This window comes from Streptomyces sp. NPDC091376 (genome assembly GCF_044757085.1).
GTDB lineage: Bacteria > Actinomycetota > Actinomycetes > Streptomycetales > Streptomycetaceae > Streptomyces > Streptomyces pratisoli.
Map to the genome: position 1 here is coordinate 401,193 of NZ_JBIVUF010000005.1, position 57,671 is coordinate 458,863.

A 57,671-nucleotide genomic window follows, 5' to 3' on the forward strand; every position below is an offset into this window, starting at 1 on the left:
CCCAGACCGTGTCGTCGACGAACACGGACGATTCGGGGGCGGCGCCCGCGAGTTCCAGATCCTGCCTGACGGGTTCCGGCGCGGGTTCCCCGAGGAGGCGTCGTCCGCGCTAGTTGTAGTGCTCGTCAGGATGGCGTCGTCGGCGTCGATGGCCCGGCGCGGGGCCTTCCGTTCGTTTCCGCTCGCGGACGTGACGAGGACGACGTGCCGGTCCCGCGGTGCACCCCGGTTCAGGTCTTTCCCGTTGTTCCCGTGTCGGCTGTCGTGGCGTCGGCCGTTTCCGTCTCGTCGTCGAGGTCGACTCGGTACGGCCGCGGCTGGACATCCGTCGCGACGGTCGCTGCCGGTTCATGTGGGTGCGGGCTTCAGGGTCTCACCGTCGCCGTTCACCAGGCACTGTCACGTTCCAGAACGTGACACGCCGACCGCCCTGAAGGTTGACTTGGGGCATGGACGCACCCTTGATCGGCCGCGAGTTCGACCTGAGGACGCTCGCCGACTTCGTGACCGACATTCCCCGCGTCGGCGGGGCCGTCATGATGGTGGGGGATCCAGGCATCGGCAAGACCGCGTTGCTCAACGCCATTGCCCGTCAAGCCGAAACCGCGCAGACGTACGTGCTGCGAACGGCCGGAGTCGAGTACCGGGCCGAGGCCGGCTACGGTGCGCTGCGGCAGCTGCTGACGTCGACGCCGGCGATGCGCACGGCCGCGATGCGAAGCCCCGTCCTCGCCGCGGCGCTCGGCTTCGAGCGCGGCACCCTGGACAGCGGGGCCGGGCACGAAGCGGTCGCCGACGCCGTGGTGTCCTTGCTCGCGGACCGGGCCCGCGACCGATCCATGCTCCTCGTCCTCGACGACGCACAATGGCTGGACCGGGCCAGTGCGGACATCCTGGCCCGGGTCGCCCGCCTGCTGGGCGCCGGCACCGGGATGCTGGCCGCGGCCCGCGCCGGGCAGGAGAGCTTCGTCGACCACACCGGCCTTCCGCTCCACGAGGTCGGTCCGCTCGACGAGGCCGCCGCCCAGGCGTTGCTGGCCCGCCGCTTCCCGGCGCTGGCGCCGCGGGTCCGCAGACGCCTGATGGCCGATGCCGAAGGCAACCCATTGGCGTTGCTGGAGCTCCCCACGACGCTCACCGGTATCCAGCTTGCGGCATCGCACGCCCTTCCCTCGCGCCTGCCGCTCACCGAGCGCCTGCAGTCCGCGTTCGCCTCCCGGATCACGGGCCTGCCCGCCGCCACCCGGCACCTGCTGCTCGTCGCGGCGCTGGAAGGCAGCGGCAACACACACATCGTCCGCCGGGCGGTAGCGGGCCGCTGCAGCATGAAGTACTGGGCCGCCGCCGAACGCGTCCAGCTCGTCCACACCGACGAAACCACCGGGCGTCTGGAGTTCCGGCACCCGCTGATCCGCTCCGCCGTCGTGGAACTGTCCACCGGCGAACAGCGCCGCAGCGTGCACCGTGCGCTCGCTCAGGCGTGGATCGGTGTCCCCGAACAGCGTGCCTGGCATCTCGGCCGTGCCGCGGTCGAACCCGACGAGCAGATCGCCGCTCTCCTCGAAGAGGTCGCAGAGCTGAGCGCCGGACGAGGCGACGGGCCGAGCGCGGTGGCGGCACTGGCGCGCGCGGCGGACCTCAGTCCGGACGGGTCTGCCCAGGCCCGCCGCCTGGCGAAGGCCGCGTACGTCGGCGCCACGCTCACCGGGAACCTGCGCGACGTCCCGCGGCTGCTCGGCGACGCCCGCCAGGCGGCTCCCGGCCCGGACTCCCTGCACGCCGCCGTCGCCACGGCGATCCACCTGCTGAACAGCTATGGGGACATCGACACCGCGCACCGGGTGCTCAGCGGCGCGGTAGCCCTGCACGCCACGCCGTACGACCCGACGGACGCCACGCTGCTGGACGCCGTGTTCACCCTGCTGATGGTGTGCTTCTACGGCGGCCGGGCCGAACTCTGGTCGGCCTTCGACGAAGCACTGGCGAAGTTCACGTCGCCACCGGCTCTGCTGGAAGTGACCCGAGCCACCTTCGGCGACCCCGCACACGCCGGCCCCACCGCGCTCGCCCGTCTGGACGCCGAGGTCGGCTCGGCGCTCACCGCGTCCGACGCCGTGCAGGTCGTGCGCGTCGGTATCGCCGCATCGTGCGTCGACCGCCTTGGTCCGCTGGAAGCACCCCTGCGGCGCATCGGCTACGGCGAACGGGCGGCCGACAATGTCTTCCCCGCCATCCAGGCCCTGGTCCTCTTCTGCCACCATGCCTGGTTCGCGGGACGGTGGGACGAACTGCGCAGCGCCGCCCGCGACGCACTGGACCTCAGCGAGGAGTACCAGTACACGTTGCGATCCTGGCCCGCGAAGTACCTTCTGGCCAACGTGATCGCGGCCGCAGGCGACTTCGAGGCCGCGCGCCGTCTGGCCGACCAGATGGACCAGTGGGCCGGGTCCCGCCGCGCACACACCGTCCGCTGCTACGCCGCCCACGTCCGCACGCTGACGGCCCTGGGCCAGGGAGACTTCGAGGCGGCGTACCGGCACGTGACCACCATCGCCCCCGCCGGATCGTTCCCGCCCTTCAACCGGATGGCGCTGTGGGTCCTCCTGGACACCGTGGAAGCAGCCGTGCGCTCCGGGCGACACGACCTGGCGGTACGACACATCCACGTCGCCCGTGAAGCGGGACTCCACAGAACGTCGGCTCGGCTGAACTTCGTCCTCCTCGGTGCCGACGCCCTGGTCGCGGGCAGCGACGAGGAAGCCCGGCTCCGCTTCGACACCGCCCTGTCGGTGGAGAGCCGCGATCGGTGGCCGTTCGAGCTCGCCCGCATCCACCTCTACTACGGCGAGCGGCTGCGGCGCGGCCGCTCCCCGGGGCAGGCACGCGGGCATCTGGACACCGCCGCCGAGACGTTCGCCCGACTCGGTGCGGCGCCCTGGGCCGAACGTGCCGGCAAGGAACTTCGCGCATGCGGCAACGCGGTACGTGAGGTGACCGCCGGGACTGAGGGCATTGCCCTGACCCCCCAGCAGCGGGAGATCGCGAACCTCGCGGCGGCAGGACTGACCAACAAGCAGATCGGGGAAAGGCTCTTCCTTTCCCCACGGACCGTGTCGACGCACCTCTACGCGCTGTTTCCCAAGCTCGGCATCAGCTCACGTGCCGCCCTGCGCGACGCGCTGGAGTCGCTCAACCGCCCCTGACCGCCAAGGCGGTGACCGCGTGCACCGCCGCCTGTAGCTGTTACGCCGATTCCGGCTTGGGGTTCCAGATGCCGTCGAGGGGGACTCCGGCGGCCGCGGCGATCCGGTCGCGGGAAGCGAGCAGGCGGTTCTTCAGCGGGGCGAGGTCGACGTCCACCAGCGCGCCGTCGCGCTTGACGATCCGGCCGGCGACGAGGACGGTGTCGACGATGCCGGGGTGGCCGGCGGTGACGATGGTGCCGACGGGATCGGTGACGGGGAAGACGGTCAGGTCGTCGGTGCGCAGGAGAACGATGTCGGCGTCCTTGCCGGGGGTGATGCTGCCGGTGCGATTGTCGAGGCCGCAGGAGCGCGCGGCGTCGATGGTGGCGAAGTGCAGCAGGTCGCGGGCGCGCAGGCCACCGTCGAGGCCGCGTTGGGCGGAGAAGGCGGTGCGCATGGTGGAGAACATGTCGCCGCCGACGGAGGGGACGACGTCGATGGACAGGGTGGGGCGCAGGCCGGCGGCCAGGGCGCGGCCGGTGAGAGGTGCGCCGAAGCCCATCTTCAGTTCGACGTCAGGGCTGACGGAGAGGTGGCTGCCTGCGTCGGCGAGCATGCGCAGTTCGTCGTCGCCGATGCCGTTGCCGTGGACGAAGGTGGTGGTGTCGCGCAGGAGGCCGTGCTGCTGCATGTCTGCGATGGGGCGGCGGGTGCCGCCGGTGTGCAGGCTGGTGCGGAGGCCGAGTTCGTCGGCCAGCCTCAACTCGCGGGCGAGGGTGTCCATGCCGGTTTCGTCGGCGCCGCGCAGGCCCCAGGCCATGGTGACCAGGCCGTCGCCGATCAGCAGCGAGTGGACGCGGCGGATGTCGGCTTCGACGGAGTCGGGGGTGGCCCAGCCCGCGCCCAAGCAGAAGACCGATCGTCCAGGCGCCTCCCGGAGGGCGGTGATGGCGGCGTCTTCGTGGTCGGGGCCTTGGGCCACGTGGTACCAGTCGAGCATGGTGGTGATGCCGGAGTGCAGGGCTTCGAGGCGGCCCAGGAGGGTGGCCGCGTAGACGTCCTCGGGTGTGTAGTGGGGCTTGACGGTGTCGTGCATGGCGTTGGCCCACTGGGCGAAGGTCCAGTCGGCGCCCATGCCGCGGAACGCGGTCTGCCAGGTGTGGTGGTGGTTGTCGACGAAGCCGGGCATGACGATCCGGTCGTTCGCGTCGATCACTTCGGCGTCCGGCGCGTCGATGCGTGCGGCCACCTCGATGATCTTGCCGTCCTCGATGAGTACGTCGCCCCGGGTGAGGTCGCCCACGGCCGGGTCCATGCTGACCACGGTGCCGCCGGACAGCAGAATCTTCATGAGTGGGGCTCCTTCTTCGGATGGTTCGGAGTCACGCCGCTGTGACAGCGAGGGAGCGTGCGTGTGATGGCGTTGCCGTTCCGCGGTCTGCCATTCAGGCGATGGCGGCTTCGGTGAGTACGGTGTCGGCGGCGGCGAGGGCGTCGGCGACCAGGTCGGCGGTGTCCTCGATGCCCGCGGCCAGCCGGACCAGGCCCGGCGGGACGGCGTCGGTGAGCTGTTCGTCGCTGAGCATTCCGCGCCACATGGACGCGGGGTGGACGGCGAGGGATTCCACGCCGCCGAGGCTGGCCGAGCGGCGGGGGTGGTTCAGGTGACCGAGGAAGGCGTCGGCCATGTCGAAGCCGCCGGTGAATTCGATGCTCAGCACGCCGCCGAAGCCGCTCATCTGGTCGGCGGCGAGCTTGTGCTGCGGGTGGCTGTCCAGGCCGGGGTAGTGCACCTGGCTGACGGCCGGGTGGTTCTGCAGTGCTTCGGCGAGGGCCTGGCCGTTGTCGTTGTGCCGGGGCACGCGCAGCGGCAGGGTGCGCATGCCGCGCAGCAGCAGCCAGGCGTCGATCGGGCCGAGGGTGGCGCCCGTGAGCAGGCCGGTGTCCCAGACACGGTCCAGGATGTCGGTGGGGCCGGCCAGGACTCCGGCGGAGACGTCGGTGTGGCCGTTGAGGTACTTCGTCGCGCTGTGCCAGGCCACGTCGATGCCGAACTCTGCCGGGCGCTGGTTGAGCGGGGTGGCGAAGGTGTTGTCCGCCATGGTGATCACGTTGTGGGAGCGGGCCAGGTCCGCGACGGCGCGCAGGTCGGTGATGTGCAGGAGCGGATTGCTCGGGCTCTCCACCAGGATCAGGCGGGTCTTCGGCGTGAGGGCCTCGGCGAATGCGTCGGGGTCCCTCTGGTCGACCAGGGTGGTGGTCACGCCGAGGCGCGGCAGCAGGTTGAGCAGGACCGAAGCGGTGCCGCCGTAGGTGGACTTCTGCCCGATGACGTGGTCGCCGGCCGAGACCAGGGCGAGGACGGCGGTGGTGAGCGCGGCCATGCCGGACGCGGTGACCATGGCGGCTTCGGTGCCCTCGAGTTCGGCGACGACCGCGGCGACCTGCGCGTGGTTGGGGTTGCCGAAGCGGGTGTAGAAGTCCTTGCCCCGCGCCTCGACCGCGCCCTGAGCGAACGATTCGGCATCCTCGGCCGAGAACGTCGCCGTCTGGTAGATCGGCGGCGCCACCGCACGATCGGGATGGACTTCGCGATCGGCGTGCACGGCGACGGTGCTCCTGCCCGGCATGGCTGCCCCTTCCGGAATGCGACGGTGTACGGCCTCCACTTTGATCGTCCGGAGAAAGCTCAGGGCCGTCCGCGCGCAACTTTGGCAATAGATTGCGCGCCGATTCGGCTCTCGTTTGTGCGCTGGGTGGTGCTTCAGCAATATTCTGCTGATCATGGATGATGTGGACCGGTCGATTCTGGCCGTGCTCGAACGCCACGGGCGCATCAGCAACAACGAGCTCGCCGCACAGGTCGGACTGTCGCCCTCGCCGTGTCTGCGGCGGGTGCGGAACCTGGAGGAGTCCGGGGTCATCCGCGGCTACCGGGCGCTGATCGACCCGGCCGCGGTCGGCCGCGGTCTGCGGGTGTTCGCCGGCGTCCGGCTGCTGCGCCACACCCGTGCGGACGTGGTCGCCTTCGAGGACGGGGTCATGGCGCTGTCCGGGGTGGTCGCCTGTCACCACATCACCGGGAGCTTTGACTACCTGCTGCAGGTCGAGGTGGCCGACCTGCCCGCCTACGAGGAGTTCCACGCCAATCAGCTGGCCGCCCTGCCCGGCGTCGCCACCGTCAACAGTTTCGTCATCATGAAGACGCTGGATCCCGCCTGACGACACTGGATCCCGTTTGACGTGCCCCACCTCTCCGTCGGCCGGACGCAGGAGGGGACCTGCGCTCTGTCCGCTCACCGCGCCGTGGCCTCGACGCCGACGGGCCCGCCGAGCCTCGTGCCCAGGGGCGCCGCCGTTGCGTTCGGCGTGTCCGGGTGGCGCCCGTGCTCTCGGCACGTGGGCGGTCACGAGCGCCGCGCGAGGATCACTGTGAGACCGAACTCGAAGCCCTTGGGCCCGCCCTACCCCGAAGTCGCCAGTTGTGGAACCGAGTTGCGGCTGCCGTCAGCAGTGCCGACGAGGGCTGCGGGGGAGGCGCCATGGCCGGACGTACGGAAAGGGCAGACGGGCACGGTATGTCGACCCGGCGAGGGCCGCGCAGGCCGGGTACGCGACTGCCCTGGGGCTGCTGCTGTAGGAAGACGGGGCGGCGTGCATGCCGTGGACGTGACCATGAGCGTGGTCGGCCCCCGCCCTGACGTGGACGACGTGGTGCAGACCCGGCCGCGGTCGCCCTCGTGCGCACCCCGGAACGACGGGATCCGTGGCCGTCGAGCCCCGGCCGCGGATGACTCGACCGGAAGTGAGCTGCTTCCTCGCGCCCTGATGGCCCGCGGGACTACGTCGGATGACGGAAGCGGATGAATCCGACCCCTCCCTAGGGTTTCGATCACGACCGGGCCGCTCGGCCCGAAGAGCGCTGGAGGACAGAATGACCGACGACGCACCGCGCGGGAGTGTCGTGCTCGTCCACGGAGGATTCGTGGACGGCTCCGGCTGGCGGGGCGTGTACGACGCCCTCAAGGCCGACGGCCACACCGTGGCCATCGTGCAGAACCCCACCCTCTCGCTGGACGGCGACGTGGCCGCCACCCGGCAGGTCATCGATCGGGTGCCGGGACCGGTGACGCTGGTCGGCCACTCCTACGGCGGAGTCGTGATCACCGAGGCCGGCAACCACGAGAAGGTGAACGCCCTCGTCTACATCGCCGCCTTCGCCCCCGACAAAGGCGAGTCCGTGAGCACCCTCATCGCCGACCCGCCGCCGGGAGCCCCGGTCCCGCCCATCCTCCCGCCCGACCAGGGGTTCCTCTTCCTGGACCGCGACAAGTTCGCCGACTCCTTCGCCGCCGACCTGCCCCGCGCCCAGGCCGAGTTCATGGCCGACTCCCAGGTCCCGTGGGGCGTGGACGCCCTCGGCGGTGCGGTGGCGCAGCCGGCCTGGCGGACCAAGCGGTCCTGGTACCTGATCGCCACGGACGACCGCATGATCCCGCCGCCGGCCCAGCACGCGATGTCCGAGCGGATCGGAGCACAGACCGTCGAAGTGGCCGGCAGCCACTCCGTCTACGTCTCCCAGCCGGCCGCCGTCGCCGACCTGATCAAGCAGGCGGCCGGCAGCTGAACACCGCACCCCGGGCTGACGGAACCCGCCGAACCTGTCGACGCCGCTCGGCGCCCGCCGAGCGGCGTCGTCACGCCCTGCCCGACCCTGGCGGACTGTCGTTCGGAGAGTTGCCGGCCCGGTCGACCCGGAGGAAGGAGAAGGGCACGCCTCGGCTTCCGGTGCGTTGGAGGGTGCTGAAGCGGTGGCAGACCGTTTCGAAGCCGACCCCGAAGCGGCACGGGACACGTGCTCCGTTCTCCGGCCGCGCCACGCAGGCGCACGTCGAACGATCCGCCGACGACGTCGGCTCACCGGCCCAGGAGCCCGGAGGAGTCCGCCGTGGCCCGACCTGCGCAGCCGCTGTCACAAGAAGCGTGACACCCGCGCCGCCCGGGAGACCGAGCGCTGGTTCCCGCTCCGTGGCGGGCGGGCGTCGGACGAGCGTCAGACGATGTCGAGCACATCACGCACCGGACGGCGCGGGGTCGCGGGCCCCGTGGGGCCGTAACCGAGACGGATCACCATCTGGACGTGGCCCATCGTCGAGCGCGGATCACGGACGGCCCACCGCAGTTCGGGCCATTCGAGCGCCTGGGACGTCAGGGATGCCACCAGCCCGTCGAGCGTGGCCTGGAGCAGTACCCTCTCCATCGCCTGGCCGGCCCGCAGCCAGTCCTCCGGCCGGTCGTCGGTCGTTCCCAGCAGGACGAGCCGGGGCCATCTCTCGAACGTGGCGGAGGCACGGCCCGGGAGGTTCTGCCGGCCCGCGAAGTCGCGTACGGGCGCGGTGACGTCCAGCTGCCGCGGGCCGTACGCGTACGTGGGGATCCCCTCCGGCCGCGACGCACCGCCGGCTCCCGTCTCCGTCCAGCGTGCCGTCTCCGCTCGCGCCTCGGGATCCATGGACTCGCGGCCTTCCGCATCGTGCACCAGGTCCAGCAGGTTCTGCACGTGCCATGCGTCGGGGACACGTAGGTGGGCGCCCTCCAGCAGGGCGGCGCCGCACAGACCGTCCAGGATGCCGTCCGGGATCTCCTCGTCGGTGAAGGGGAACCGGCTGGTGTGCCTGCGGTGTATCGCGGGATGCAGGACGGCGAGATCGTCGTCCGGACGTACGGATCCGGCGAAGGCGACCTCGGCGAGCAGCCAGGGATCGGCGGGATCGGGGAGCAACGAGGCGACCGGCTGCCATCCCGCATGGGCGACCGCTACCCGCAGGTTGAACAGCGCGGCTCCACACCCGAGATGGAGTGCACGGCCGCCCGGATCGGCTCTCGGCAGCCCACGTTCCGCGTCGCCGCGCAGCTGCAGCACGCCGCTGTCCCGCAGGAAACGGAACGTCCAGGGCTGCGTGTTGTGCATGGACGGCGCCGACGCCGCGTCCTTCACGAGGGACTCCACGACGCCGGGGTCGAGCGGTGGTTGAGCCACGGAACCTCCTGACGGGCCGGCGAAGCTGCCAGTCGTGGGCGGCGACGGCGGCCGGTGCGGTGGTGCATCACCCCGTGGGCGACGGGACCGATGTCCCCACCCACGGGAAGAGTGCGGGTCCGGCGGCCGACGACGACCGAAGCCACCTGGGACCGCGGATACACCACCGGGGCCGCGTGCGCGGCCACGCTTCCAGCGTCGCCGCCCTCGCGCGGCGGCGGCAGGGGCCGAGGGGCCCAAGCGGGGACCGAACGGCCCTGGCCCTGCCCCGGAGCGCGGAGCGCCGTTGCGCACGGAGGCCCGGGCGCCGCACGTCCAGGTGACGACGACCCGAGGTCCTGCGGTGGTCACGGGCATCCGGACATGAGCGCGCTCCGGTCCGCGGCGAGTACGTAGACCTGGTGGCCGAAACGGCACTGCCCACGGGCGTCACGGCCTTCGACACCGGCACGGGCACAGGCGTGCTGTCCGCCGTCCTCGCCCGCCGTGGTCTCGTACGGATCGCGGCTGTCGCCAGGCTGCTCGGCAGGGTGTGTCGCCACACCGGAGGTAGGCCCAGGTCGATGTCACGTGTGGCGGGACACGACCGTTCAGGACTGCGGCGCCTCCGGCGCGTGGTCACTGTGTCCGCACACCCAGGCGAGGGCGTCGTACACTCCACGGCTGTAGTCCCGCGGGCCGGGTCGGCTGGTGGGGTCCTCCATCTGGACGACGGCCGCGTCCGCCTCGGCGGTCAGGGTCTCGAGGTCCGGGGCGAGATCCGCCTCGCCTGTCGCGGTGACCGGCGAGTGCTGCGCGTATCCCAGGGCCCAGCGGTAGGCCGCCGTCGCACCGCTGGAGAACTGAGGGGACGGGCCCTGCTCGGCCGTCGCGGATATCAGCTGCTTCTGAGCCAGCTCGACGTCCGTGTAGGCCCTGATCCCTACCAGTTGTTCCTCGCTCTGCCGTGTACTCCCGTGACTGGTCATACCCGCGCGCCTACCCTGCTCGGGCTGCGTGATGTCCGGTGCCGTCGGCCTGTTGTGCGAGGCTCGGGCGTCGACATCTCTGCGCGAACGCCGGGTACAGGCTCTTCGGCGCGGCGAAGCCACTGGGTGCCCACCAGGCCGTCGGACTGAGCCCGGTTCCGGCAGGGCGTCCGACGATCTGGATCCGAGTGAGGTGAACGTAGGCAGACGACGGGCAGAGCCCGCGCCATGCCCGATGAGCGGATCGGGAGCGGGGCGCAGGGAGTCAGAAGGGGAGAGGTCTCCGTCTGCGGGCACGATGCCGCCTTCGGGCGGCAGGACCGTGCGTAAACCGGCGAGGTGGTGCTGATTGCTGCCTGCTGCGCTCAGCCCGGCATCTCGCCCTGGACTCCGGCGGAGGCCTTGGGGATGGCCAGCTCGGCCCAGATCGTCTTCCCGGTGGAGGTGTACCGCGTGCCCCAGCGCTGAGACATCTGGGCGACGAGGAACAAGCCGCGGCCTCCCTCGTCGTCCCGGCGCGCCCGCCGCAGGTGTGGTGCGGTCTGTGCGCTGTCGGAGACCTCGCACAGCAGGCAGCGATCCCTGATCAGCCTCAGCACGACCGGTCCTGTGGCATGGCGAATGCCATTGGTGACCAGCTCGCTCACCACGAGTGAGGCGGTGAACGACAGCTCGGACAGGCCCCAAGCCCCCAGCTGGCGCTCGGTGAGCTCACGCGCCTGAGCCACCAGCGCCGGGTCGGACGGCAACTCCAGGTCCTGCACATGGTCGGCGTCGAGCCGCCGGGTGCGGACGAGCAGCAGCGTGGCGTCGTCCACCTGTGGTCCGGGCGGCAGGGCCGACAGCGCCCGGTCACACAGTTCCTCCAGCGGGCATCGCTGCCAGGTGAGTACCTCGGCCAGACGGTCGATCCCGCTGTCGATGTCCTGGCCTCGGTCCTCCACGACGCCGTCGGTGAAGAACGCCAGCACGCTGCCGTCGGAAAGGTCAAGATCGACGTCCTCGTACGGCAGGCCGCCCAGCCCCAGCGGCGGTCCCGGCGCCAGAGCGGACATGGCCACCGAGCCGCTCGCATCGGCCACTATCGGCGGGGGATGGCCTGCGCTGGCCCAGACGCACCGGCCGCTGACCGGGTCGTAGATTGCATACAGGCAGGTGACGACCATCGCCTCGCTGTTCGGCCCGTCGTCCGCGTCGGGCTCCGATTCCTGGGCCACCAGGTCGTCCAGCCGTGTGAGCAACTCGGCCGGATCCAGGTCCAGCAGAGCAAGGGTCCGTACGGTGGAGCGCAGTCGGCCCATGGTCGCGGCGGCGTGCATACCGTGGCCCACCACGTCACCTACGGTCAGTCCCACTCTGGCTCCGGACAGCGGGATCACGTCGAACCAGTCGCCGCCCACGCCCACGCGGCTGTCGGCAGGCAGGTAGCGGTACGCGACGTCGACCGCGCTCTGCTGAGGCAGATGCCGCGGCAGCAGGCTTCGCTGCAGTACCAGGGCTGCCGCGTGCTGGCTGGTGTACCGGCGGGCATTGTCGATGCCCACGGCGGCCCGCTCGGCCAGCTCCACGGCGAGTGTCTGCTCCTCGGGGCCGAAGGGGTCGGGATTGCTGTTGCGCCGGAAGGTGACAAGGCCCAGGACGGCCTCGCGGGTGACCAGCGGGACGAACAGGCAGGAGTGTGAGGCGGCCGCCACCGCTTGGCCCGGTGCCTCGCCCGGGGAGGCGCCGACGACACAGCGGCCGGTGGCAAGGCTCATGGCCTGCGGTGACGAGGGTGGGTAGGACACGGGGCTGGTCCGGAACTCTTCCGGTGTCCGGCCGTGCATCCGCAGCAGACCGTGTCCCGGCGCCGAGCGCGTCGGCGGCTGCCGTCCCTCGATGACCGCCGGGGGCAGATCGACCAGCACCTCGTCGGCCAGCTGCGGTACCGCCACGTCGGCAAGTTCCGCCGCGGTGCGACGCACGTCCAGCGAGGCACCGACGCGCTTTCCGGCCCGCACCAGGAGCGACAGTCGTTCCTGGGCGCGATAGCGCTCGGTGATGTCCAGGGACTCCTCGAACAGCCCCAGCGGTTCGCCGCGGGCGTCCAGCATCCGGTGGTAGGAGCAGGACCACACGTGCTCGCGCACCGGGTCGGCGGGGGCGCGCCCGCGATAGTGCATGCCGACGATCGGTTCCCCCGTCGCCAGCACGTGATCCATCACCTGGTCCTCGTCCGGGGGGTGGTGGCGCGAGATGAACTCGCCTTCCGGAAAGAGGTCCGAGGCAGGCCGACCGGTGTACTGGGCGATCCCTCCGAGCTCCAGATCGGTGGAGACGTTTCCCCAGACGACGCGCCTCTCGGTGTTGAAGATCGTCAGGCCCACGGATGACTCGGTCGCCAGGCCCTGCAGCATCGCCAGTTGCGACTCCCAGCTGCGGAGCGCCTCCAGCTCGGCAGCGACCACGACGACCGCGGCGCCGTCTTGGTGTGACAGCGGGCTGAACGTCACTACAGCGCGCACCGTGTGTCCGTCCCGATGGCAGAGGTCCAGGACGATGCTGCGGGTCTTGTGCGCCTTGCAGAGGGCAGACAGCCGCTGCCCGGAGGACGTCGCCAGCAACAGCTCGGCCGGCCGGCCGAGTACCTCCTCAGGAGAATGTCCGAGGAGGCGCTGGGCCGAGGAACCCCACCCGACGATGCGGCCTTGGTCGTCCAGCACCGCGGTGGCGGCCTTGTTGGGGTCCGAAGGACTGTGGAAATCGACGTTGGCCGCATTCGGAAAACGATCCATGACACGGCTTCCCTCCGTGCTCCCCCAGGATCCCGTGCCGCACGACGGACGACAACCGCACGCGACCTCCCTCTGATCACATGAGGTGACCGTTGAACACCTCCCGTGACCCGGACCGCCTGCAGCGGCGGCTCGCTGCTCGCCGCCGTCACCGGCGCGCCGGCGGTAGCGAGCGCGCCAGGCGGAGGGCCGCGTACGACGTGGGGTGGTGCCAGGGCCGACCGGATGTCGCGTCCCGCCCGGTCCAGGCGTCCTGGTGGATGGGGCCCGCACATATGCGAGGCGGTCTGCGAACCCTGTCGCACGGTGGCGCATTGCGGAAAGCACCCGGTGGGCTTTCGCTCGGAGGAAGCGGCTCCGCCGGCACACCGAGTGTGCCTCGATCATGAGCAGTTGCGCGTCACGGCCGGGGTGACCGTCTCCCGGGGGGAGGGCATGCGGACCGGCGTGGTCGCCGAAGGTCAGTGCATCCGTCCTCCGGTGGCTGCCCCCGACGTCACTCGGACCTCAGGCGGAGGCTGTCGACGGCTCGTTCGAGTTCGGCGACGCGGTCGGCGAGAGTGGGTGCCTCTGCAGCGTTGGTGTCGCGGAGCAGGAGTTCGATCTGTGCCAGCTGTCCGCCGATCTCCGCCAGCCGTTCCTCGGTCGGTGCGGTCGCGGTACGGGGTGTGGACTCCGGCGGGCGCGGGCCGTTCTCGCGGTGTTCGGCAGTGGCCTTGGCCTCGGCCGGCTCGGGACGGCCCCTGGGGGCGGGGGTGGTCCTGGCCTCGGCGAAGAGACGCCGCAACTGCTCGGCCTGGGCGGCCAGTTGGCGGTTCTTTCGATGCAGGTCGAGAAAGATGCCGACCTTGGTACGGAGCAGCCACGGGTCGAACGGCTTCGTGAGGAAGTCCGCGGCGCCGATCGAGTATCCGCGGTAGGCGTAGTCCGTCTCGACCTCGGCCCCGGTCAACAGGATGATCGGCACGTCTTTGGTCTGGTCCAGACGCTTGATGTTCGCGGCGGTCTCGAACCCGTCCATGCCGGGCATGAGGACATCGAGCAGCACGACGGCGAAGTCCTGCCGCAGCATGGCTTTCAGTGCCTCTTCTCCGGAGTGGGCGCGCACCAACTCCTGGCCGAGCGGGCCGAGCAGGGCTTCGAGCGCGATCAGGTTCTCTTCGATGTCGTCGACGATCAGGATGCTGCACTTTTCGGTCGGGTGTGTGGTCATGGCGTCCGCCTCGACGGGTCTTCGGCGTTGTCCTCGGCGACGTCCGGCGCCTGCTCGGGCCGCGGATCCGCGGAGCCGCCCCGCGGGTCGAGCAGATCGCAGGCCACGGACAGCAGGTGGTCCACATCCACGGGCTTCGGAACGTACTCGGAGGCGCCCGCTTCGAGCGCCTTCTCCCGGTCGCCCGGCATGGCCTTGGCGGTCAGTGCGATGATCGGCAGTTCGGCGAAGCGGGGGGAGCGCCGCACAGCGCCGATCGTCTCGTAGCCGTCCATCTCGGGCATCATGATGTCCATCAGGATCAGCGAGATGGAGGGATGGCGGTCCAGCATCTCGAGACCTTCGCGTCCGTTCTCGGCGTACTTCACGGTGATGCCCACGCGGCCGAGCACATGCATGAGCGCGAAGACGTTGCGGATGTCGTCGTCGACGATGAGGATGGTGCGCCCGTCCAGTACCTCGCGCGGACGACCGGTGATCCACTCCTTGAGCCGAGTTGTTTCCGCCCAGCTCGTCGTGTCCCGGCCGGTGGCCGCTGCCGCCATGCCGTCGGGGAGCTCCGGGACGCTCGTCGGCCGCGGCTCCGGGGGAGCGGCGATCGGGCCGGCCGGCAGCAGAGGGACCGGCGGCGGCGTGGTCTCTGCTGCCGGGGCGTCGGGCATCGGCGGGGGTTCGGCCATCGGCGCGGTCGCCGCGGTGTGGCGCGCGGGCACGTACAGCGTGAACCGGGAGCCCACGCCGGGTTCGCTGTCGGCGACGATCCGGCCTCCGAGCATGCCGGCGATCTCCCTGCTGATGGAGAGCCCCAGCCCGGTGCCACCGTACTTGCGGCTGGTGGTGCCGTCGGTCTGCTGGAACGCTTCGAAGATGACGGTCAGTTTCTCCCGCGGGATGCCGATGCCGGTGTCCTTGACGCAGAACGCGAGGATCGGTTCGCTCGTCGGCAGTCCCTCCCGCTCGATCTCCTGGCCCGTTGCCCGCTCGACGCGCAGCTCCACGCTGCCCGACGAGGTGAACTTCACCGCGTTCGACAGAAGGTTCCGCAGAATCTGCTGGAGCCGCTGCTCGTCGGAGTACAGCTCGCCCGGCACTCCGTCGCCGACCGTGACGTCGAAGGACAGTCCACGCTCGCTCGCGAGCGGCCGGAACATGGCATGCACGTAGTTCAGCAGCTTCGTCAGCGGCAGCTTCCTCGGATGGACGTCCATCCGGCCCGCCTCGATCTTCGACAGGTCCAGGATGTCGTTGATCAACTGGAGCAGGTCCGATCCCGACCGGTGAATGGTGGCCGCGAAGTCCACCTCTTGTTCGGTGAGATGCCCGTCCGGGTTGTCGGCCAGCAGGCGGGCCAGGATCAGCAGCGAGTTCAGCGGGGTGCGCAGCTCGTGCGACATGTTGGCCAGGAACTCCGACTTGTACTGCGACGAGGTGGCCAGCAGGGCGGCCTTGTCCTCCAGTTCCGCGTTGGAGCGCCTGAGTTCCGCGGTGAGCCGCTGGGACTCCGACAGCAGTGCTTCGGTGCGTGCGTTGGAGAGGATCGTGTTGATCGAGACGCCAATGGTGTTCACGAACTGGTCGATGAAGGCCAGGTGGACCTCGCTGAACTTGCTGAACGAGGCGAGTTCGATGACACCGAGCACTTCGTCCTCGAACAGGATCGGCAGGATGACGATGCTGGTCGGCGGTGCCGAGCCGAGCCCGGACTCGATGCTGATGTACCCCGGCGGGACCGCGTCGACGAGGATGCGCTTCTTTTCCAGGGCGGCCTGGGCGATCAGTCCCCGCACCGGCCTTCCGGTATCGGGGTGTGTGCTGTCGCCCGGCCCTTCGGCGCTGCCGTAACCGGCGATGAACTGCAGGCCCCGGCCGGGCTCGGCGCCGGCCTCCGCCAGGAAGAAGGCCCCGAACTGCGCGTTGACCAGCGGGGTGAGTTCACGCAGGATCAGGTCCGCGACCTCGACCAGGTCGCGGTGGCCCTGCATGAGACCGGCGATACGGGTGAGGTTCGACTCCAGCCAGTCCTTGGCCCGGGTGGTTTCGCGGAGGTTGGAGACCATGAGATTGACGTTGTTCTTCAACTCGTTGACCTCGCCGCTGGCCTCGACCGCGATGGAGCCGGTGAGGTCGCCCTGGGCCACGGAGCTGGCGACCTCGGCGATCGCGCGTACCTGCGTGGTCAGGTTGAGGGCGAGTTCGTTGACGCTGGTCGTCAGCCGCTTCCAGGTGCCGTAGACACCCTCGACTCGTGCCTGGCCGCCCAGCTGGCCCTCGCTGCCGACCTCCCGGGCCACGCGCGTGACCTCGGCGGAGAACGAGGACAGCGTGTCGACCATGGTGTTGATGGTCGTCTTGAGTTCGAGGATCTCGCCGCGCGCGTCGACGTCGATCTTCTTGGACAGGTCTCCCTGGGCGACGGCTGTGGCGACCTGGGCGATGTTGCGGACCTGGGAGGTGAGGTTGTCGGCCATGAAGTTGACGTTGTCGGTGAGGTCCTTCCAGACGCCGGAGACACCACCGACCTGGGCGCGTCCACCGAGTTGTCCTTCGGTGCCGACTTCGCGGGCCACCCGGGTCACCTCGTCGGCGAACGCCCGCAGCTGATCGACCATCGTGTTGACCGTGTCCTTCAGCTCCAGGATCTCCCCGCGGGCGTCCACGGTGATCTTCTTCGAGAGGTCCCCGTCGGCGACGGCGGTGGTGACCTGGGCGATGTTGCGGACCTGGGAGGTGAGGTTGGACGCCATGAAGTTGACGTTGTCGGTGAGGTCCTTCCAGACGCCGGAGACGTCCCGGACGTGTGCCTGGCCGCCGAGTTGTCCTTCGGTGCCGACTTCGCGGGCGACGCGGGTGACCTCGTCGGCGAACGCGGAGAGCTGGTCGACCATCGTGTTGATCGTCGACTTCAGTTCCAGGATCTCGCCCTTCGCCTCCACGGTGATCGTCTTGCCGAGATCTCCCTGGGCGACGGCTGTGGCGACCTGGGCGATGTTGCGGACCTGGGAGGTGAGGTTGTCGGCCATGAAGTTGACGTTGTCGGTGAGGTCCTTCCAGACGCCGGAGACGCCGCGGACCTGGGCGCGTCCGCCGAGTTGTCCTTCGGTGCCGACTTCGCGGGCGACGCGGGTCACCTCGTCGGCGAACGCGGAGAGCTGGTCGACCATCGTGTTGACCGTGTCCTTCAGCTCCAGGATCTCCCCGCGGGCGTTCACCGTGATCTTCTGACTCAGGTCGCCGGTGGCGACGGCGGTGGTGACCTGGGCGATGTTGCGGACCTGGGAGGTGAGGTTGGACGCCATGAAGTTGACGTTGTCGGTGAGGTCCCGCCACACGCCGGAGACATCCCCCACATGTGCCTGGCCGCCGAGTTGTCCTTCGGTGCCGACTTCGCGGGCGACGCGGGTGACCTCGTCGGCGAACGCCCGCAGCTGGTCGACCATCGTGTTGACCGTGAACTTGAGCTCCAGCACCTCACCGGTGGCGTCCACCGTCACGTGCTGGGTGAGGTCGCCCCGCGCCACCGCTGTCGTGACAACGGCGATGTCCCGGACCTGCGACGTCAGCCGGGACGCCATCGTATTGACCGACTCGATCACCTGGCGCCAGTCACCGGACAGGCCACGCACATGGGCGCGGCCGCCCAGCCGGCCTTCGGTGCCGACCTCGCGGGCCACCCGGGTGACCTCACCGGTGAACAGCGAGAGCTGGTCGACCGTGCGGTTCACGCAACGCGCCAGCCGCCGCAGATCGCCCCGTAGCTCGCGGCTGCCGTCGTGCAGGTCGATGCGCTGCGTCAGCTCCCCGTCAGCCACCGCGTCCAGGACGCGCGTGGCGTTCGACACCGGAGCCACCAGGGCTTCGAGCAGCGTGTTGGCCGAGTCCACGCCCGTCACCCACGAGCCCTGCCCCGGGCTTGCCGAGAGCCGCTCTCCCAGCCGGCCGTGCCGTACGACCTCGCGCTGGACCCGCTGCAGTTCGCTGACCAGATGGTCGTTGCGCACGGCGATCTGATTGAGCATGTCGGCGATCTCCGTCAGGACCCCTTCTTCGACGCCGTCGACGCGGACGGTGAAGTCACCATCGCGCAGTGATCGCAGACCGTTGAGCAACGGACGCAAGGCGTTGCTACGCACCCATGCCTCGCCGGGGGGCGCGGTGGAGAGAGCGATTCCCGGGGCCTCGGGTGGGCCCGCGGGCTCCGCTGACGCGGGCGGCTCCGCAGCCGTGAACCGGCGGTCGGCCGGAACCGGGTCGAGTGTCATGGCAGTCCACCCCTATCCTCGACCTGGGCAGATACGTCACACTATAAGTGTTTGGCGAAATATCCGATCAAAGATCCTTTGGGGCATGAATGGTTACGGTGCCTCCAAGGTCGGCTGTGCCGTCTGGAGCGCTTCTGATATCGCGACCGGACAGGTGCGTGTCGCGTACAACGCTCCAGGCGAACCAGCGGGCCGCCTCAGAGGCGCGTGCTTTTGTCCGCGCGGCCCTCGCCGAGCAGGCCGCGGCGGTCGTGGACGCGCCCCAAGCGATCACCGAGGAGTTCGAAGAGGTCAGGGGGGACGCCGAACTGCTCGTCAGCGAACTGGCCACCAATGCCGTCATGCACGCCGGGACGGACATCGACGTCATCTGCTCGCTGGAACAGGGCCGGAGCCATGCGCGTCCGCAGGAGGAGTGCCCCCCGGCGCCGACGAACGACGAGGACGTATCCGTCGCGGTGATCATCGAGGTGACCGACCGCCACCCCACCCGGGCGCTGCGCCCCCACGAGGATCTGCCCGGCCGACGGGGCCTCGGCCTGCGGATCGTAGGCGCGCTGGCCACGTCATGGGGGGTGACCTACGACCAGGACCGGAAGTCGGTGTGGTTCCGCCTGGAACTCGCGGGGCAGGCGCACCGCGAGGCTCCCGGCCCCACGGCGTCTCCCGGGAGCGCCCCGCGGGACTCAGGGACGGTCTCATCGGTACCGGCCGTCGGTCGTAGCGGGCTCATTGCCGAGTGGCCCCACCAGGCGGGACCCACCTTCCTCGCCGAGGGCAGCGAGCTTCTCGCGGGCCAGCTCGACGAGGATCTCGTGGCCGCACTGGCAGGACAGCTGCTGGTGCCCCGGCTGGCCGACTGGTGCGGCGTGTGGCTGACTGTGGCGTGCGGCCGCATGCGGCTGTCCCAGGTCTGGCACGCCGAAGAGTGGCGTATTGACGCGCTGCGACACGAGCTGGCGAGAGAAATGCCGCCTGCCATCCTCAGCACTGCGAGCATCCCGTGGCCGTGGCCGGAGACCGCCGGGGACGCGGGGGCGCGCGGCTCGGCACTGGCGTTCCCCCTGGTCTCCGCAGGTGCCTGCCAGGGGATGCTCCTCCTGGGCAGGTCCGGGCAGCTCCGCATGACCGACAACCTGGCGAACGTGGTGCAGGACGTGGCGCGGCGGATCGCGCAGTCGTTGGTCACTGCCCGCCGGTACACCCGGCAGAAGTCGATCAGCCGGGCGCTTCAACGCAATCAGCTGCCCCGGTTCCTGGCCAGCATCCCGGGCGTCGAGACGGCGATCGTCTACGAACCGTACGGCGAGGGCCAGACGGTCGGCGGAGACTTCTACGACCTGTTCCCGATGGGCGAGCGCCGTTGGGGCTTTCTGCTCGGAGACGTGCAGGGCAAGGACCCGGAGGCGATGTCGGTCACCGGTCTGGCCCGGTACCTGGTGAGACTGCTGGCACGTGAGGGCCACGGCGTCGAGTCGGTGCTCCGGAGGCTGAACGCGGCCATGGTGGAGGAGAGCGCGGAAGCCGTCGTGAACGGGGGCGAACGGGCCCGCCCGCGGTTCTTGAGCATGCTGTACGGGGAACTGCAGCTCGGCCCTCGCACCGAGGGCCCCCACTGCACGATCGCCAGCGCCGGACACCCGCTGCCCCTGCGCCTCCTGACCGACGGCTCGGTGGTGGCCGCGGCAGAACCTCGGATGCTGCTCGGCATCGACGACAGCGCGGAGTTCGAGGCCGGCTCATTCAGCCTCGCTCCGGGTGAGACGCTGCTGTGTGTGACCGACGGTGTCACGGAGCGACGAAGCGGTCACCGGCAGCTCGATGACGGCGACGGCCTGTCGGCGGTGCTCCGCGAATGCGCAGGGCTGGGAGCGACAGCCGTGGCCGAGCGCGTCCGCCGGACGGCGCACGACTTCGGTCCCGATCCGGTCGAGGACGACCTCTCGGTCCTGGTGCTGCATGCGCTGCCCGTGACGGGCGCGAAAGCGGACACCGAGGAGCACTGACCTGGATGGAACACCGGAAGAAACGACCTCTTCGCCGTGCGCTGCGAAGGGCGCCTCACGTGTACCGACATGAAGACGGGGCTCGACGGAAGGCTGTTCTCCGCTGAGCCCCGATCTCTACACGGCGCGCCGGCGTGCCGTGACTGCTTCGCCTAGAAGTAGTGCTTGCGCCTACCGACTGTGCGTCCAGTCGCTCCGAGGATCCAAAGGATCGCGCCGACCAAGATGAGTACGCCGCCGACCGTCGTCAGCAGCGATACGCCCAGCAGCAGCCCAATGATGAGCAGAATCAGCCCAAGAACAATCATCATCACTCCGATTCGTCGCGTCACTTCGACGTGTGAACCTGCTCCTTGGCAGCCCGCAGCGTCCCGTTTCCATCGGCTTCCTGACCGGATCGGGTGCAGTTCCCGCCAACCACGCTCGGCGGCTGTCGGGCGGCCTGTGTCGTGCTTCCTCCGCGTGCCCCGCTCTCGACCGCTCATGCACATCGGATCTCTGCTTCTTGTCAGGTCGTCGTCTCCTGCCAAGGCAGGCCGCCCGGGACTGCGGTGGGGCTAGGGTCGCGGCATGAGCACAGTGGACCCCCTCCTGAAGAGGCTGACCGACCGCGTGGAGCAGGAACAACTCGCCCTGCCGATCACCCTCGTCATCAACGGCACCACCATCACCGGAGAGGTGGTGCCACACGTCGTCTGGGCCAAGCACATCGCCGACCAGCTCTCCCGGTCCGAGAGCCGGGCGAGCATCTTCGCCACCGACTTCGAGTGGGAGCAGGACCAGCCCGAGCACGACGGCAACTACCTTCATCTGAGCGGCGGCAAGGTCGTCAGCGCCGGCACCGCGTACCCGGAACACGGTGGGCTCTTCCGTATCGGCGTCGACGCGGTGAGCGGGTGGTTCCTGGGGGAGATTCAGGTCCACCCGTAAGGTCGGCACGCGCTCCCGGCCTGCGGTAATCGGCCTCGGTGGCTCCCGAGTCGCGTCGCCGCGCCGCATGAACGCGTGTCAAGGCGGTATCTGCTCGTCCGGGCGGGATTCGGAGGCATCCCCTTGAGGCCTGCACACGGCGAGGAAACGTGAGGCCGCGGTGCCCGGTCCGGCACGGGCTGAGCGGCGCGGCGACCGTATCCCTGGGACGGGCGGAACGAGCCCGGCGCATGTTCCTGAATCGGTAGGGCAAACGGAGGGACACACCTCAACTCAGGGAGCTTCCATGATGCTTGTCGGGATCATTGCCGTCTGTATCGTCCTGGCCGTTCTCGCCTTCTTCGTGCCTCGCCTGTCCCGGCACCCCGAACGCGGCACCCAGCGCACCCTGGGAGCCGGATCACGCGCCGGCGCCAAGGCCCCTGGCATCCTGGGACGGATCTTCAGCAAGCCCTTCCGCAGCAGCTCGAAGGCCGTGGGCCGTAGCGGTTCCGCGGGCCGTCGTGCCCGAGGTCGCATGCCGTTGTGAGGCCATCGGCTGCCGGACCCTTCTCACCTGCCTGCTGCAGGACAGGCGGCGAGTGCTGATGGTCTTGGTGGCAACGACGGAGCGTAGAGCGAGGTTGACGACAACCCTTGAGTTCATTGAGGACTTGGCGTCGTCTGAGGTACGTGTGAGCCGTGGACGCGGCGAAACAAGAGGAGGGCCGGACTGCTGTTCCCTCTCGTCGCCTATCAGCTCGGCTTGCTCTGCGTCGTTTCGGCGAAGGCCAGCCCTTGCAGGGCGAGTCGTTGGGTTTCGTATCGGCCTTCGGTCGTGGCCTCCACATCGAACCCGTGCGCGATCTGTGGTGGGTAGCCGATGAGTTCGAGCGCCCGGCTGGGCAGCGCCTGCCGGGATGCCTCTTCCGACTCCCACAACAGCACGGCTCCCCACCGGTTGGTGTCAGGATCGGAGAGCCACATCTTGAAGCGAAGCCCGGGCACCTCGGAGAACGCGGCGACGGATTCCTCACGCAGGTACTCACGCATGGACTCGATGGTCTGTCCGGAGGCGGACAGGTCCCACCAGACGATGTCGGCACGCATAGTGCCCCTTTCTTTCGAGAACGGATCCGGGTGTCAGCCGGCCAGGGGCACGCGGTCACGGCGCGGTGCAGGCAGCTCTTTCCGCCGCCCACGACGAAATCGGCGCGCTTCACACCCTGCCGGCGACGACGTCACAGGCGGTCCCGGCGCTGTGGAGGGTGGGGCGGCCAGGGCCCGAGAGCAGGCAGCCGCCCCTCGGTCGCCACCGGTGACACCAAGGGCGTACGTCCGGCCAGCCAGGCCGCCAGGTCGCGCACGCCTCCGGTAACCACCGTGTCCGGCGGCCCGTCGCCGACAGACCACTGGCGGTCCAGATCCTCGGCATGAACGCGCGTGCCTGCCGGAAGGCGGCCGAGGAGGAAGTCGATGGCGTGTGCGGCCAGGTCCGCGGGCCAGTCGTCCGGCCGCACGCCGAGCTCCAGATCGACCATGTGGATCCATGCTTCGCGCCAGCGTGCGTAGACGGTGGCGGCAAGATCCGCGTTGCGGAACGTGACGGGTCGGATCCAGTCCATGTCGGCGGCGCGCGCCCAGGACGCCTCCAGCCCGGCCGCGTGCGCGGCGAGTTGCGTGCGGTGCTCGGCTGCGCTGCGGCCCGCAGTCGCCTCGATGATCGCGTTGCGCTCGTCGACCCCGCCGTCGTAGCCCGCGACGAGTTCTCCGCGCAGGGCATGTTCCGCGAGACGGGCGAACATTCTCGCGTTGTCGGCGAGATGCGCGAGGACGTGGCCGCGTGACCAGCCCGGAAGGGCGGATGCCTCGGCGACCTGCTGGTCGCTCATCCCGGCGACGAGCCGTTCCAGTGTCCGGTGGGCTTCGATCACAGCTGCGACAGGTGGTTGCATGACCTTCCGTCCTACAGGGCCGGGGTCTGGTCGAGGACCGCCGGGGCCTGGGCAGCGAGTTCCGCGAGCGGTTCGCCGCTCAGCCGGCATACCGTCCACTCGTTGAGCAACTCCACGCCGAGTGACTTGTAGAAGTCGATCGTCGGTTCGTTCCAGGCCAGGACCCACCACTCGAAGCGCTCGAAGCCGTCTCGTCGGCAGATCGCGGCCAGCGAGGCGAGCAGAGCCTTGCCGTGTCCTCCGCCTCGGGCGTGCGACCGTACGTAGAGGTCCTCCAGGTGCATGCCGCGCGTGCCGGTCCAGGTCGAGAAACGCGGGAACCACAGGGCAAAGCCCACGGTCTGCCTCGTCTCATCGTCCTCGGCGATGAGTGCGAACGCGGCGGGATGCTCTCCGAACAGCGCGTCGCGAAGCTGCTCCTCCGTCGCTCGGGCATGCTCAACAGCCCGTTCGTACGCGGCGAGTTCACGGATCATCGCGCGGATCTCCGCGATGTCGTCCACAGTTGCGGCTCGGATCATGCCGGAGATCATCGGCCACCGCACTGAGCCGTGTCCATCCGATTCCGCGCCTTCTGCGCGGCGTGAACCCGACCGTGCTCATCCCCTCGACTGACCAGCTGCGGAACACGTCCGCAGCTGGTGCCGACAGCCGACGAGTGGGGCCTCGCCGGGCTCAGCACTTCCCGTACGCCACATGGCGGCGTGTGATCGCGAAGGCGAGCTCGGTGGGATCGAGAGGTGCAAGTTCACCCTGATGGAAGGCGGGAGCCACCCCGTACGCGTGCGCGCGTGACGCCGACACGCTGGGGCCGGTTCCCAGGATGAGGGCTTTTCGTTATATGAGGTGCCTTTCGTGGCGAGTCGGGCATAGTGGTGCATTTCGGATGGGACTATCGCCGCGTCCAACCAGGCAGGCGCATCAGGCACCTGCCGTGAAAGGAGCACGGAATGCGGGTTTCCCGCTTTGTCGCCGCGCTGGGCGTCGCAGCCGTCGTCTTGATGGGCGGCGCCACTGGCGCCAGCGCAGCCACCGCGCCTTCGGCGGTACCTCACGCCACGTACGACCAGGGCCACGACCGTGGTGGTGACCACAGGCGCGGCGACCGTGACGACCGCCGTGACGACCGCCGAGGCGACCGTGACGACCGCCGGGGTCACCACCGCGGCGACCGTGACGACCGCCGGGGCGACGGTCGTTGGGGTCATCACCGCGGCAACCACGGCCACCATTGGGGTCACCACCGCTGGGGCCACCGGCACCACGGTCACCACCGCTGGGACCACCGGCACCACGGTCGCCGCTAGGAGCACGACCTCTACGACGAACCACTGACGGTCCTTGTGGGTGCCCTCCCACTACGGGGAGGGCACCCACCCCGTTCTGCGATGCTCCCCAGCGTCCGCCGACGGCGGGACCACTCAGGCGTCGGAGTGCTGGTGGGAGTCGTGGAGGTGGCTGATGGCGTCGATGACGGGCTGCAGGTCCGGGGACCCGGGGGTCAGGTCAGGATGACGGCCGGTGACGAATTCGAAGACGAGGACCACCCAGCCGCCGGACTCGAACGAGGTGAGCAGCCGCGGCCCGAGGAGCGGCCCGATGCGGGCCGGACCGAGATTGCCGGCCTGCCGCAGCTCGCAGACGCGGGCTTCGACCTCGGACGCGGTGCGGTGCGGTGCGGTGCAGTGTGGGGTGGTGTGCGAGTGGCAGGCACGATCGGCCGGGCCCGCCTCGCCCCACCCGCCAGCGGCGGACCCACGTGTGCGCGGTCGGGTGGGGGATTCCCATCTCCGCCTCACGTGTGCCGCGGGACGGCCGGCGAGGACACGTTCGACCAGGATCCGCCCGGCGTGAACGGTCAGCCGGACATGACGCTGGGACACGAAGACCTCCGTGTGCGGTGCAGCTCAGACACCTCCACCACACCGGAGGTCTTCGCCACGGCGTACCCGTGTCCCCACACCTCCGACAGGAACAGGCATCCGAGCTCGGCCTTCCCGGCAGCCTGCTGAAGGTGTGATCTGGCCGTTCGTCGCTCCGTCGGGATCAGCGGACGCGACGTCGAGAAGTGGCCCTTCGAACCGAAGGGATGCCGGGTCCTGAGGATGTCCCCGTCGGCCTTGAACGGCCGACCGGGACATCGGTCTCAGCGCAGGTCGAACCGATCGAGGTTCATCACCTTGTCCCACGCCGCCACGAAGTCACGCGCGAACTTCTCGCCCCCGTCCGCGGCCGCGTAGACCTCCGAGATGCCACGGAGCTGGGAGTGCGAACCGAAGACGAGGTCGGCGGCGGTGGCGGTCCACTTGACCTCGCCCGTGGCACTGTCCCGACCTTCGAACACGTTCTCGTCCGAAGTCGACGCCTTCCATTCCGTGCCCATGTCCAGCAGGTTGACGAAGAAGTCGGTGGTCAGCTTCTCCGGCCGGTGAGTGAACACGCCGTGGGGCGAGTTCCCGAAACCGGTGTTCAGCGCCCGCATGCCGCCGACAAGGACCGTCATCTCGGGAGCGGTCAGGTTCAGCATGTTGGCGCGGTCGAGGAGGAGGGTCTCCGGCGACAGCTTCTCTCCCGCCCGGACGTAGTTGCGGAAGGCATCCGCCTTGGGTTCGAGCAGCGCGAACGACTCGACGTCCGTCTCCTCCTGCGAGGCGTCCGTGCGCCCCGGTGCGAACGGGACGGTGATGTCGTGCCCGGCGTCCTTCGCGGCTCGCTCGACGGCCGCGCACCCGCCCAGAACGATCACGTCGGCCAGGGAAACCTTCGTTCCGCCGGCCTGTGAGCTGTTGAAGTCCTGCTGGATCTGCTCGAGGATCCGCAGCACCGCGGCCACCTCGGACGGCTCGTTGACCTCCCAGTCCCGCTGGGGCGCGAGCCGGATCCGTGCCCCGTTGGCCCCACCGCGCTTGTCGGTGCCGCGGAAGCTCGCTGCCGACGCCCAAGCGGTCGTGACCAGCTGGGACACGGACAGTCCCGAGGCGAGGATCCTGTCCTTGAGAGCGGCGATGTCTCCGACGGTGACGAGGTCGTGGTCGACCTCGGGGACGGGGTCCTGCCACAGCTGCGGTTCGGGAACCCACGGGCCGAGGTAGCGCGAGAGCGGTCCCATGTCGCGGTGCAGCAGCTTGTACCACGCCTTGGCGAATGCCACCGCGAGCTTGTCCGGGTTCTCGTGGAAGCTCTTCGCGATCGGTGCGTAGACCGGGTCCAGCTTCAGGGAGAGGTCCGTCGTCAGCATCATGGGAGCGTGACTCTTCGACGGATCGTGGGCGTCGGGCACACTGCCCTTGGCCGAGGGATCCGTGGGAGTCCACTGCTTCGCGCCGGCGGGGCTCGTCGTCAGCTCCCAGTCGTACCTGAACAGATGGTCCAGGAATCCGTTGTCCCACTTCGTGGGCTCTGAGGTCCATGCGCCCTCCAGCCCACTGGTGAGCGTGTCCGCGCCCTTGCCGGTGCCGTAGGTGTTCCTCCAGCCGATGCCCTGCTGCTCGATGGGGCTCGCCTCGGGTTCCGGGCCGATGTACTCGGGAGCGACCGCACCGTGACACTTGCCGAACGTGTGGCCGCCGACGATGAGCGCAACCGTCTCCTCGTCATTCATCGCCATACGCCCGAACGTCTCGCGAATGTCCCTGGCTGCAGCCACCGGATCCGGGTTGCCGTTGGGCCCCTCCGGATTGACGTAGATCAGTCCCATCTGCACGGCGCCGAAAGGACCGGTGAGTTCCCTGTCGCCGCTGTAGCGCTCATCTCCGAGCCATGTGTCCTCCGGGCCCCAGAAGATTTCCTCGGGCTCCCAGATGTCCTCCCGCCCGAAGCCGAAACCGAACGTCTTGAACCCCATCGATTCCATCGCGCAGTTGCCGGCGAAGATGATGAGATCGGCCCAGGAGATCTTACGGCCGTACTTCTGCTTGACGGGCCAGAGCAAACGGCGGGACTTGTCGAGGCTCGCATTGTCGGGCCAGCTGTTGAGGGGGGCGAAGCGCTGAGCGCCGGAGCCGCCACCGCCCCGGCCATCGGCGATCCGGTACGTCCCCGCGGCATGCCAGCTCATCCGGATGAAGAGCGGCCCGTAGTGGCCGTAGTCGGCGGGCCACCAGTCCTGCGACGTCGTCATCACGTCGAAGACGTCCTGCTTGAGCGCGTCGAGGTCGAGGGTCGCGAACTCTTCTGCGTAGTCGAAATCCTCGTCCAGTGGATTGGCCCGAGGTGAGTGCTGGTGGAGCACTTGAAGATCCAGCTGGTTCGGCCACCAGTCCCGGTTCGTCCTGGGACGAGTGTCGGTGGGGGCCGGGGAGGGGATCGCTGGGTTCTCGCTTTCGCTGCCGGACACGTCCGTCCTTCCTCGTATATGACGCCGATGAATGTGCGGATTCGGCGTCCGTATGGTCGCGCACCGTGGAGCGCACGGCTACGAGAACACGCAGGGCGGCCCTGGCAACAAGAACTCGAAAGCCCGAATTCGCTCGGGGCCGGGCCCAGGCTCGACGGCGGTGGCTTTCCCGGCCCTCGGGACATGTGAGAGGCGCCATTCTTCTTATCATCCGGCTTGCCCCGCCGGTGAGAACGGCGGGAAGGAAAAGGTCGTATGACGGCCCGGCGCGTGATGGAGCCGTGCCCTCGCGCAACGTGTGTGAAGCTGGCTCTGCCGGCACCGCCGCCCGTATGGTCGGAGGCCCTGTCCGGAAGGCCACCTCATCCGCTGTCCGCTTTCCGACAGGAGCCGGCATCGACGGGTGAGCTTCCGTCGTCCCAACGATCTGGACAGGTGAACCGACATGAGCGGCCTGCTGCAGCGACTGCGAGGACGTGGCTGGCGGATCACGTCCCAGCGGCGTGTCGTCGCGGAGGTCCTCGACGGCGACCACGTGCATCTCACGGCCGACGAGGTGCACGCCCGCGCGGCCCTGCGGCTGCCGGAGATCTCCCGGGCGACCGTCTACAACACCCTGGGCGAACTGGTCTCCCTCGGCGAGGTCATGGAGGTCTCCACCGACGGCCGCGCCAAGCGCTACGACCCCAACGCACACCATCCGCACCAGCACTTGGTGTGCTCCGGTTGCGGCACCATCCGCGACGTCCACCCGACCGGCGACCCGCTGACCGGCCTCCCGCCGGAAGCACGCTTCGGCTTCACCGTGTCCGAGGTCCAGGTCGTCTACCGCGGACTGTGCCCCTCCTGCGCCGCCGGTCTGCCGCCGGTGTGACCCCGCTCCGTGGGGCATGGCCGGGCATCGACGCGACCCGGATGATGCCCGCGAGGTGAAGCGCGGCCGGTTCAGGGCCGCATGGCCTGCGGGAGCGGCGCTCCGGCTGTGTGGCGATGCGAAGCGGCGCCCGGTCCGGTCCAGCGCCCCTGTCCGGACTCAGAGGCCGACGACCTTCGCGTTCACTCAGAGTCCGACGACCTTCGCGCTCGCCGACAGCTCGTAGACCAGGGTGACCGTGCGGTGGCCGCCGGGAGGGAGGCTGACGTCCCAGGCGGCGATGCCTTCGGCGTCGATCGCGTCGGGCGGTGGGGAGCAGGCTTCCTTGCGCAGGCGTACCTGCACCGCCGAGACCTCGGAGACCGGGATCCGCTCCCGAAGGACGACCACACGTTCGCCGTGCTCCCCGGGAGCGGAGAACCGCGACAGGTGCAGCCGCACCGTCCGGGTGACCACGGTCCGCTGGGTCATCCCGGTGCTCTCGCGAGTCTCCTCGGCCTCCCTGACCACCCGGTGGTCGTCCGCGCTGCCGAACGCCAGCTCGGCGGGGGCGCCGGGCGCGGTGAAGTCCAGGGTCCCGCGGCCGGTGAAACCGCTGCCGCGGACCAGGTCCACGGGCCCGGCGAGCAACGCGTGGCCGGACCTGTTGTCGAACCGCACCACCTGGGTGACCAATGGGGACAGCTCGGGTGAGCAGGCGTACTCGCCGCTCGCGGCCGTGGTGAAGGCGGACACGGGCACCCGGTGCGCGCGGCCGTCGCCGGCCACGCGGACCGGCGTCGGGGACTTCAGCACCCGCACCTCGCCGCCGTCGTCCACGCCGGGCAGGCCGAGCACCGGGGACGGGCCGAGGTCCCCGATGTCCTCTTCGCGCAGCTCGACGTCGACCGTGCGGCGCTCCGCAGCGGAGCGGTCCTTGAGCGTCAGCCGGTCCTCGCCCAACCGCGAGGGATCGGTGGCCAGTGCCGACCGTGCCGTCGACAGTGTCAGACGTACGTCCGACCAGTCCTCGCCGGTGCGCTGCCAGACCATCGCGTCCGTCTCCAGCGTCAGGGAGTCCCCGTCCCATACGGCGCGGTAGGCGGGCCGCCACAGCGCGCACGCGGTGAGGTGGCTCAGCCGCAGCCGGGCGGGCCCGGCCGCGGAGGCCTCCACGGTCAGCTCGACGTGGCCGACCAGCTCCGCGGGCTCCTCCTCGGCGAGGGCCAGCGCGCGCTGGGTCTCCGCGAGCTCGCCCGCGACGGCGGCCAGCCGGGTGTCCACGGTGCGGAGTTCCTCGCCGTACGTGTCACGCTCGGTGTCGACCCGGTCGAGTTCACGAACCCAGCGCTCCGGCTCGGCCTCGCCGGACCCGGCGCCCTCACCGATCTCCCGCAGCAGATCGGCGGCGAGCCGGCCGAGCAGGTCGAGGCGGGCCCGGAGGCGGTCGCGCCGCTGTCCGAGCGCAAGCCGCTCCTCTTCGAGAACGTGCTCGCGATGGCGCAGCGCCGAGTCCTCCTCACCGGGCGGGAGCGGGCCTCGCGGCGTCCAGCTGCGGACGATCCGCATGTCCAGCACGGTCGCCGGACGACCGGACTGATCGGCCGTCAGCTCGGCGTGCAGCGTGCGGTCGACGGCCAGCGCACTGACCGGTCCGAGGCGCAGCCGCTGGACCCCGGCCTCCAGTTCGAGCACGGTGGCGCGCTCGACATGGGCCCGGTCCTCCAGGCAGGTGACGGCGGTGACGGGAAGGGGGATCGGCCCCGGGGCGGTGGACATGGCGTACGTCAGCTCCTCCGGTTGCCGCCGGCCAGGGCCTTGCCGGCCGGGATGCGGATCTCGTAGCCGCCGTCGAGCGCGGCGGTGGCGCCGACGGGCAGGTCCACCCGCCACAGTCGGGTGCCCGGGGCGTGATGCTCGGGCCCTTCACCGTCCACGGGTGCCGTCCAGTCGGCCCGTTCCTCGATCCGGACGTCCGGTTCCGAGGTGACCGGGACACGCTCGCGGACCTCCACGACGACAGGCCTCCCGAGCCGGTTCGCCAGCTCCACGTGGACGCGGTGGTCGAGCACGGTGGTCTGGTTGCGCAGCCCCGAGGCCGACTCGCGCAGCTCCGTACGGCGGGTGACGCGGATGGCCTCGGCCGGCCCGAGACCCACCCGGCGGACCCCACCGGGGGCGAGGGTGGGCAGTGCGGCGGTCAGCACGAAGTCGTCGTCGACGGTGACCTCCACCGGGCCGGCCAGCAGAGCCCGGTCGGTGGAGTTGGAGAGCACCAGCGTCGCGTACACGGTCTCCTCCACGGACGGCACACAGAGGTACTCGGTGCGCAGACCGACCGGGATGTCGGCGACGGTGACGGTGTGCCAGGCGCCGTCCGAGGGGATGTCGGCGCGGGCGGCGGCGTCGAAACGATGATCGAAGGAGCCCGCCGACTCGCGGGGCCGCACGGCGTGTCCGGGCAGCGGCAGCGCGGCAACTGCCTCTGCGCGGCGGCGGTACTCGGCGGCCACCAGGTCGTCGGTGGAGGCGGGGAACAGCCGGCCTCGACGACCGCGCTGTTCGTCGGGGCCGCTCAGGACGAGGGTGGCGTAGTCGAGTTCGGCGCCGCTCGGCCGCGGCGGACCGGTCGCCGGCTCCGGCGGCGGAGGCGGCGGGGGACTGCCGGGAGCGGCAGGTGCCATGGGGGCGGCGGCCGCGAAGGCCGCACTGCGTGGACGCGCCCCGCCGCCAGGACGCGACCCGGCCGGCGGCGCGAGGCCGGGCACCCCGCCGCCGACGCCCTCCCGGGTGGTGACGCCGGCCGCGGAGCCGGGGGCCGGGAGACCCGGAGGCGGTGCGCCATAGCCCTGGGGAGTCGGAGGTGGTGGCGGTGGCGGGACGGCGACGGGTGCGGAGCCGATCCCGACAGCCACGGGCGCGGAGCCGGCGCGCGCAGCGGCGGAAGGGCGGCGCGGGCCCGCCACGTCGTACCCGGCGAACAGGTCGGTGAGCCCCGCCGGTGGTTCACGCCAGCCGGAAGGCGCCGGGGTGGGCTGACGGCGACCGATCCGGATCGAGCGCAGCCTCGGCAGGTCGGTGCGGCGCCGCAGGTCGGCGGTGGACAGGCCGATGCGTACGCCCGTCCAGTCCTCGCCGGTGCGCTGGGCGACCGAGGCACGTAGCACCAGACGGCCGCTGTCGTCGCCCTGGCGGTGGGTGAGGCGGTAGGCAGGCACCCAGACGGCGCCCGGCACCCCGTACTCCAGCTCCACCTCCAGCTCCGCGTCGGTGGCGCCGTTGAGGACCAAGGCCGCGGAGACCCTCGTCGCCACGTGTGCTGACGGCGCGTCGGTGGAGGCACGGTCCAGCTTGTCCGTGGCGACTTCCAGCTCGTGCTCCACCCGGCGCAGCTCCTCCTCGAGCTCGACGAGCCGGGCATGAAGGACCGTCAGCCGATCGTCGACGAAGTCGGCGAGCTTCAGCCACGCGTCGGTCGGGGTGCGGCGGTGCGGGTCCTCGCGCTTACGGGTCGGGGGGACCGGGCGCAGCGCCATGACCTCCTCGATCAGGCCCAGTTGCCGGTCCCTGCGCCCCTTTGCCGCCGTGTGGGCGTCACGCAGCCGTTCGACCTCGCGCCGCAACCCGCCGGGGATGCCGGAGGCGGCCGGCTCGGCCTCGACCTCCACCCGAGCCTCGACGACCCGCACACCGGAGGCGCCGAGGACACGGGCCCGCAGGGAACCCGCATCGATGGAGCGGGGCAGTCCCGTCACCCGCACCCGGCCGTCCGGCGGCACGCTTCCTCGGGCCAGCCTGCGGCAGAGCGCGCCCTGCGCGTACACCACCACCGAGTCGAGAATCGACTCCCACCTCTGTGCTGTCTCAGCCGTCATCCGCCCGCCCCCGCCGCGTCCCATGCCGAGCGAAGCCTACGCGAGCGGTTCGCGCGTCCGCTGGGCGGTGATGGTGTGCGGTGATGGCTGGGCAGGGACGGCGACGACTGCGAGGGCAGGTGCCCGGAGGCTACGAAGCCCTCGGCCCGGTCCGCGGCGTGACCCGCATGGAGTTCGACACCCGGGACGCGTACGGCCGGAGCTTCACACTCCCTTGCGGGGCTGACCGGAGTGACCGCGCACTCCGGCCCGTGCCGACCCGCCGCGGGGTGTTGGGGGCCCGGCGGCCAGTCCACGGTCGCCGGGCCCGGCGGGGAAGGAACCCGACAGGGAAGGAGCCCGGCGGGCAAGCGGGCCGGTGGGGAAGGAGGCCCGAGGGGAAGGGGGCCGTGTCAGTCGACGTCGGCGCGCGAGGTCCCCAGCTTGGGGTCGTCGACCCAGCTCTGCGAGCCGACGCCCACGATGGACGAGCCGTAGCTGCCCCAACGGGGCTTGTTGCCGAGGTCGTCCCAGGTGCGGATGCCCGAGCGGGAGGCGAACAGCGAGCCGTCCAGGTAGATCTCGACCGAGCCGCCGGTGGCCGAGTTGGTGGCGATCTTCATCTGGATGGCGTGCCAGGAGCCTGCCGTCCAGCTGCGGCTGCCGATCGAGTTCCAGGTCTCGCCGGGCGACACGTACCAGGCCTTGAGCTGGTCGTCCTCGACCTTCATGATCACCGGGTAGTTCTGCTGGTTCTGGTCGTTGGTGCCGTTGGACTTCCACTGGAAGACGGTCTGGGCGTTGCCCGTCTTCGTCGCGAGCGACCAGCCGAACCACAGGGTCTTGTCGTTCTGCAACTGTCCTTCGGCTCCGGCCAGGCTGTGGCCCTCGCATCGGTCGATGCCCGGCACCTTGTTGAACTCGAAGAAGTTGCCGTGGCTGTCGTTCCAGGTGTGCACACGGGCGACGCCGCCGTCGCAGAGGACCGCGGCGAAGACGCCGAGTCCCTTGTCCGCGTTGCCGTCCCACAGGACGGAGGCGCTCGCCGGGCTCGCCGTGACGAGGGTCATCGCGGCGGCGACGGCGGCCGGGGGGAGCAGAAGCCTGGATCGGAGACTGTGTCGTTGCATCGTTTCTCCTTGTGGGGGGGAAGGTGAGTTGGCCGGTCGGGCTGAACCCGTGCCCTGGGTCGGGCACGCCACCGGGGCAGTCAGGGCCGTGAACTCCTGACTGTCGGACGCGATGCCGGCGGCGGAGGCTGGTGGCGGAAGCCGGCCGTGAGGCCGAGCGCGGTGGCGGTGCCACCGGGCTCGTGACGGACGCCACGGCGACGTCCGGCACTTCGGCGTGAGGCAGGAGCCATGGGGGGAGCCAACCTTTGCTGCGCACGGTGGGGTTGCCGACTCAGCGCAGCTTGGGTGCCCGAATTCCCACCGTCAAGGCGTGACTTCGAAACGGTCAGTTATCGGTCGATCGTTGGGCGTCAGGCCCCTGTCGGGGCGCCGCACGACCGCCGGACCACGAGCTCGGGGAGCCACTCGATGGTGGAGCGCTGCACCTCGGGGTCCTCGAGGCGGCGCAGCAGGAGTTTCACCGCGGTCTCGCCCACCGCGTGGTTCGCGGGGGAGACCGCGGTCAGGGGCGTGTCCGTCAGCCCGGCGAGCTCGTCGTTGTAGCAGACGAGCGCGAAGTCCTCGGGTACCCGTACCGCTTGGGCCAGCAGCCGATGGAGCAGGTTGGTCGCGTCAGTGTCGGTGTGCACGACCGCGGCCCGCACCTCCTCGGACCGGATGAGCTCCAGCAGCAAGTCGGCGCGGCGCTCGAACTCGTCGACGTGCCCGGGCCGGGCCGCGTCCGCCGGGGAGATGTCGTCGTCGGGGAGGCCGAGCGCGCCGAGCGCGGCGCGGTAGCCGCGGCGGATGTGGGGCCAGGTGTGCGTGTTCCGGGACAGCAGCGCGATGCGCCGGTGCCCGAGGCCGGCCAGGTGGTGCACGGCGAGTGCGGCGCCTCCGGCGTGGTCCGACGCCACCCGGTCGAGGTCCGCCCCCGGCAGCCCCAGCGGTATCCGACGCTCCAGCAGAACGACGGGCACCCTGACCTCCGCGATCCGTGCGGCGTCCCTCTCACCGGGGCCCTCGATGCCCCAGCAGGGAGTCAGCAGCAGGCCGTCGGCACCGGCTCCGACCATGTTCTCGATCTGTGTCGCGTCCCGGTCCTGGTGGTACTCGGTGATGCCGACCAGGAGGCGTGCGCCCGCCGCGGTGGCGGCGTCCCGGGCGCCGCGGATGACCGACCGGTAGAAGTAGTTGGCCGTCGGCACCACCATGCCCAGCACCGGGCCGCCGCGGGGCGGGGCCGGCACCTGGCGGGCCAGGCGCGCGTCGCGTGCGTTGAGCGGGGCGGTCGGCCAGGTCACCGAGCCGTGAAGCCTGCGGACACGGCCCACTTCGGCGAGCGCGGTCACATCCCGGCGCGCGGTCTCCACCGAGATGCCGAGTACGGTGGCGAGCTCGGTCACCCGCAGGCTCTCTCGCTCCCGCACCAGCCGCAGGATCCGCCGGTGCCGGTCCTCCACGCTCTCCCGCATGCTCCGCCCCCTCCCTCGAGACCACGGCCGGACACCGGGCGAAGGGAGCGTAGCCCGAAGGCGGACCGTCCGATCGGATAATGACCGAATGCCCGAACGGCGTTCAACGACGGCGAGATGCCGTGGGCAGGCGCGCACCGGCCCGGTCGCCGACGACGCTGCCGCCGAAGCGGTACGGGCAACCGGCGCGGTGGCCAGGCTCGTTGAACTCAGCGGTGCGCAGCGAGTACGAGACCGGCCGGCGCGGAGGACGTTCCCATCGTCCGATGCGTACCGCGGGCTACTCCTCCACCATCTCGGGGAGGTGCAAGACCGGACGAGGCCTGTCGACCGGGGCGGGTGGAGTTGTCCGGGGTGAGCGCAGCTCTCAGGGGGCGACGGGTGGCCGGCGCTTGTGGTCGGTGAGGCGGTAGCGGCTGGTGATCGTTCTGAAGACCTGCTCGTCCACCGGCTTGCCCTCCAGGAAGTCGTCGATGTCGTCGTAAGTGACACCGAGTGCGTCCTCGTCGGCCTTGCCCGGGTCGAGGGTCTCCAGGTCCGCCGTCGGGGTCTTCCACACCAGCTCGACGGGCGCGCCCAGCGTGTCCGCGACGGCGCGCACCCGGCGCTTGGTCAGGCCGGTCAGCGGGACCAGGTCGGCGGCGCCGTCGCCGAACTTGGTGAAGAAGCCGGAGACCGCCTCGGCGGCGTGGTCGGTGCCGACGACCAGGCCGTCATGCGCACCGGCCACCGCATACTGGGCGATCATTCGCTGCCGGGCCTTGATGTTGCCGTGTACGAAGTCCTGGTGGTGGGCGTCGCGGAAGCTCACGCCGGCGGCCAGCGAGGCCTGGAGCGCGGCGTCGCTCGCGGGCTTGATGTCCACGGTCAGCACGTGGTCGGCCTGGATGAAGGAGAGCGCGAGCTGAGCGTCGTGCTCGTCGGCCTGGATGCCGTAGGGCAGCCGCATCGCGTAGAACCGTGCCTCGTGCCCGGTGGCCCGGGCCCGCTCGACGGCGAGCTGGCACAGTCGGCCGGTGGTGGTGGAGTCGACGCCGCCACTGATGCCGAGTACGAGCGAGCGCAGACCGGTCGAGGTCAGCCGCTCGGCGAGGAAGGTGACCCGGCGTTCGATCTCCCGCTCGGCCTCGAAGGCCTCGGTGACCTGTAGTTCCCGGGCGATCTCCTGCTGCAGGGCGATGGACGCCGGCTCGCTCACGTCTGCTCCTTGTTCCGGTTCGCGATGTGCTGTCGAGGCACCCTAGCTTCGAACGCCGCCGGCTCCCGCCTTCCACCGCAGTCAGCCCTTCGTCGACCGCCTGAGCGAGCTGGTCCAGGCGCAGGACGACACCACCGGCTTCGTCGTCCTGCACCGCTGGGCGGAGGTTCTGGAGCGCCACTTCCCGCCGGGGCTCCCCGCCCCCCGGGCCGCCGACGGGGCGACGGATCTCCGGCCGAGCCCGGGCCGCTGTGCAAAGCCATGGCTGGCGGTGTGATGGGGCTCTCGGGGTCTGTCCGACTCCGAAGGCCACTCCCGCGGGCAAACCGCATGGACAGCTCGCCTCTTCTCCCCGTAGGTTCCGCGAGCGTCCCCCGGCAGGGTGGATGTCGCAGACCTGTGGGGGGTTGTCTTTCATGTCCACGTTTCCCGGGTTCACGCCCAGACCTGAGTTCCGGGTGCCGGTGCCGACCGGGCTTGCCGCGGCGACCTGTGTGCTGCTCGGCCTGGCCATGGTGGCCGACGTGTTCTCGCTCGTCACGGGGGCGCAGTACTACAGCCTTTGGAGCGGCTTCGGCGAGGAGGGGTTCCATACGGTCGGCCTCGAAGAGGCGGAGGGAGTCGAGCGCCTCTACAGCCTCGCGGGAGTGATCAAGACCGTCACTTTCCTGATGTGCGCGATCGTGTTCATCCTCTGGTTCCGGCAGATGCGGGAGAACGCCGAGCTCTTCGCGCCCGACGTTCACCGCAAGGCTCGGCACTGGGCGGTGTGGGGCTGGATCCTGCCGGTTGTCTGTCTGTGGTTCCCGCGCCGCATCACCCTGGACATCGGGACGGCGAGCGAGTTGCGGCCCGGCCTGCCCGACGCGCCGCGCACGCCGGTCACCCTCGTCAACGCGTGGTGGACGGTCTTGATCTGCGACATGACGCTGAACAATCTGGCCTCCCGCTACTACGCCCGTGCCGAGGAGGCAGGTTCGGTCCAGGAGGCCGTGGGACTGATGATGGCCGCTGACCTCTTCGACATCGCCGCCGGTGTGCTCGCCGTCCTCGTCGTGCGCAGGCTCACCCGGATGCAACTGCGCAGGGCGACGTGGACCGGCCACGACAGCCCGGCAGAATCTTCCGAACAGCCTGTGTGACGTCGTCTCGTACTCGCCGCCCAGCGATCCGGTGAGCTCGGTCGCCTTCGTTCGTGACGACTGGAACGACCTGCGCCGACTGCTGCATCGAGGCGTTCGTCCCTCTGTTCCTGTTCGCTCTTTGTGCCGGCGTCCGTTGCCGAGGCCATGAGCGGCAGGCCATGAGCGGCAGGCCATGAGCGGCAGGCCGCGGGCGGCCCGGCTCGCGAGCGGGCCCGCCGTGCGCGGCGGGCCGTGCGGTACTTGTGGAGCACCGGGTGGTGCCGTGGCAAGGCGTTGCGTCGCTTGCCACGGCACCACTGGGGGAACGTTCCGATGCGTGCCCGTTGCTGCGGCCGCCGTCGCTCCCGGGCGGTGGCGGCCACAGCGGTCCGGCTTCGTCGACGGCGCGGGCGGGTCACGCGGCCGTGTACGGCCCACGTGGGGAAGGCGCCGGTGGCGTCGTCCGGTCCGGCCGGTGAGCGGTCAGCCCCAGACGCTGGTGTAGTTGTACTGACGGTCGTAGACGGGCGTCCACAGGCTCGGGTAGGGCTCGTTGATGTTCCCGCAGGCGCCCAACTGGATCGCGCTGCGACGGCCGGTGTCCATGAGGCACTTGCCGCTGGCGGCCTCGACGATCTCCCAGTGGTTGTTGCCTCGGTCGACCCAGCGGAAGTGCTGGCCCGGTCCCTGGCAGTGTCCGAGGACGATCGGGGTGCCGTCCGCGACCGCGGCGTTCTGGGCGCCGATGCAGTACCTCCCGTACACACCGATCATGAAGAGACCGGGCGTGCCGGAGGGCTGGAAATAGAAGCGCTGGTGCAGCCGGCCCTTGCAGTCGAAGCGCTGGATCACCGCGCCCGGGTTCTGGGACTCGCCCCGCACGTCCATGCACTGCCACGAATACGAGGCGCGCATCTCGTATATGGCGGCGTTGTCGATCCACGCCGTGTAGCGGACCGGCGGGTCGGCCGCGGCGGCCGACCCGGGGAGCAGCAGGACCAGCATCGATGCCAGGACCGCGATCATTCCCCCGCATCGCACTCTTCGAGCCATTTTGCCTCCTTCTTTGCCTGGTTTCCGAGCGGCGCCACAACGCGACGCGATGATCTGATGAGTCGTCGTGTCCGGTGCCGGAACGCCTCGAAACCTACGGGCGTCGGCCGTCCGGCTGTACCGCCGTTTCAGGGGGGTTGCGTGGGCAGGGAAGACGTGCCGTGAGCGGGGGGCCGGGGTTCCACCGGGCCAGGACGTTCATGGTCCTCGCGACGGGCCTGTACCGGGCCAGTCACCTCGTGGTCGGCGTGCTCGCGGTGGTGCAGCACCAGCGCGACAGTGTCATGTCCTGGGCGGGGCTCGCGGTCGCCGTGTCGGTGAGCCTGCTGGTCTTCGGGACCGCCCGGTCCCGGGGCTGGTTCGGTGTCTGGCCGCCGCTGGTGGACGTCGTGTTCGTGGGGTGCCTGCTGCCGTTCGCGGTGTACGCGGGCGGTGCGAACCGGCCGGCGGATCTCGCGTGGGCGATGCTGCTCGGCGGGTCGGCGAGCGCGGTGGCGGCGGTCGCGTTCGTACGGCCGGTCGCGGTGGTCGGCGCGGTTGCGGCGCTGGTGGCGACCCACACGGCCGGGTACTGGCCGACCGGTGCCGACGTCGCCGTGATCGCCGCGCACCTCAACGCGATCGTGTCGTCGGCCGTGCTTGCCCGCGTCTTCTGGTGGTACCTGCGACGGCAGGGCACGCTGCTGGACGCGGCCACCGAGCAGGCCCTCGCCGCCGAGGCCGGACGGGCGCGGTACGCGGAGCGGATCGCGCACCACCGGGCCCTGCACGACACCGTGCTGGCCACGCTGACCGCGATCGCGAGCGGCCGGGCCGATGCCGACGCGCTGCCGGTGCGGGAGCGCTGCGCCAGGGAGGCGGCGTATCTGCGGCGTCTCGTGCAGCAGCAGGCGGAGGAGGACTGCGTCCCGGGGACGGCGGCGGCGATCGAGCGCGCCGTGAAGTCGGCGGAGAGCCTGGGGCTGCGGGTGAGTGCTCAGTACCACGGCCCGGCGGACGTACCGGCCCATGCCGCGGACGCACTCGGCCAGGCGGCGGCCGAGGCGCTGAACAACGTGCTGCGCCACGCGGGAACGGGCCGCGCTTGTGTGACGGTCACCGGCGACGGCCGCCGGGTCGTGGTCACGGTGGTCGACCGTGGTGTCGGCTTCGACCCACGTGTCGTCTCCAAGGGGCTCGGCCTGCGCTTCTCCGTGGGGGCCCGGATGCGCGAGAGCGGAGGAGCGGCCGACGTGGACAGTGCGCCGGGCGAGGGCACCCGTGTTGAGCTGCGGTGGCCGGCATGATCACCGTGGCCGTGGTGGACGACGACCGGATGCTGCTCGACGGACTGCGTCTCTGGCTGGACGGCGTGCCGGGCATACACCTGGCCGCGACGGCGGGCACGGTGGACGGGCTCCTCACCGGAACGGCGGTCACGGTGGAAGCACACCGCACCGGAACGGCTGCCGCCGAAGAGGCGGGAGCCGCGCTGCCGTTCGACGTCGTCCTCCTGGACCTGGTGCTCGGTGACGACTCGCAGCCACCGGACAACATCCGGCGGCTGCGGGCGGCCGGCCCGCGGGTACTCGTCATCAGCACCGTGGTGGACCGGAGGCGGATCGTCGCCGCGATCGCGGCCGGCGCGGACGGCTATCTCACCAAGGACCATGATCTGCCGACGCTGGTCAGGGCAGTTGAGGAGGTGGCCGCGGGCGGCACGGCCCACTCGGCGGAGCTGGCCTTCGCGTGGGCGCACGACGACGGCCCTGCGCGCCCGAGCCTGTCGCCGAAGGAGCGCCAGGTGCTGCTGGAGTACGCGTCCGGCCTGACGCTGAAGGCCACGGCGCGCCGTGTCGGCGTCAGTCCGCACACGGCCAAGTACTACCTGGACCGGGTGAAGGACAAGTACCAGCAGGCGGGCCGCCCGACCTACACCAAGATCGACCTGGCGGCCCGGGTACGCGAAGACGGCTGGGCGGCGGACTGACCACGGGCCGTGCCCCCGGAACGCCGCAGCGGAGCCCTCGGGTTCGCGTTGAGGATGAGCACTGTCCTGAAGAACGCCTGACCTGGTAGATCAGCGGTTTGCGTGCTTCCGAAGTGGCCGAGGTACTGCCCGCGCGCCGAGGGGCCGCCCTCGCGGCCGCTTCCGTGTGGCCGTCCGGCGTGGTGGAGCAGGTTCGTCGTCGTGATGATCAGTCCGGCCGCTTGGCCGGGCGGGTGGAGGGTTCCGGGGCGTGGTCCGGCGGCTCCTGCGCCAGGGTGGCGCGGCGGAGACGCACGTAGTCCCGAACCGTGGAGTACGAGGCCCTGGTGAAACCCTCTTCCGTCCGAAGGCGTTCGATGACCTGTCGGATCGTGAGTCGTCTGCCCGGCGGAGCGCCGAGCTCCTCCCGGAGCATCAGGTCGATCGCCGGCTTCACCGGGGCCAGGACCGAGGGCCGCTCCCGCTTCTGATGGACCGTGAACGCCACGGACAGCGCCTCGGCGACGACCGCCTGCGAAACCCGGTGGCGCATCGCCAGAGCTTGAAGGCTTGCCTCCGGATCCAGGCGATGGTCCTCGCGGATCCGTTCGAAAAGCCGCTCCCTCGTTCTGTACACCGATTGCTCCTGGGGCGTGGGACGGACGGGCGTGGGGGCGGCCTCCGTCGGCGCCCCCGCGCGGTGAGAGGTCAAATGTGGAACACCTGGTCGGTGGTGACGACACGGGCGCACCGGCCCGCCGCCCACTCCAGCGCCATCCGGTGCTCGCGTTCGGAGAAGTCGGCCACCGCGTCGGCGACCACGAAGGCTTGGATGTCCTGCATCCAGGCGTCGCACGCGGTCATCAGGACACCGATGTGGGCGTAGACACCGGTGATCACGATCTGGTCCCTGCCCTGTTCGCGGAGCTGCTCCAGGAGGTCCGTGCGGACGAAGGCGCTGTACTTCCACTTGGTCAGCAGGGTGTCCCGTGGCCCGGGCGCCACCTCGTCGGCGATGGCCGCGGCGTGTTCGTCGGCCGGAATGCCGGGGCCCCAGAAGTCCTGCTGCAGACCGCGCTGTTCGGGCGTCTGCCCACCGGGCTGTGCGGTGTAGAGGACGGGAATCCCCAGCTCGGCCGCTTCTTTGCGGAGCCGTGCGACGTTGCCGAGCATCGCCGTGACCGGCTCGGCCTCGCGGTCGAAGGCGGAGAGGAAGTAGTTCTGCAGATCGTGCACGAGCACGACCGCACGCCGTGCGTCGACGCTCCAGTCGACGCGGCCTGCGGGCAGTTCGCCCGGGCGGGGCATGGGGTACGGCGTGATGGCGGGCAGTGCCATGGCGGGTTTCCGTTTCGGGCGGTCGGCGCGGCGGGTGGAGACGGGTCGGTTCAGGTTGGGGGAGGGTCCGGTCAGGGCGCCTGGACGTGGGCGCGGAGGTCCTTCTTGGAGACCTTGCCGACGCCGGTCTTCGGGAAGGAGTCGACGAACACCACGCGGTCGGGCACCTTGTAGGCCGCCAGTCCGCGTCGGCGTACGAAGTTCTTCACCTCGGTGGCGCGCGGGCGCTCGGCGCCGTCGCGCAGGATCACGTAGGCGCATGTCCGCTCGCCGAGGTACGGGTCGGGTTCGGCGACGACGTTCGCGTCGTGGACGCAGGGGTGGGCGAGGATGTGGTTCTCCACCTCCTCGGCCGCGATCTTCTCGCCGCCGCGGTTGATCTGGTCCTTCGCGCGTCCCTCCACCACCAGATGGCCGGTCGGGGTGAGCCTCACCAGGTCGCCGGTGCGGTAGAAGCCGTCGTCGGTGAAGGCGCGGGCGTTGTGCTCCGGAGCCTTCCAGTAGCCGCGGATGGTGTAGGGGCCGCGCGTGAGCAGATGGCCGGTGGCGCCGAGAGGAAGGTCGGTGTCCGCGTCGTCGACGACTCTGATCTCGTCGTCCGGGGAGATGGGCCGTCCCTGGGTGGTGACGATCGTCTCCGCGGAATCGTCCAGCCGCGTGTAGTTGACGAGTCCCTCCGCCATCCCGAAGACCTGCTGGAGGGTGCAGCCGAGCGCGGGGCGTACCCGCCGGGCGGCCTCCTCGCTGAACTTGGCGCCGCCCACGAGCAGGACGTCCAGACTGGACAGGTCGTACGCCGTGGCCGGCGCGGCGTCCGTCCACACCAGCGCCAGCGGTGGGACCAGCCCGGTGATCGTGACCCGCTCGCTCTCGATCAGGCGGAACGCCACGTCCGGCGCGGGCTGCGGGCACAGCACCACCCGGCCGCCCGCGTACAGCGTGCCGAGCGTGCCGGGGGAGGAGAGCGGGAAGTTGTGCGCCGCGGGCAGTACGCACAGGTACACGCTGTTCTCATCCACCGCGCAGATCTCGTTGGAGCCGCGCAGCGAGTAGATGTAGTCGTCGTGCGTGCGGGGGATCAGCTTGGGCACACCGGTGCTGCCGCCGGACAACTGGAGGAAGGCCAGGTCGTCCGGTGACGGTTCGGGCAGTTCGACCGGCTCGGCCGGGACGTCGGCCAGGTTGTCGAAGCACCCCGCGTCCTCACCGGCCACGAACACCTGACGGACCGAGGGCGCCTTGGCGCACACAGTCGCCGCCAGGGCTCGGTGGTCGTAGCCGCCGTGGAGGGCCGGAATCACATAGGCCACCGCCTCGGTGAACGAGCAGAAGTAGGAGATCTCCGTCTCGCGGTGCGCGGGCAGGGCGAACACCGGCAGGGCGCCGATGCGGAACAGCGCGAAGACGACCTCGAAGAACTCGGCGACGTTCGGCAGCTGGACGACGACCCTGTCGCCGCGTGCGATGCCGCGGGCGGTGAACCCGGCGGCCATCCGGTCGGCGCGCAGGTCGAGCTCGCCATAGGTCCACGCGCGCCGCGTGCCGCCGGGGCCGCCGGAGGGGTCCACGACCGCGATCCGGTCGGGGTGGGCCTCCGCCCGCTCGCGCAGCATGGCGCCGAACGTCTCACCGCGCCACCAGCCCGCGGCCCGGTAGCGCTCGGCGAACTCGGCGGGCCAGGCGGGTGCTTCGGTGTTCACAGCTCGGCTCCCACGGCGTCCAGGAACGTGCGGAACTTCGCGGCGGTCTCGGCGGTCTCGGCGCCCGGCTCGGAGGCGGCGACGACGCCGGCGCCCGCGTACAGGCGCAGGGTGCGGTCCTCGGTCTCGGCGCAGCGGATGGTGACCACCCACTCGCCGTCCCCGGCCGCGTTGCCCCAGCCGACCATTCCCGTGAAGAAGCCGCGGTCGAACGGCTCCGTCTCCCGGATCACCGTGCGGGCCAGTTCGGTCGGGGTGCCGCACACCGCCGGCGTCGGATGCAGCGCGCAGGCGACGTCCAGGGCCGATACGTCGCGGTGCTCGAGTTCGCCGGTGACGGTGGTGGACAGATGCCACATGGTGGCGGTGCGGATCAGGGTGGGCTGCCTCGGTACCCGGACCGTCGAGCAGTACGGCGCCATGGCCTCGTGGACGGCGTCGACGACGACGGCGTGCTCGTGGAGGTCCTTCGCCGACTTCAGGAGTGCCGCGGCGCGCTGCACGTCCTCGGCGAGGTCGGCACTGCGTGGTGTGGAGCCGGCGAGCGGGTTGGACACGAGTCGGTTCCCGCGGCGTGACACGAGCAGTTCGGGGCTGGCGCCGAGGAGCGTGCGGTTCGGCGTGGTGGGCAGCGCGAAGGTGTAGCCGCCCGGGTCCCTGCGGGCGAGGCGCTGGACCCAGGCCGGGACGTCGGGGGCGTCGGGCCCTGTCAGCTGCAGGGTGCGGGCCAGCACCACCTTGCTGAACTCGCCCTTCCACATGCGGTCGACGGCCGCGGCCACGCCCTTGGCGTACACGTCGGGTTCGGGTTCGGCCCGGATCGTCCAGGGCGTGGGCGGCGGGGCGGCGGCAGGCAGGGCGACGAGCGGGTCCGACGTCAACGACGGGCCGGTGCGCAGGGATTCGGGGACGACGAGCGCGGAGGGTGCGGACTGGTCGAAGGGGACGGCGCCGATCACCACCGGGGAGGCGTGCCGGGCGTCCCTCGCCTCGCGCAGGGTCTCGGCGACGCGCCGGGCGAGCGGCCCGGAGCCGTGCGGCACGTCGCGGTGGACGCCGTGGGCGAGCAGGGTGCGGGTCGGCGTCGCGAGCAGGCGGTCGCCCTGCCGGTAGGCGTCGAGAAGAGTGGTGGCCGCACCCACGGCGGGATGGGCCGGTGCGGCCGTCGGTCTGTGCTCGGTGACCTGGGGGACCGTCGACACGGAAGGCTCCTCTGGTTCGTGGTGAGTGGGGGAGAGGGCCGGATGCGGCCTCGGGGTGGCGGGGGAACGCCGGTGGCGGGTGTGCCGCGGTCAGCGCAGCGTGGCGCCGCCGTCGACATAGAGGTCCTGCATGGTGATGTGGCGGGAGCGGTCGGAGGCGAGGAAGACCACGGCCTCCGCCACGTCGGCCGGGTCGGCGATGCGCCGCAGCGGGATGCCGGTCCGGTACGAGGCCGGATCGCCGCCGATCACACGGCGCGGTCCGTCGGGGCCGTCCCAGAGCGCCCGTTGCATGGGTGTGTCGGTGGACCCGGGGCAGACCGCGTTGCAGCGGACACCGCTGGCAGCCACCTCCAGGCCGAGGCTCTTGGTGAACATGACGGCGGCGGCCTTGGAGGCGGCGTAGGCGGCCATTCCGGCGCGCGGTATGCCTCCGGCGTTGGAGGCGACCGTCACCACGGAGCCGGAGCCCCGGTCGGCCATTCTCGCGGCCACGGCGCGCGAGACGTGGAACACCCCCGTGGCGTTGACGGCGAAGACGTCTGCCCAGTCCCGGTCCGTCGTCGTGACGACCGGGCCGGTGCGCAGCACGCCCGCGACGTTCACCAGCACGCTGATCGGGCCCAGGTCGCGCTCGACCCGGTCCACGGTCGTCCGGACGGCTTCGGCGTCGGTGACGTCGAGCCGGTACGGCACGACCGTGCCGGCCGCGGTGTCGTGTGCGTACTTCTCGTTGAACGTGCGGGCCGTGTCCGTGACGGACCCGGCCCGGTCCGTCGCCGCCACTGTGGCACCCGCGGCGCCGAGTGCGTGGACGACGGCTTCGCCTATGCCCTGTGCGGCGCCGGTGACCAGAGCCACTCGACCGCCGAACTCCCTGTGGAGCCCGCTGGTGTCGGACACGAATCCTCCCCGCTGTTTAGGTAAGCCTAACCTAAGAAGTTCGATGCGCCCGTTCGTCGTGCCGGGTGGTCTCGCCCGGACCGGGGCGCGGTTCGGAGCCGGGAACGGATTTGTGCGGCACGGAGGTTGAGCCGCGACGCCGATCGCCGGGCCGCCCCGCGGTGTCACCGCGTGGGTCCGCGGCGCCGGTCCGCAGGCCGGTAGGCCGGTCCGAGGAGGGCGGACCCCCGCGGACCGGCCGTACGCATCAGCGGCTCGTGTCCCGCAGAGCCGCGTCCAGCAGAGGACCGATGCGGTCCAGCGCCCATGGCGCCATCAGCTCGTCGTGCGAGCAGTCCAGGACGTGTTCGGTGATCGTGCCGTCCACATGGGCGGGCCACACCCTGAGCGGCGCGTCGTCGGGCGCCGTGGTGCGGGACGCCGTGAAGAACAGCACATCGCCCCGGTAGTGCCGGGTCCGGCTGCGGGAAAGCAACCGGACGCAGTGCACATTGGTGTCCACGATCGCGTGCAGCAGTGAATCGTCGAAGCCGGCGAGGAGCCCTTGACTGTCCCGTATCGCGGCCACCGCCGCCTCCCGGGACACGGCCTCGCCGCCAGCCTCGCCGCCGGTGTCGCCGGCCTCCGCGCCGAGTCCCGCGACGGACAGCAGGAAGCCGCTCTCCTCGCGCTCCAGCCGCTCCCGCCAGTCCGGGGAGTCGACGTATGACCAGTCGTCCCGCTCCGGCGGGTAGGCGTCCAACAGCGCCAGGAACGCCACCTCTTCACCCCGTTCCTGGAGCATCGCCGCCAGTGTGTGGGCGACGGTCCCGCCGAAGGAGTAGCCGGCGAAGTGGTACGGGCCCGCCGGCTGCACCTCACGTATCGCCGCCAGGTACAGCTCGCACAGTTCCGCCACGTCCGCCGCCCCGGGCAGCGGCTCGGACAGGCCGGGCGACTGCACGCCGTACACCGGCCGGTCGCGGTCGAGGTGCCGCAACAGGCCGGTGTACTGCCAGCTGAACCCGGAGGCCGGGTGGAAGCAGAACAGCGGCTGCCCGGTCCCGCGTTCACGCAGCGGCAGGACCACACGCAGCGCGTCCCGGCGGGCGTCGGTGCCGATCCTGGCCGCCACGTCGGCGACCGTCGGCGCCGACATCACCGTGCCGACCTGCACCGGCAGGCCCAACTCGTCGCGGATCCGGCCCACCAGACGCATCGCCAGCAGCGAATGTCCGCCGAGCTCGAAGAAGTTGTCCTCCACGCCGACCCGTTCCAGGCCGAGGATCTCGGCGAAGACCCGGCACAGCAGCGCCTCGCGGGCGTCCTTCGGCGGGCGGCCCCCGCCGGCGTCGCCGAAGACCGGCGCGGGCAGGGCCGTACGGTCCACCTTGCCGTTCACCGTCAGCGGCATCGCGTCCAGCTCAACGAAGGCGGAGGGGACCATGAACTCGGGCAGCAGCGCCGACAGCCGGGCCCGCAGCACGTCCTGCCCGATGTCGGCGGCCGAGGCGCCCGCCGCCGTGACGGTGTACGCCACGAGCCGCTTGACGCCGTTCCGGCCGGTGTGGACGGCGACCGCCGCGGAGGCCACCCCGGGCGCGTCCGCCAGCGCGGACTCGATCTCGCCCAGCTCGATGCGGAAGCCGCGGATCTTGACCTGGTGGTCGGCCCGGCCCAGGTAGTCGATCTGGCCGTCCGCACGCCACCGCACCAGGTCACCGGTGCGGTACATCAGCGTCCCCGGCTTGCCGTACGGGTCGGCCACGAACCGCTCCGCGGTCAGCGCCGGGCGGCCGAAGTATCCCCGGGCCAGGCCGGCGCCCGCGAGGTAAAGCTCGCCGGGCACCCCGTGAGGCACCGGCCGCAGCGCCCCGTCCAGCACGTAGGCACGGGTGTTGTAGATGGGCCGGCCCACACACGAGGAGACGCTGTCGTCCACGTCCGCGCCGAGCGCGTTGATGGTGTATTCCGTCGGGCCGTACAGGTTGTAGCCCATCGTGCCGTCGGTGTCCTTCAGCAGCGACCACATCGAGTCGGGCACGGCCTCGCCGCCCAGCAGCACCAGCGCCGGCCGGTGCCTGCGCTCGTCGAGCAGGCCCGCGTCGATCAGCTGCTGCCCGTACGAGGGGGTCACGTTGACCACGTCGATGCCGACACGGTCGTAGTGCGCGGTCAGCGCCGCCGGATCGAGCCGCAGCTCCTCGCCGATGACATGCACCTCGTGTCCGTCGACGAGCCAGAAGAACTCCTCCCAGGACATGTCGAACGCGAACGACACGGTGTGGGCGACCCGCATCCGGCGCCCGCCCGCCAGCTTCACCGCAGGCTCGAAGATCCTCTCCCGGTGGTTGAACAGCATGTTCGTCAGACCCGCGTAGGGCACCACGACCCCCTTGGGGCGGCCGGTGGAACCGGACGTGTAGATCAGGTACGCGGGGTGCCGCCCGTCCCTGCGCCCGGTCAGCTCGTCCTCACCGACCGGCGCGCCGGACAGTCCCGCGAGCTCCGCGGCCGTCTCCGGAGCGTCCAGCACCAGCGGTGGCACACCCGCGACGCCCGGCACCCGCCCCGTCACGGCGCTGCTCGTGACCAGGCACAGCGGAAGCGCGTCCTCCACCATCATCGCGAGTCGGTCCACGGGGTGGTCGAGGTCCAGCGGAAGGTACGCCGCCCCGGTCTTGAGCACCGCGAACAGCGAGACGACGAAGTCCGCCGAGCGCGGCAGCCCCAGCGCGACCGTCCGCTCGGGACCCGCACCGCGCGCGATCAGCGCACGCGCCAGCCGGGACGCCCGCTCGTCCAGCTCCGCGTAGCTCAGCCGCTCGTCCTCGAAGACCAGCGCCGTGGCGTCCGGTGTGGACGCCGCCTGCCGGGCGAACAGATCGATCAGCGCGGTGCCGGGAACGTCGTGTCCCATGTCGTCGCCCAGGACGAGCAGTTCGGCGCGCTCGGCCCCGTCCATCGAGTGCAGCCGGCCCACCGGCGTGGCGCCACCGTCCGCGAACTGCTCCACCAGCCTGCGAAGCCGACCGGCCAGCAGCTCCGCCGTCTCCCTGTCGTAGAGGTCGGGGCGGTAGGCGAGACTCAGTTCCAGGGACGGCCCCGGTGTGACGGCGATCGTCAACGGATAGTGGGTGCCGTCCACACTGTGGGTCCAACCGATGTTGTGCCGTGCCACGGCCTCCTCGCGGGCCGCGTCGTCCAGCGGCGTGTTGCGGAACACGTACAGCGTGTCGAAGAGCTGGCCGATTCCGCTCGCCTGCTGGATTCGGCCGAGGCCCAGGTAGTGGTGCGGCAGCAGCTCGGCGTGCTCCTGCTGTATCCGCACCAGCAGGTCCCGCAGCGGCTCGGCAGGACGCAGTGTCACCCGGAACGGCAGTGTGTTCATGAACATGCCGATCATCTGGTCGATGCCGGCGATGTCTGCCGGGCGCCCCGAAACGGTGGCACCGAACACCACGTCGTCCCGGCCGGTCATCGCCGACAGCGACAGCGACCAGGCGGCCGACAGCACGGTGTTCAGGGTCACTCCGCACCCGCGGGCGAAGCTGCGCAGCCGGTCGCTGGTCTTCTCGCCCAGTGCGATGTCCACCACCTCGGCGGTCACCGGCCGGCGGGCCGGATCGGCCGGGGCCACCAGGGACGCCTGGTCGAGACCCGACAGGTGCTTCCGCCAGGCGGCCAGTGCCGCGTCCGTGTCGGTTCCGGCAAGCCAGCGCAGATAGTCGCGGTACGGAGTGACCGGGGCCAGGCCCTCGGGATCGCCGCCCCGCCCGTACAGCGCGAACAGCTCCTCGAAGAAGAGGGACTCAGACCAGCCGTCGGTGAGGATGTGATGCTGCGTCACGCACAGCATCCAGCGCTCCTCGGCGAACTTCAGCAACGTCACACGCATCAGCGGCGGCGCCGACAGATCGAACCGGGTCGCCGCGTCGGCCAGGGAGAACTCACGCTGCGCCTCGTCCTGCGCCGCAGGGTCGAGGCCGGTCAGGTCCTTCACCTGCCACGGCAGCTCCCAGGAGGCGGGCACCACCTGCACCGGGCCGTCCAGGCCCTCGTGCCAGAACCCGGCCCGCAGGTTCGGGTGCCGCCGCAGCATCGCGTCGAACGCGGCACGCAGCGCGCCCGTGTCCACGGCGTGCCGCAACTCCACGAAGTTCTGCATCAGATAGACGTCCAGCGCACGGTCGTCGTACACCGCGTGGAAGTACAGACCCTCCTGGAGCGGTGCGAGCGGCAGCACCTCCCGCGCACCGGGGAAGGCACTCCCGACGGCCACGCGCCCCGGCTCGTCCAGGACGATCAGCGGTTCGTCCGCCACCGGCGCGCAGGGTCCCGAGGCGCCGTCGCCGGCGGAACGGGCGGCCACCGCGAGGTTCGCCGGGGTGCGCTGCTCGAACACATCGCGCGGGGTGAGGACCAGCCCTTCCTTGCGGGCCCGCGTCACCAGCTGGATGGAGACGATGCTGTCGCCGCCGAGCGTGAAGAAGTCGTCGTCCACACCGGCCGACGCCAGGCCCAGAACCTCGGCGAAGACCCGGCACAGGGCCTCCTCGCGCGCGTCGCGGGGTTCCCGCGACGCGCGCGAGGCGCCGAACACCGGCGCGGGCAGGGCCGCTCTGTCCAGCTTGCCGTTGACGGTCGTCGGCAGCGTCTCCAGCACCAACACGGCCGCCGGAACCATGTGGTCGGGCAGCGAAGCGGTCAGTTCCTCCCGAGCCGCCTCCGGATCGGCCGTGCCCGTCACATACGCCACCAGCCGCTTCACACCGGGCGTGTCCTCGCGGACCACCACGGCCGCCGACGCCACCCCGTCCAGCGCGGTGAGCGCCGACTCCGCCTCTCCCGGCTCGATGCGGAAGCCCCGGATCTTCACCTGGTCGTCCGCACGGCCCAGATACTCCAGCTCGCCGTCCGCACGCAGCCGCACCACGTCGCCCGTGCGGTACATGCGTGTCCCCGGAGCCCCGAACGGGTCGGCGACGAACCGCTCGGCGGTCAGTGCGAACCGGCCGAGGTAGCCCCGGGCGACGCCGTGCCCGGCCAGATACAGCTCGCCCGCCGTCCCTTCGGGGACCGGGCGCAGAGCCGCGTCCAGCACATACGCGCGGGTGTTGCCGATCGGCCGGCCCACCACCGGGGAGGGGCTCACGGCCAGATCCGCGCCGAGCGCGTCGACGGTGTACTCGGTCGGCCCGTACAGGTTCACGGACATCACGCCGCTCACCGCACGCACCTCGGACCACAGTGCCTCCGGCACCGCCTCACCACCGAGCAGCAGCAACGCGGGGCGGTGGTGCTCCGTGTCCAGCAGGCCCCAGTCGAGGAGCTGCCGGGCATAGGTGGGAGTGACGTCCATGGCGTCGACATGGTGCTCACGCACGTAACCGACGACGAACTCGGCGTCCCTGCGGCCCACTTCGTCGAGGACGTGCAGCTCGTGTCCGGCGATCAGCCAGAACAGCTGCTCCCAGGACGTGTCGAAGCTGAACGAGGCCGTGTGCAGGGCGCGCAGCGTCCGCCCGCCCGCGCCGGACACCACCGGGCCGAAGACATCCGACATGTGGTTGGCGTAGAGGTTCGACAGCCCGCCGTGGGTGAGCACCACACCCTTGGGCCGGCCGGTGGAGCCGGACGTGTAGATCACGTACACCGGGTGGTCGGCCGTGACCGCCGGTCCGGTGAACGCGGTCGCGCACCGGTCGAGTTCGGCCAGCGTCCCCGGGGAGTCGAGCTCGATGCGCGCGGGGCCCCCGTCCGCAGGCAGCAGCGCCGCAGCCTGCGATGTGGTCAGCACACACACCGGAGCCGCGTCGTCGAGCATGTAGCCGAGACGGTCCGCCGGGTGGTCCAGGTCGAGCGGCAGATACGCGCCGCCGGTTCTCAGCACGGCGAGGATCGCGACCACCGAGTCGGCCGATCGCGGTATCGCCAGCGCCACCACCGACTCCGGCCCCACCCCGCGGGCGGCGAGCAGCCCCGCGAGCCGCGCCGCCCGCCCGTCCAGTTCCGCGAACGTCAGCGACTGTGCGCCCGCGACGACGGCGGTCGCCCCGGGAGTGCGGGCTGCCTGCTCGGCGAACCGGTCCGCGAGCGTGCCCCCCGGCACGTCCCGCACCGGCCCCGGCCAGCTCGTGCGCACCCGCTCCAGCTCCCCGGGGGCCAGCAGCTCCAGCGCGCCGACGGCCGTGCCCGGGTCCACGGCGATCCGCTCCAGCACCTGTGCCAGACGGTCCGTGATCAGTCCGGCCCGCCGCGCGTCGAAGAGATCCGGCCGGTACTCAAGCCGCAGCAGCGCACGCTCGTCCAGCGAAACCGCCAGGGTCAGCGGATAGTGCGTGGCGTCCCGTGCCTCGATGCCGCTCACCCGCAGCCCGCCGGACAGCTCGGGCCGTGCCTCCGGATCGACGGGATAGTTCTCGATGACGACGAGGGTGTCGAAGAGCTCCCCGCCGCCGGACTCCTTCTGGATCAGCCGCAGCCCGAGGTGATGGTGGGCGAGCAGCCCGTTCTGCTCGTCACGGAAGCGCCGCAGCAACTGCTCGACGCTCTCCGCCGGGCGCAGGGCCATCCGTACCGGCACGGTCGTGATGAACAGCCCCAGCATCGATTCGACGCCGCGTATCTCGTCCGGCCGGCCCGACACCGTCAGGCCGAACACCACGTCCTGACGACCCGTCAATCCGCTGAGGACCAGGCCCCAGGCGCACTCGATCAAGGTACTCGGCGTCGTGCCGAGCCGCCGGGCCGCCGCCGTCAGACGCGCCGTCGCCTCCGGCGACAGCTCCAGCGAGCGCACCCCGGGCCGCACCGACCGCCGCGCCGGATCGACCGGGGCGACGAGGCACGGCTCGTCGAGCCCGGCCAGCGCTGCCCGCCACGCTTCCCCGGCGGCCTCGGTGTCCTGCTGCTTCAGCCACTTCAGGTAGTCACGGTATGGACGGACCGGGGGCAGCCCCGCCGGGTCGCCGTCGCTCTCGTACAGCGCCAGCAGATCGCCCACGAGCAGCGGCATCGACCAGCCGTCGACCAGGATGTGGTGGACGGTGATCACCAGCCGGTGGTCGCCGTCCGCGAGACGCGCCAGCACCAGCCGCAGCAGCGGCGGACGGTGCAGCTCGAACCGCCGTGCCAGCTCTGCCCGTTCGACCTCGCGCAACGCCTCGGCGACCGGGGCCCCGGCCGCAGCCAGGTCCACCCGCTCCACACCGAGCCGCACCTCCGCCGGCACGAACTGCACCGGCTGCGGCACGCCCTCGTGCCAGAACCCGGCGCGCAGATTCGGATGGCGCCGCAGCAGCGCGGCGGCGGCGCGCTCCAGACGCCCGGCGTCCACCGGACCGGACAGGGCCACCGACACCTGCACGGTGTACACGTCGGCGGCGTCCCTGTCGTCGTCGTAGACGGCATGGAACAGCATGCCCTGCTGCAAGGGGGACAGCGGCAGCATGTCCTCGATACGAGCCTGCGTCACTGCTGGGCCCTCCACATTTCTTCGAGCATGGTGATCTGGTCCTGGTCGAGATCGACCAGGTCGAGGTCGGAGGGCGTGTGCCCGGCGGTGGTACTGCCGTCCGCCCACGCGGTCAGCGCGTCCAGTGCGGCGAGCCAGCCGTCCGCCACCTCGCTGACCGTGTCCTGGGGCAGCGCCTCGCCCGCCCACATGAACGACGCCGTCAACTCCGGCCCCTGCGGCCCGTTCTCGACCTCCACGTTGATCTCCAGAGCGTGGGAGAGCGGAGTGGCCGGGTCGGGGCGTACCGCGAGCGCGTCCACCTCGGCGGCCGGGCCCCAGTCGGAGGACACCGGAGCCGTCTGCCGGCCCAGGTAGTTCCACAGGATCTCCGGACGGCCTTCCGGGGCGAACAGTCCCGCGGTGGCGGCGTTGAGGTACCGCAGCAGGCCCGCGCCGACCCCGCCGTCGGGAACGCCCCGCAGTAGCTCCTTGACCTCCTTGAGGGCGCTTCCCGCGTCCTGGCCGCCCGCCATCACGGCGGCCGGGTCGTAGGTGCGTGCGCCCAGACAGAGCGGATGCACGGAAGTCAGCCAGCCGACCGTACGGGTCAGGTCGGCATCCGGTACGAGGTCCTGCTCACGCCCGTGCCCCTCCAGGTCGACGGTGAAGCCGGCCGCCGCCGGTGCCCGGCCCCGCCGTGCCGCCCAGTCGCCCACGGACAGCGCGAGCGCGGTCAGCAGCGTGTCGTTCACGGTGCCGTGGACGGCCTGGGGAACGGACCCGAGTAGTGGTTCGGTACGTTCCGACGACAGCCGCACGGTCAGCCGTCGGGCCGTCGCCGTCGTGTCCCGCACCTCGTCCAGCGGCCGGTCGGTCAGCAGACGCTCACGCGGCGCGGCCTCCAGCCACCGTTCCAGTTCGGCGAGCCGACGGGCGCTGTGGGCCTCCGCCACCAGCCCGGCCGTCCAGGACCTGAGCGAGGTGGGCACCGGTTCGAGCGCGGGGCTCCGGCCGGCCGTGACCGCCTCCCAGGCGGAACGCAGGTCGGGAAGAAGGATCTGCCACGACACCTCGTCCACCACCAGGTGATGGGCGATCAGCAGCAGCCTGCCCGGCTCGGCGGGCCCGCCGTCGAGGAGGACCGCCCGCACCGTCTCACCGGCAGCAGGGTCCAGCTCACCGGCGGCCCGGTCCGACTCCCGCGCCACCAGATACCGCAGTGCCGTCTCGTCCAGGCCCGAGGCGTCCACGGTGCGCAGGACCGAGGCGGCGGCGAGGGAACCCACGGGGCGGACCTCGGCACTCCACACACCCCGACGTGCCACGGTCAGGACCTGTCGCAGCCCGTCGTGCCGGTCGAGCACCGCCTGGAGCGCGGCGACGAGATCGCCGTGCCGCACCCCGGCGGGCAGCCGCACCAGGCGGGCCTGGCAGAACCGTTCGTACGGGCCGCCGCGCGAGGCGAACCAGTGCGCGACGGGCGGCAGCACCATCGGTCCGACACCGTCGTCCGCGGGCCGCGGACGGGACTGCGTCCCCTCCGCCCGACCGGCGACGGCGGCGAGCCCCGACGGAGTCGGGTGCTGGAACACCTGGCGGGCCGTGATGGTGAGCCCGTCCTTGCGGGCCCGGCTGACCAGCCGGATCGACACGATGCTGTCGCCGCCCAGCTCGAAGAAGTTGTCCTCCGTGCCCATGGACCCGAGCCCCAGCACCTCCGCCATGAGCCGCGCGATCACCACCGCGGGCTCCTCGTCCTCGCCCGCGCCCCCGGCCGCCGGGGCGGCGGGCGCGGGGTCCGGGGCCGGCAACGCGGGTGCGGGGAGAGCGTGTCGGTCGAGTTTGCCGTTGGGAGTGGTGGGGAGCCCGGCGAGTTCGATGATCGTGGTGGGGATCATGTATGCGGGGAGCCGGGTGGCTGCGTGGGTGTGGATGGCGTCGTGGTCGGCGGTGGTGCCGGGTTTGGGGACCACGTAGGCGGTGAGTTGCTGGATGCCGGGGCGTTCTTCGCGCACGACGACGATGGCGTGGGCGATGCCGGGGGCGGTGGTGAGGACCGCTTCGATCTCGCCGAGTTCGACGCGCAGGCCGCGGAGCTTGACCTGGTGGTCGGTGCGGCCGAGGTAGTGGAGCCGGCCGTCGGGCTGCCATCGGGCGAGGTCGCCGGTGCGGTACATGCGGCTGCCGGGTGGGCCGTAGGGGTTGGCGGTGAAGCGTTCGGCGGTGAGCGCGGGACGGTTGAGGTAGCCGCGGGCGAGTTGGGTTCCGGCGAGGTAGAGCTCGCCGGGGACGCCGACGGGGACGGGTCGCAGCTGGGCGTCGAGGACGTAGGTCTGCGTGTTCCAGACGGGGGCGCCGATCGGTGCGGATGTTCTCTGGTTGTCGCCTCCGGGCGGGCAGGAGGCCGCGGTGACGTCGACGGCGGCTTCGGTGGGCCCGTAGAGGTTCTCCAGCGCGACTCCGTTGTCACCGGTGGAGGTGTGGAAGCGGTGGACGAGGTCGGTGGGGAGAGCCTCGCCGCTGCAGACGACGAGTCGGAGGGTGGGGCAGGTGGTGAGGTCGATGTCGCCGAGGAAGGCGGCGAGCATGGAGGGGACGAAATGCAGGACGGTGATGTGCTGTCGGCGGATGACGTCCGCGAGGTAGCCGGGGTCCTTGTGTCCCTCGGGGCGGGCGATGACGAGCGGGACGCCTTGGGCGAGGGGCCAGAAGAGTTCCCATACGGAGACGTCGAAACCGGCCGGGGTCTTCTGCAGTACCCGGTCCTCCGGTGTGAGGCCGTACGCGGCTTGCATCCACTGGAGGCGGTTGACGATCGCGGCGTGCTCGACCATGACGCCCTTGGGGCGGCCGGTGGAGCCCGACGTGAAGATCACATACGCCGGGTGTGACGGCAACAGCTCCGAGAGCCGGTCCGCATCCGTGACGGGGTTCGACGAGGCTTCCGCCAGCTCGCTCTCCAAGGCTGCCGAACCGAGCTCGATGCGTTCGGCGCCGACGTCCACCGGCAGCGCGCCGGCCGACTCGGTGTCGGTGATGACGCAGACCGGGTTCGCTGTGGCGGCCATGTAGGTGAGCCGGTCGGCGGGCAGGGACAGGTCGAGCGGCAGGTAGGCGCCGCCGGCGCGGACCACCGCGTGGATGGCGACGAGGAGTTCGAACGAACGGGGCAGGGCGATGCCCACCACCTTCTCCGGTCCCACGCCGCGGTCGATGAGCAGCCGGGCCAGGCGGTTGACGCGCTCCTCGAACCGGGCCCGGGACAGCTCCTCGCCCTCGAAGACCAGGGCCGGTGCGGTCAGGTCCCCGGCTCCCGCCGCGACCAGCGACGCCAGCGTCGCCGGACCGTCCACGACACGGGCCGTATCGTTCCAGCCGTACAACACCCGCTCCCGCTCGTCGGCAGCCATCACGGGAATCCGTGACACCGCGACGCCGGGCTCCGCCGCGACGGCGTCGAGCAGCCGCAGCAGACGTGCCGCCAGGCGCTCGGCACCGGACCGCTCGAACAGGTCCGTCGCGTAGCGGATCCCGCCCGCGATGCCGCCGTCCGCCTCTGCCGCGCCGAAGGCGAACTCGAGGTCGAGCTTCGAGCCGCCGATCTCGACGGGCAGTTCCTCGGCCGCCAGGCCGAACAGCTCCCGCACCCCGCTGCCCACGGAGTGGTACGTCACCATCGCCTGGAACAGAGGGTTCCGCGACTGCCTCCTGGCCTGCCCGACCGCCTCGGCCACCGATTCCATCGGCAGGTCGGCGTGGGAGAACGCGGCCAGCCCCGTGTCCCGGACCCTGCCGACCAGTTCGGTGAACGTCGGGTCGCCGGAGACGTCCGCGCGCAGCACCAGCGTATTGAGGAAGAACCCGACCAGCCGGTCCAGCTGCTCGTCCTCCCGCCCGGATGCCGGGCTGCCGAGGGGGATGTCGTCGCCCGCGCCGAGCCGGTGCAGCAGCGCGGCGACCGCCGCGTGCACCACCATGAACATCGTCGCCCCCGACTCGCGCGCGATCCGTGTCAGACCCTCGGCCGTGGCCGCGCCGATCTCGAAGGGCACCACGTCGCCCCCGTAGCTCGGCACCGCGGTACGGGGCCGGTCGGTGGCCAGGGCCAGTTCCTCCGGCAGCCCTGCCAGTGCGTCGCTCCAGTAGGCGCGCTGGCGTGCCGACAGCGAGCCGGTATCGCTCGGGTCCCCGAGGAGTTCGCGCTGCCACAGGGCGAAGTCGGCGTACTGCAGGGGAAGTTCGTCGAACTCCGGGTGCCGGCCCTCCGCCCGTGCCGCATAGGCGGTGTCCAGATCGGCGAGCAGCGGAGCGGTCGACCACTCGTCCGTGGAGATGTGGTGCAGCACCAACACCAGGACCTGATGGTCCTCCGCGGCGGTCAGCAACGTCACCCGCAGCGGGATCTCCCGCGCCAGGTCGAACGTGTGCCGGCCGGCCGCGACGGCCTCCTGCTCCAGCAGGCCCGCGGCGACCCGGCGCACGGTGAAGGGGACCGCGGCCTCGGAGGGCGTCAGCACCCGTTGGTACGGCTCACCGTCCACCTCCGTGACCACCGTGCGCAGCACCTCGTGGCGGGCCACCACATCCTGGACGGCGGCTCGGAGCGCCGTCGCGTCCACCGCGCCGCGCAGCCGCACCGCGAGGGGAACGTTGTACGCGGTGCCCGCGCCGTGCACCCTGTCGATCAGCCACAGCCTGCGCTGGGCGTAGGACAACGGCAACGGTTCCGGGCGAGGTTCGGCCCGCACGAGTACCGGGCGTTCCGAGGCCGAACGCTCGGCCAGCCGCGCCGCGAGCGCCGCCACCGTACGCGCCTCGAACAGATCGC

36 protein-coding genes and 4 pseudogenes (2 of these 40 cut by a window edge) are annotated in these 57,671 nt (G+C 71.0%); 12 read left to right on the forward strand and 28 right to left on the reverse strand.

Going from position 1 to position 57,671, the window contains the following annotated elements; translation table 11 throughout:
• A pseudogene (locus ACIQMR_RS14000) lies at positions 1-204 on the reverse strand (HAD family hydrolase); its annotated part reaches 153 nt to the left of the window's first position; the annotation flags it as partial.
• Between the two features lie 245 nt (positions 205-449).
• On the opposite strand from ACIQMR_RS14000, the gene ACIQMR_RS14005 reads away from it, so the two are divergent.
• Complete coding sequence (locus ACIQMR_RS14005) at positions 450-3,203, forward strand: AAA family ATPase (RefSeq protein WP_401385647.1); 2,754 nt, start codon at positions 450-452, stop codon at positions 3,201-3,203.
• 40 nt (positions 3,204-3,243) lie between these two features.
• Here ACIQMR_RS14005 and ACIQMR_RS14010 read toward each other — a convergent pair whose 3' ends face one another.
• Positions 3,244-4,536: an amidohydrolase family protein gene (locus ACIQMR_RS14010; protein WP_401385648.1), complete on the reverse strand. Its 1,293-nt coding sequence runs from the start codon at positions 4,534-4,536 to the stop codon at positions 3,244-3,246.
• A 94-nt stretch (positions 4,537-4,630) separates the two neighbouring features.
• Complete coding sequence (locus ACIQMR_RS14015; protein ID WP_401385649.1) at positions 4,631-5,815, reverse strand: trans-sulfuration enzyme family protein; 1,185 nt, start codon at positions 5,813-5,815, stop codon at positions 4,631-4,633.
• Between the two features lie 154 nt (positions 5,816-5,969).
• Between ACIQMR_RS14015 and ACIQMR_RS14020 the strand changes: the two genes are divergently transcribed.
• Both ACIQMR_RS14020 and ACIQMR_RS14025 read left to right on the forward strand, forming a co-directional pair.
• On the forward strand, positions 5,970-6,407 hold the full coding sequence (locus ACIQMR_RS14020) for an Lrp/AsnC family transcriptional regulator (RefSeq protein ID WP_401385650.1): 438 nt from the start codon (positions 5,970-5,972) through the stop codon (positions 6,405-6,407).
• A gap of 712 nt (positions 6,408-7,119) precedes the next feature.
• Positions 7,120-7,812 (forward strand): alpha/beta fold hydrolase, encoded by a 693-nt coding sequence (locus tag ACIQMR_RS14025; RefSeq protein ID WP_401385651.1) that lies wholly within the window; start codon positions 7,120-7,122, stop codon positions 7,810-7,812.
• Between the two features lie 109 nt (positions 7,813-7,921).
• Here ACIQMR_RS14025 and ACIQMR_RS14030 read toward each other — a convergent pair.
• Together ACIQMR_RS14030 and ACIQMR_RS14035 are read right to left on the reverse strand one after the other, a co-directional pair.
• Positions 7,922-8,029 (reverse strand): annotated as a pseudogene (locus tag ACIQMR_RS14030) (short-chain fatty acyl-CoA regulator family protein); the annotation flags it as partial.
• 209 nt (positions 8,030-8,238) lie between these two features.
• Positions 8,239-9,225, reverse strand: coding sequence for an Acg family FMN-binding oxidoreductase (locus ACIQMR_RS14035; protein ID WP_401385652.1), 987 nt, complete (start codon positions 9,223-9,225; stop codon positions 8,239-8,241).
• Positions 9,226-9,596: 371 nt separating this feature from the next.
• On the opposite strand from ACIQMR_RS14035, the pseudogene ACIQMR_RS14040 reads away from it, so the two are divergent.
• Positions 9,597-9,734: pseudogene (locus tag ACIQMR_RS14040) on the forward strand (methyltransferase); the annotation flags it as partial.
• Positions 9,735-9,815: 81 nt separating this feature from the next.
• On the opposite strand, the gene ACIQMR_RS14045 reads toward ACIQMR_RS14040, so the two are convergent.
• From ACIQMR_RS14045 to ACIQMR_RS14060, 4 genes are all read right to left on the reverse strand, one after another.
• Positions 9,816-10,193 (reverse strand): hypothetical protein, encoded by a 378-nt coding sequence (locus ACIQMR_RS14045; RefSeq protein WP_401385653.1) that lies wholly within the window; start codon positions 10,191-10,193, stop codon positions 9,816-9,818.
• A gap of 365 nt (positions 10,194-10,558) precedes the next feature.
• Positions 10,559-12,967, reverse strand: a complete 2,409-nt coding sequence (locus ACIQMR_RS14050; RefSeq protein ID WP_401385654.1) for a SpoIIE family protein phosphatase — start codon at positions 12,965-12,967, stop codon at positions 10,559-10,561.
• Positions 12,968-13,463: 496 nt separating this feature from the next.
• A complete protein-coding gene (locus ACIQMR_RS14055) occupies positions 13,464-14,180 on the reverse strand; it encodes a two-component system response regulator (RefSeq protein ID WP_401385655.1) in 717 nt (238 codons plus the stop codon).
• Positions 14,177-18,439 carry a HAMP domain-containing protein gene (locus ACIQMR_RS14060; protein WP_401385656.1) on the reverse strand — a complete coding sequence of 1,421 codons (4,263 nt, stop codon included), beginning with the start codon at positions 18,437-18,439 and terminating at the stop codon, positions 14,177-14,179. The genes ACIQMR_RS14055 and ACIQMR_RS14060 overlap by 4 nt, the downstream gene beginning before the upstream one ends.
• Positions 18,440-18,597: 158 nt before the next feature.
• Here ACIQMR_RS14060 and ACIQMR_RS14065 point away from each other — a divergent pair, with 158 nt between their 5' ends.
• Positions 18,598-20,445, forward strand: coding sequence for a SpoIIE family protein phosphatase (locus tag ACIQMR_RS14065; RefSeq protein ID WP_401385657.1), 1,848 nt, complete (start codon positions 18,598-18,600; stop codon positions 20,443-20,445).
• Between the two features lie 152 nt (positions 20,446-20,597).
• Here the strand turns inward: ACIQMR_RS14065 and ACIQMR_RS14070 are convergent, their stop codons facing one another.
• Entirely contained in the window at positions 20,598-20,777 is a 180-nt protein-coding gene (locus ACIQMR_RS14070) for a hypothetical protein (RefSeq protein WP_401385790.1), read from the reverse strand.
• Positions 20,778-21,015: 238 nt separating this feature from the next.
• Here ACIQMR_RS14070 and ACIQMR_RS14075 point away from each other — a divergent pair, with 238 nt between their 5' ends.
• Positions 21,016-21,375: a hypothetical protein gene (locus ACIQMR_RS14075; RefSeq protein ID WP_401385658.1), complete on the forward strand. Its 360-nt coding sequence runs from the start codon at positions 21,016-21,018 to the stop codon at positions 21,373-21,375.
• Positions 21,376-21,661: 286 nt separating this feature from the next.
• Complete coding sequence (locus ACIQMR_RS14080; RefSeq protein ID WP_401385659.1) at positions 21,662-21,904, forward strand: DUF6411 family protein; 243 nt, start codon at positions 21,662-21,664, stop codon at positions 21,902-21,904.
• 206 nt (positions 21,905-22,110) lie between these two features.
• Here the strand turns inward: ACIQMR_RS14080 and ACIQMR_RS14085 are convergent, their stop codons facing one another.
• The 3 genes from ACIQMR_RS14085 to ACIQMR_RS14095 all read right to left on the reverse strand — a co-directional run bounded on the left by ACIQMR_RS14085 (position 22,111) and on the right by ACIQMR_RS14095 (position 23,830).
• The gene (locus tag ACIQMR_RS14085) at positions 22,111-22,464 is read right to left on the reverse strand and encodes a hypothetical protein (protein ID WP_401385660.1); all 354 of its coding nucleotides are present in this window, start codon (positions 22,462-22,464) and stop codon (positions 22,111-22,113) included.
• A 131-nt stretch (positions 22,465-22,595) separates the two neighbouring features.
• On the reverse strand, positions 22,596-23,309 hold the full coding sequence (locus tag ACIQMR_RS14090) for a maleylpyruvate isomerase family mycothiol-dependent enzyme (protein ID WP_401385661.1): 714 nt from the start codon (positions 23,307-23,309) through the stop codon (positions 22,596-22,598).
• 11 nt (positions 23,310-23,320) lie between these two features.
• Positions 23,321-23,830 carry a GNAT family N-acetyltransferase gene (locus ACIQMR_RS14095; protein WP_401385662.1) on the reverse strand — a complete coding sequence of 170 codons (510 nt, stop codon included), beginning with the start codon at positions 23,828-23,830 and terminating at the stop codon, positions 23,321-23,323.
• Positions 23,831-24,389: 559 nt separating this feature from the next.
• On the opposite strand from ACIQMR_RS14095, the gene ACIQMR_RS14100 reads away from it, so the two are divergent.
• On the forward strand, positions 24,390-24,644 hold the full coding sequence (locus tag ACIQMR_RS14100; RefSeq protein ID WP_401385663.1) for a hypothetical protein: 255 nt from the start codon (positions 24,390-24,392) through the stop codon (positions 24,642-24,644).
• Between the two features lie 248 nt (positions 24,645-24,892).
• Here the strand turns inward: ACIQMR_RS14100 and ACIQMR_RS14105 are convergent.
• Together ACIQMR_RS14105 and katG are read right to left on the reverse strand one after the other, a co-directional pair.
• Positions 24,893-25,192: pseudogene (locus ACIQMR_RS14105) on the reverse strand (leucine zipper domain-containing protein); the annotation flags it as partial.
• Positions 25,193-25,455: 263 nt separating this feature from the next.
• Positions 25,456-27,645, reverse strand: coding sequence for a catalase/peroxidase HPI (gene katG, locus ACIQMR_RS14110; protein WP_401385664.1), 2,190 nt, complete (start codon positions 27,643-27,645; stop codon positions 25,456-25,458).
• 445 nt (positions 27,646-28,090) lie between these two features.
• On the opposite strand from katG, the gene ACIQMR_RS14115 reads away from it, so the two are divergent.
• Entirely contained in the window at positions 28,091-28,519 is a 429-nt protein-coding gene (locus ACIQMR_RS14115; protein ID WP_401385665.1) for a Fur family transcriptional regulator, read from the forward strand.
• Between the two features lie 186 nt (positions 28,520-28,705).
• Here the strand turns inward: ACIQMR_RS14115 and ACIQMR_RS14120 are convergent, their stop codons facing one another.
• The 5 genes from ACIQMR_RS14120 to nadE all read right to left on the reverse strand — a co-directional run bounded on the left by ACIQMR_RS14120 (position 28,706) and on the right by nadE (position 36,137).
• A complete protein-coding gene (locus ACIQMR_RS14120; RefSeq protein WP_401385666.1) occupies positions 28,706-30,277 on the reverse strand; it encodes a DUF4139 domain-containing protein in 1,572 nt (523 codons plus the stop codon).
• A gap of 8 nt (positions 30,278-30,285) precedes the next feature.
• On the reverse strand, positions 30,286-32,373 hold the full coding sequence (locus ACIQMR_RS14125) for a DUF4139 domain-containing protein (RefSeq protein WP_401385667.1): 2,088 nt from the start codon (positions 32,371-32,373) through the stop codon (positions 30,286-30,288).
• 392 nt (positions 32,374-32,765) lie between these two features.
• On the reverse strand, positions 32,766-33,482 hold the full coding sequence (locus ACIQMR_RS14130) for a heparin lyase I family protein (RefSeq protein ID WP_401385668.1): 717 nt from the start codon (positions 33,480-33,482) through the stop codon (positions 32,766-32,768).
• A gap of 353 nt (positions 33,483-33,835) precedes the next feature.
• Positions 33,836-34,939 (reverse strand): substrate-binding domain-containing protein, encoded by a 1,104-nt coding sequence (locus ACIQMR_RS14135; protein ID WP_401385669.1) that lies wholly within the window; start codon positions 34,937-34,939, stop codon positions 33,836-33,838.
• 367 nt (positions 34,940-35,306) lie between these two features.
• Complete coding sequence (gene nadE, locus ACIQMR_RS14140) at positions 35,307-36,137, reverse strand: ammonia-dependent NAD(+) synthetase (protein ID WP_401385670.1); 831 nt, start codon at positions 36,135-36,137, stop codon at positions 35,307-35,309.
• Positions 36,138-36,553: 416 nt separating this feature from the next.
• Between nadE and ACIQMR_RS14145 the strand changes: the two genes are divergently transcribed.
• A complete protein-coding gene (locus tag ACIQMR_RS14145; RefSeq protein ID WP_401385671.1) occupies positions 36,554-37,279 on the forward strand; it encodes a DUF4328 domain-containing protein in 726 nt (241 codons plus the stop codon).
• A 465-nt stretch (positions 37,280-37,744) separates the two neighbouring features.
• Here ACIQMR_RS14145 and ACIQMR_RS14150 read toward each other — a convergent pair whose 3' ends face one another.
• Positions 37,745-38,314 (reverse strand): RICIN domain-containing protein, encoded by a 570-nt coding sequence (locus ACIQMR_RS14150; RefSeq protein ID WP_401385672.1) that lies wholly within the window; start codon positions 38,312-38,314, stop codon positions 37,745-37,747.
• A gap of 161 nt (positions 38,315-38,475) precedes the next feature.
• Between ACIQMR_RS14150 and ACIQMR_RS14155 the strand changes: the two genes are divergently transcribed.
• Together ACIQMR_RS14155 and ACIQMR_RS14160 are read left to right on the forward strand one after the other, a co-directional pair.
• Positions 38,476-39,600 (forward strand): sensor histidine kinase, encoded by a 1,125-nt coding sequence (locus ACIQMR_RS14155; protein WP_401385673.1) that lies wholly within the window; start codon positions 38,476-38,478, stop codon positions 39,598-39,600.
• Entirely contained in the window at positions 39,597-40,283 is a 687-nt protein-coding gene (locus ACIQMR_RS14160) for a response regulator (protein ID WP_401385675.1), read from the forward strand. Before ACIQMR_RS14155 ends, ACIQMR_RS14160 begins: the two co-directional genes overlap by 4 nt.
• Positions 40,284-40,491: 208 nt before the next feature.
• Here ACIQMR_RS14160 and ACIQMR_RS14165 read toward each other — a convergent pair whose 3' ends face one another.
• From ACIQMR_RS14165 to ACIQMR_RS14195, 7 genes are all read right to left on the reverse strand, one after another.
• On the reverse strand, positions 40,492-40,815 hold the full coding sequence (locus ACIQMR_RS14165; protein WP_401385677.1) for a hypothetical protein: 324 nt from the start codon (positions 40,813-40,815) through the stop codon (positions 40,492-40,494).
• A gap of 155 nt (positions 40,816-40,970) precedes the next feature.
• Positions 40,971-41,600 carry an isochorismatase family protein gene (locus tag ACIQMR_RS14170; RefSeq protein ID WP_401385679.1) on the reverse strand — a complete coding sequence of 210 codons (630 nt, stop codon included), beginning with the start codon at positions 41,598-41,600 and terminating at the stop codon, positions 40,971-40,973.
• 71 nt (positions 41,601-41,671) lie between these two features.
• Positions 41,672-43,300, reverse strand: a complete 1,629-nt coding sequence (locus tag ACIQMR_RS14175) for a (2,3-dihydroxybenzoyl)adenylate synthase (RefSeq protein WP_401385681.1) — start codon at positions 43,298-43,300, stop codon at positions 41,672-41,674.
• The gene (gene dhbC / locus ACIQMR_RS14180) at positions 43,297-44,502 is read right to left on the reverse strand and encodes an isochorismate synthase DhbC (RefSeq protein WP_401385683.1); all 1,206 of its coding nucleotides are present in this window, start codon (positions 44,500-44,502) and stop codon (positions 43,297-43,299) included. The genes ACIQMR_RS14175 and dhbC overlap by 4 nt, the downstream gene beginning before the upstream one ends.
• Before the next feature lie 90 nt (positions 44,503-44,592).
• The gene (locus tag ACIQMR_RS14185; RefSeq protein WP_401385685.1) at positions 44,593-45,405 is read right to left on the reverse strand and encodes a 2,3-dihydro-2,3-dihydroxybenzoate dehydrogenase; all 813 of its coding nucleotides are present in this window, start codon (positions 45,403-45,405) and stop codon (positions 44,593-44,595) included.
• Positions 45,406-45,652: 247 nt separating this feature from the next.
• Positions 45,653-52,837, reverse strand: coding sequence for an amino acid adenylation domain-containing protein (locus ACIQMR_RS14190; RefSeq protein WP_401385787.1), 7,185 nt, complete (start codon positions 52,835-52,837; stop codon positions 45,653-45,655).
• 20 nt (positions 52,838-52,857) lie between these two features.
• Positions 52,858-57,671: the final stretch of an amino acid adenylation domain-containing protein gene (locus ACIQMR_RS14195; RefSeq protein ID WP_401385686.1), read on the reverse strand. It continues 9,487 nt past the right edge of the window; only the last 4,814 of its 14,301 coding nucleotides appear in the window; the start codon falls outside the window, past its right edge; the stop codon is at positions 52,858-52,860.

What these genes read in the sequence shown, in the direction of transcription:
- ACIQMR_RS14165 (WP_401385677.1), bottom strand. Translation starts at nt 40,815, where the DNA reads ATGCGCCACCGGGTTTCGCAGGCGGTCGTCGCCGAGGCGCTGTCCGTG.
- ACIQMR_RS14080 (WP_401385659.1), top strand. Translation starts at nt 21,662, where the DNA reads ATGATGCTTGTCGGGATCATTGCCGTCTGTATCGTCCTGGCCGTTCTC.
- ACIQMR_RS14125 (WP_401385667.1), bottom strand. Translation starts at nt 32,373, where the DNA reads ATGACGGCTGAGACAGCACAGAGGTGGGAGTCGATTCTCGACTCGGTG.
- ACIQMR_RS14075 (WP_401385658.1), top strand. Translation starts at nt 21,016, where the DNA reads ATGAGCACAGTGGACCCCCTCCTGAAGAGGCTGACCGACCGCGTGGAG.
- ACIQMR_RS14115 (WP_401385665.1), top strand. Translation starts at nt 28,091, where the DNA reads ATGAGCGGCCTGCTGCAGCGACTGCGAGGACGTGGCTGGCGGATCACG.
- ACIQMR_RS14015 (WP_401385649.1), bottom strand. Translation starts at nt 5,815, where the DNA reads ATGCCGGGCAGGAGCACCGTCGCCGTGCACGCCGATCGCGAAGTCCAT.
- ACIQMR_RS14050 (WP_401385654.1), bottom strand. Translation starts at nt 12,967, where the DNA reads ATGGATCGTTTTCCGAATGCGGCCAACGTCGATTTCCACAGTCCTTCG.
- ACIQMR_RS14085 (WP_401385660.1), bottom strand. Translation starts at nt 22,464, where the DNA reads ATGCGTGCCGACATCGTCTGGTGGGACCTGTCCGCCTCCGGACAGACC.
- ACIQMR_RS14020 (WP_401385650.1), top strand. Translation starts at nt 5,970, where the DNA reads ATGGATGATGTGGACCGGTCGATTCTGGCCGTGCTCGAACGCCACGGG.
- ACIQMR_RS14005 (WP_401385647.1), top strand. Translation starts at nt 450, where the DNA reads ATGGACGCACCCTTGATCGGCCGCGAGTTCGACCTGAGGACGCTCGCC.
- ACIQMR_RS14055 (WP_401385655.1), bottom strand. Translation starts at nt 14,180, where the DNA reads ATGACCACACACCCGACCGAAAAGTGCAGCATCCTGATCGTCGACGAC.
- ACIQMR_RS14025 (WP_401385651.1), top strand. Translation starts at nt 7,120, where the DNA reads ATGACCGACGACGCACCGCGCGGGAGTGTCGTGCTCGTCCACGGAGGA.
- ACIQMR_RS14150 (WP_401385672.1), bottom strand. Translation starts at nt 38,314, where the DNA reads ATGGCTCGAAGAGTGCGATGCGGGGGAATGATCGCGGTCCTGGCATCG.
- ACIQMR_RS14170 (WP_401385679.1), bottom strand. Translation starts at nt 41,600, where the DNA reads ATGGCACTGCCCGCCATCACGCCGTACCCCATGCCCCGCCCGGGCGAA.
- ACIQMR_RS14090 (WP_401385661.1), bottom strand. Translation starts at nt 23,309, where the DNA reads ATGCAACCACCTGTCGCAGCTGTGATCGAAGCCCACCGGACACTGGAA.
- ACIQMR_RS14095 (WP_401385662.1), bottom strand. Translation starts at nt 23,830, where the DNA reads ATGATCCGAGCCGCAACTGTGGACGACATCGCGGAGATCCGCGCGATG.
- ACIQMR_RS14045 (WP_401385653.1), bottom strand. Translation starts at nt 10,193, where the DNA reads ATGACCAGTCACGGGAGTACACGGCAGAGCGAGGAACAACTGGTAGGG.
- ACIQMR_RS14135 (WP_401385669.1), bottom strand. Translation starts at nt 34,939, where the DNA reads ATGCGGGAGAGCGTGGAGGACCGGCACCGGCGGATCCTGCGGCTGGTG.
- ACIQMR_RS14130 (WP_401385668.1), bottom strand. Translation starts at nt 33,482, where the DNA reads ATGCAACGACACAGTCTCCGATCCAGGCTTCTGCTCCCCCCGGCCGCC.
- ACIQMR_RS14145 (WP_401385671.1), top strand. Translation starts at nt 36,554, where the DNA reads ATGTCCACGTTTCCCGGGTTCACGCCCAGACCTGAGTTCCGGGTGCCG.
- ACIQMR_RS14160 (WP_401385675.1), top strand. Translation starts at nt 39,597, where the DNA reads ATGATCACCGTGGCCGTGGTGGACGACGACCGGATGCTGCTCGACGGA.
- ACIQMR_RS14060 (WP_401385656.1), bottom strand. Translation starts at nt 18,439, where the DNA reads ATGACACTCGACCCGGTTCCGGCCGACCGCCGGTTCACGGCTGCGGAG.
- ACIQMR_RS14190 (WP_401385787.1), bottom strand. Translation starts at nt 52,837, where the DNA reads ATGCTGCCGCTGTCCCCCTTGCAGCAGGGCATGCTGTTCCATGCCGTC.
- ACIQMR_RS14120 (WP_401385666.1), bottom strand. Translation starts at nt 30,277, where the DNA reads ATGTCCACCGCCCCGGGGCCGATCCCCCTTCCCGTCACCGCCGTCACC.
- ACIQMR_RS14010 (WP_401385648.1), bottom strand. Translation starts at nt 4,536, where the DNA reads ATGAAGATTCTGCTGTCCGGCGGCACCGTGGTCAGCATGGACCCGGCC.